This is a genomic window from Candidatus Thiodictyon syntrophicum (assembly GCF_002813775.1).
In the GTDB taxonomy this organism is placed as follows: domain Bacteria; phylum Pseudomonadota; class Gammaproteobacteria; order Chromatiales; family Chromatiaceae; genus Thiodictyon; species Thiodictyon syntrophicum.
In genome coordinates, this window is sequence record NZ_CP020370.1 from 4007284 (window position 1) to 4064954 (window position 57671).

Below are 57671 nucleotides of genomic sequence, written 5' to 3' on the forward strand. Positions count from 1 at the left end.
GCCCTGCCGGACAACCTGCTGGTCAAGACCGACCGGATGCTCATGGCCTTCGGCGTCGAGGGGCGGGTGCCCTTCCTCGACCACCGCGTCGTCGAGTTCGGCCTCTCCCTGCCGGACCAGCTTAAGGTCCGTGGCCACCGCGGCAAGTGGCTGCTGCGGCACTGGGCCGAACCGCTGCTGCCCCCCGGGCACCTGGAGCGCCCCAAGCGCGGCTTCCACGTGCCGGTGGGTGACTGGCTGACCGGCGACCTGGTGGGGCGCCTGGGCGAGCGGCTGGCCGCCAACCGAGGCATCCGCGAGTGGTTCAAACCGGCCGCGCTGCCCGCCCTGGTCGCGGCGCGCCAGGCTGGCCGCGGCGGCGAGCGGGAACTGTTCGGACTCATGCAGTTCGCCATCTGGCACCGGATCTTCATCGAAGAGCCGGGGCTGATACCGGCGCCGGATGAGGACCCGCTGGAATGGGTCTAAACCGCATCGCCTGTTTCTTCTCCACCTCCGGTCACAGTGGTGTCGACCGGGCGGCGGGACACCTGATCCCGGCCCTGGCGCGCCGGGGCTATGCGGTGGATCTCCTCAAGGTCCGTCGGCACGGACCTGACCTGCCGGAAATCCCGCCGGGGGTGCGAGTCATTGATCTCGGCTCACGCCATACCTATGCCTGTCTGCCGATGGTGGCTGCGTATCTGCGCCGCGCACGCCCGGCCGTGCTGCTCTCCGACAAGGACCGGGTCAACCGCACCGCGCTCTTCGCCCGGACCCTGGCGCGGGTCCCGACCCGCCTGGTCTTCAGTTCCGGCACGACGATCTCCATCGATCTGGCGACCCGCGGCCCCCTGGAGCGCTGGGTGCAACGCAACTCCATGGGCCGACTCTATCCCTTCGCCGATCAGGTCATCGTCACCAGCAGCGGCGTCGCCGATGACATGGCCGCCTATACGGGACTTGCCCGCGGCTTGATTCGGGTGGCGCCCTCACCGGTGATACCGGAGGCATTGTTCACGACAAAGCCGCCCCGCCCGGACCACCCCTGGCTCGGCGACCCGGCGGCACCCCTGATCCTGAGTGTCGGTGAACTCTGTCATCGCAAGGGCTTCGACACCCTGCTGCGCGCCTTCGCCCGGGTGCGTGCGCAGCGCCCCTGCCGACTCATGATCCTGGGCCGGGGCGGGGCGCGCGAGGCCCTGCTCGCCCTGGCCGCGGAACTGGGGGTGGCGGCCGATTTCGCCCTGCCGGGCTATTGCACCGAGCCCTACGCCTACATGGCCCACGCGGACCTCTTCGCCTTCACGTCCCGCTGGGAGGGGCTCGGCTTCGTGCTGATCGAGGCCCTGGCGGTCGGCACCCCGGTGGTCTCCACCGACTGCCCGAGCGGCCCCCGGGAGGTCCTGGCCGACGGGCGTTACGGCCCCCTGGTCCCGGTGGACGACGATGCCGCCCTGGCCGCGGCCCTGACCGCGACCCTGGATCACCCCCTGCCCGCCGCCCGCCTGCGCGAGGCCGCCCGCCCCTATGGGATCGAGGCCAGCACCGACGCCTACCTGAACGCGATGGGACTACCGCCATGCCCCGAGTAACCGCCATCATCCCAGCCCACAACGGCGCGGCCTTCATCGGGCACGCCATCCGCAGCGTCCTGGCCCAATCCTACCCCGACCTCGAGGTCTTGGTTGCGGACGACGGCAGCAGCGACGACACCGCCGCCATCGTCGCGGGCTTCGGCCCACCGGTGCGCCTGATCCAGGTGCGGCACGGCAACACCCAGGCGACGCGCAATGCCGCCATCGCAGCGAGCGACAGCGAATTCGTCGGCCTGCTGGACCAGGACGACGCCTGGTGGCCGGAGAAGATCGAGCGCCAACTGGCCCGGATGGACGCTGACCCGGCGCTCGGCCTGTGCTACACCGACACCCGCGGCGTGACCCCGGCCGGGCGCGAGATCCCGGAGCGACACAACCCCTTGCAGGTCCCGCTGGACCAGACCGAGGCCCTGGGGCGGCTGCTGCGGGTCAACATCATGGCCGCCTCCAGCGTGCTCCTGCGTCGCCGCGTGCTGGAGCAGGTCGGCACCTTCGACCCCGCCTATCACCTGGCCGGGGACTGGGACCTGTGGCTGCGGGTCGCCGCCGAGACCCCCATCGCCGCGGTCCCGGAGGTCCTGATCGACTATTGCTGGCACGGCGGCAACCTCTCCCACGGGCGCCTCGCCCTGCACGCCGAGGGGATCGCGGTCCAGGAGGCGGCCCTGGCGCGGATCGGCGCGCACCCGCGCTGGTCCACCGACAAGCGCCTGCGCACCTACCTGCCCGCCGCGCGCCGCAAGCTCGCCGCGCGCTGTTCCGAGCTTGGCCTGCTGTACGCCCGCGCCGGTCGCCGTGCCGAGGCCCTGGCCTGGCACGCCCGCGCGCTGCGTTTGCGCCCTTGGACCCCGCGCGCCTGGTCGCGCTGGGCCCGCGCCCTGCTGCCGACGCGGCGCCCGCGCCCGGGGACGGGAGAAGGGATTCATCCCTGAGTGAACACGAGTAAACGCGATCCTCGGGATGCCCCGCTACGCTTGTTTACCCTACGACGTTGCGTGGCCGCAAATGTGACCAAGCCCAGAGATCTCTGCCAGGTCTTGATGCTTTCTCTTTCGTCGAAAAGGTCGCTTGGAATCGTGCTGTCAAGGTAAAGCGACCTAATTCATATCGCGAAAGCTATCCAGTAGGCTGGGCCATTATTGATGGGCGCAAGGCGTTCTCTACCAAGAGCGCAGGTCAGGCCGATGCGCGAGATTGCGTAAGCCTCCGGCGTAGGGACTCCGGTTGCCCGGAGCCCGTGCCACAGACCCGGACGTGCAGCTTTCCCGCATCCGGTTCCCCGGTCTTACTCGCTCCGCGGGGCGGGCGCAACCCCCGTTTCGAGGGTTAAGATTGCGCCCTCCCCCACCGATCATCGGCACCCGCCCCCGCCGCCCATGCGTATCCCCCGCGTCTATCTCGACCACCCGCTCGACCCGCAGACCGAACTGCGCCTGCCGCAGGGGCCGGCGCGCCACCTGACGCAGGTCTTGCGGCTCGGTCCCGGGGACGGGCTGGCGTGCTTCAATGGGGACGGGCGGGACCGCGCCGCGCAGGTGGCGGCGGTCGGACGGGCGGGGGTGGTCCTTGCGATCGGTGCGGCCGGTGCCGTGGAGCCCGCGCCCGTCCTGCGGATCGTCCTGGGCCTGGGGATCTCGCGGGGGGAGCGCATGGATTACGCGATCCAGAAGGCGGTGGAATTGGGCGTGGCCGGGCTCTGGCCGCTGTTTACCGAGCGCAGTATGGTGCAGCTCCAGGGGGAGCGGCTCCAGCGGCGCCTGGAGCACTGGCGGGGCGTCTCGATCGGCGCCTGCGAGCAGTCGGGGCGCCGCCGCCTGCCGGCCCTGGCAGACGCCCTGCCCTTGGCGGAGTGGCTCGCCGCGGCGGCGCCGGGGACGCTGCTGCTGGACCCGCGGGCGCCCCAGGCGCTGGCGCAATGGGCGCCGCCGGGGCCCGAGGTGACCCTGTTGGTGGGGCCCGAGGGGGGGCTGAGCCCGCGGGAACTGGACCTGGCGCATCGCCATGGGGTGGTCGGGGTGCGGCTGGGACCCCGGATCCTGCGCGCGGAGACCGCACCGCTCGCCGCGATTGCCGTGCTTCAGGCGTTGTGGGGGGATTTGCGGGATTAGGGATGGCGGGCGGCACGGGGCAGCGGTCCGCGCAGCGGACCCTACGGCAGCGGGGCGCGCCGGGGGACTGGGCGCGCGGGGGCGGCAATCGGCCGAGGCGCCGATAGCGGGCGGGTATAATGGCGCCGGTTTCAGACCTCAGCCCCCCGCCGCCGGACCCGCGACGACCCAATAACCACGACAGGATCAGCACCGATGACGCACCGCTTTACACCGCGCAGCCGCCCCCCGTCCCGGGGCGGCCGGCTGATCACCGGGCTGACCGCCGCACTGATCCTGCTGCTGCTGGCCGCCTGTGACGACGCCACACCGCCCGCTGCGGCCCCGGCGGCGCCCGCGACGGCGCGCCCGCGCATCGCGCTCGTCATGAAGACGCTGACCAACCCCTTTTTCATCGAGATGGAGCGGGGCGCGCGCCGGGCGGAACAGGAGCTCGGGGTGGAACTGCTGGTGCGCACCGCCGCCCAGGAGACCTCCATCGAGCAGCAGATCGGCATCGTGGATCAGTTGATCCGGGACCGGGTGGCGGCCATCGTGATCGCCCCGGGGGACTCGGTCGAGTTGATCCCGGTCCTCAAGAAGGCGCAGGACGCGGGCCTGCTGGTGGTCAACATCGATAACCGCCTGAGTCCCGAATTCTCCCGCAAGATGGGCCTGCTCGGGGTGCCCTTCATCAGCGTGGACAACGAGGCGGGCGCCTACGCGGCGGTGCGCGCCGTGACCGCCGGGGTGGACCGGCCGACGCAGGCGGCGCTCATCGAGGGCATCCGCGGGGCGGCGAACGCGGATGAGCGCAAGCGCGGGGCACTGCGGGCCCTGGCGGAAAACCCGCAGATCCGGGTGGTCGCCCAGGAGTCGGCCCAGTGGAAGATCGATGAGGCGCTGACCGTCGCCCGGGGCATCTTCGAGCAGCATCCGGACGTACAGATCCTGTTTTGCGCCAATGACATGATGGCGATCGGGGCGATGAAATACCTGGCCGGCACGGGGCGCTCGCAGGTGCGCGTGATCGGCTTCGACGCCCTGGAGCAGGCGCGCGAGGCGGTCCGCGCCGGGCGGCTGGCTGCCACGGTCGACCAACAGGCGGCCGAGCAGGGCTATCTGGGGGTGGTCTACGCGATCAAGGCCCTGCGCGGGGATCAGGTGCCGCCGGAAACCATGGTGGAGACCCGTGTCATCACGACCGATACCCTGGCCGGCGCCGCGCCGCCCGGGCCGCCGGTGCCGCGGCAACCGGGGCCGGCTCAGCCGGCGCCCGCGGCGCCTTAGGGTCCCGGGAACCGCCATGGCCCTGTTGCGCGCCACCCCGCGGATCACCCGCAAGTTCATCGTCTATCTGATGATGGTGAGCGTGCTGCCGCTGCTGGCGGTGAGCTATGCCTCATATCAGAGCGCGCGCGACACGGTCATGGCCCAGGCACGGCAGACTGTCGCGGCCCTGGTGGACGGCCAGGTGCGGCTCCTGGACCGCACCCTGGACCAGGTGGAGGGCCTGATTGCCAACCTCTCCGGAATCGAGGACATCGGCCGGGGGTTCGCCCGCGATGCGCCGCAGGATGACTATGGCCGTCTCGCCACCCAGGCGCGCATCGGCTATATCCTGAACGGCTATCTGAACCTGGACGGACTGGTCTCGATCGACCTGTTCGCCGCCGACGGGCAACACTTTCACGTCGGCGACACCCTGGACGGGAGCCGGCTGGATCAGGCCGCCCGCGACCGCCTCTATGCCCAGGCCCAGGCGTCCGGACGGACCGTCCACTGGGCCGGGGTCAGCGCCAACGTCAACGAGGCCTCCCGTCACCCCCAGGTGCTGGCCGCGGCCCGGGTGCTCATGCATACGGACCGCGCCACCCTCAACACCAAACCCATCGGGCTCATCGTCGTCAATCTGGACCCCGGGTCCCTGGGGCGCCAGTTCGGCACAGCGCGGCTGCGCACCGGGGCCTTCCTGACCCTGATCGACCAGCAGGGCCGCCTGCTCTATGACCCGGACCCGCAACGGGTGGGCCAGGACGCGGACCCCGGGTTCCTCACCGCCGCGGCCCGCGCGGTGAACCGCTCCGGCGCCGTCCGGCTCCAATGGCGGGCCAGCCCCTACCTGCTGAACTGCGAGCCGGTAGCGCGCGCCGACTGGACCCTCTGCCACGCCATCCCGGAACGCACCCTGTTCGCGGAGATTCGGGTCATCCGCCAGACCGCGTTCGTGGCCCTGGTGCTGAGCTTCCTGGTGGTGGCAGGCGCCACCTGGGTCTATTCCCAGGACCTGGTGCGGCCGATCCTGGAGGTCATCACGAGCTTCAAGCGGCTCCAATCCAACAGCCTGGACCCCAGTACCCGGCTGCCGGTGCGCACCCGTGACGAGATCGGCGAACTGGTCAGTGGGTTCAACGCCTTCATGGACACCCTGTCGGCGCGCGCCGCGGCGGACCGGGCCCTGCGCGCCAGCGAGGAGCGCTACGCCCTGGCGGTCAGGGCCACCAACGATATCCTGTGGGACTGGGACCTGCAGACCCAGGCGCTGTACCTCTCGCCCCGTTTCCAGGACCTGCTGGGCCTCGGCGGCACCCGCCTGGAGCGTACCCCGGACGATTGGCTGGAGCGCATCCACCCGGACGACAACGAGGCGGTGCACCTGGAGATCGGCCGCCATCTGGACGGCACCACGGACTTCTTCTGCCACGAGTATCGGCTGCGCCACCACAACGGCGGCTATCTGTGGTTTCTGTCGCGGGGGCTGGCGGAGCGCGATGGCGACGGCCTGCCGATCCGCATGGCGGGCTCCCACACCGACATCAGCGACCGCAAACGGGCCGAGGAGCAACTGCGCCACGATGCCCTCTACGACCACCTGACCGGGCTGCACAACCGCACCTGGCTCCAGGCCCGCCTGGAGCGGCTGTTGCGGGGCGGCGGGCGCACGCAACGCCTCAGTCTGGCCGTGTTGTTCATCGACCTGGACCGCTTCAAGGCCGTCAACGACACCCTGGGACACGAGGCCGGGGACGCCCTGTTGATCGCGGTCGCCGCCCGGCTGCGCGCCGAACTGCGCGCGGAGGACGGGCTGGTGCGCCTGGGGGGCGACGAGTTCGTCGTGCTGGTCACCGAGGGGCGGCGCGCCGCGGACCTGGCCGCCCGGCTCATCAGCGCCCTGGGCCGGCCCTTCATGCTGGGGGACCAGGAGGTCCAGACCGGCGCCAGCATCGGCATCGCCCACACCGGCCCCGACTACCGCAGCGCCGACGAGGTCCTGCGCGATGCGGATATCGCCATGTACCAGGCCAAGGACCAGGGCAAGGGGCGCTTCCAGGTCTTCGACCACGGCATGCGCGAGCGCATCGTCAACCGCCTGGAGATGGAAAAGGCCCTGGGGCACGCCCTGAGCACCGATCAACTGACCCTGGTCTATCAGCCGATCGTCTCCATGGAAGGCTATCGGCTGGAGGGGTTCGAGGCCCTGGCGCGCTGGGTCCACCCCCGCTTGGGCCCGGTCCCCCCGGACCAGTTCGTCACCATGGCGGAGGAGAGCAACCTCATCATCCCCCTGGGTCGCTGGGCCTTCAGTAAGGTCTGTCGACGGCTGCGCGCCTGGCAGTCACTGATCGCGCCGGGCGCACCACTGCGCATCGCGGTGAACTTCTCGCCCCGCCAACTCTTCGACGAGGACCTGATCGACGCCATCCCGCGCATCCTGGACGATCACGGGGTGAGCGGCGAGCGCCTGGTCATCGAGGTCACCGAGACCGCCATCCTGGATGAGACCCAGGCCGCCGCCCGGGTCCTGGAGCGCCTGCGCGCACTGGGGATCCGGGTGCACCTGGACGACTTCGGCACCGGCTACTCCTCCCTGAGCCACCTGGCGGGACTGCCCATCGACGCGATCAAGATCGACCGCTCCTTCGTCAGCGAGATCGAGACCAGCGAGCGCAAGCGGGTTATGCTGCACGGGATCATCCTGCTTGCCCATCAGCTCGGCATCGCGACCATCGCCGAGGGGGTGGAGACCGCGGGCCAGGCCGGCATCCTGCTGGCCGAGGGCTGCGACTATTGCCAGGGCTACCTCGTGTCCTACCCGCTCACCGCCGCGGACGCCGCCGGGCTCTTGAGCGCCCGGGGCGAGGCGGGGGGCACCCTCACCGGGTTGGGCATGGTGCCCGCGGTCGGGGGCTGAGGAACGAACGGCAAGGTTGCGGGGTTGGCGCCGCGGCGTTACCGCGACAGTCGCGCAGCGGCGCTGTGGGAGCGACTTGCGCCGCGACGGGCCGCGCGGGGAACGCGATTTCTCTTGGTTATGTCGGCAACCGCCGTCGGCTAAAGCCTCGACCTCCGGTTGCGGACGGACCGCTACCGGCCGCAACGATGATCGAGGCCGAGCGGGACCGTCCCGGCGGCTGGTGCGCGCCGACCGGTCGCCCGACCCGCGAGGGGATTTACCGGGACGCCTTAAACCGGGAGAATCCGACCCTCAGGTTCCCGGGGCGGGGGGTGCAATGGCAGCCCCGGCCGGGTCGAGTCCGTCCCCAGCCTTCAGCCCGAGACCTCACCGTGGCCCCACTGACCGTCTTCGAGCACCCCTTGAACGAACGCGTCCGGACCTTCCTGCGTCTGGAACACCTGTTCGAGAAGGTGGACTACTTCATGCCCCAGTACGACCCCTGGGCAACCCGGGTGGCGGTGGAGGCGCTGATCGACATCACCGCCGTCACCGCGCGCTCGGATCTCAGGACCGAGATCGCCAAGGAACTGGACCGCAACCTCGCCGCCGTGGAGCGGATCGCGAGTCAGCCGGGGGTGGACCCCAACGCCCTGGAGCGGGTCTTGAAGGACCTGGAGGGGGCGCTCGCGGGCATCGTCTCGCTCACCAGCCCGATCGGCCAGACCGCACGGGAGGATGAGTTCCTCAAGGGCGTGGCCCAGCGCAGCACCATCCCCGGCGGCGCCTGCTCCTTCGACCTGCCCCAGTATCACCACTGGCTGGTCCAGTCCCCGGAGCGGCGCCAGTCGCGCCTGGACCACTGGTTGCAGGACCTGCGGCCGGCGGACGCGGCCATCCGGCTCATGCTGTCGCTCGCGCGCAGCAGCGCCACGCCGCGCCAGGTGACGGCCGTCGGGGGCTTTTTCCAAGAGGCGCTGGACCTTCAGGCGCCGGCCCAGATGGTGCGCGTGGCCCTGCCGGGGGGCAGCAGCCGCTACCCCGAGATCAGCGGGCACAAGAACCGTTTCAGCATCCGCTTCATGACCATCGAGCCGCGCCTGCGACCGACCCCGACCCCGGACGATGTCGAGTTCCGTCTCACCTGCTGCGTCTTTTGAGAGACTCTATGCCAGCCCCCACGCCCGCCCCTACGCCCACCCAGGTCCCCTGCCCCCATTGCGGACGCCCCGTCGAGTGGTCGGCCGCGTCGCCGTTTCGGCCCTTTTGCTGCAAGCGCTGCAAGCTGATCGACCTGGGCGATTGGTTGGCCGAAAACCACCGCATTCCGGACGCCGGCGAGCCCTTGGAGGAGGATCAGCCGCCCGCGGATCAGGTCTGGCCGACGCATTGAACCGCGGTCGCCGTGCGGGCGTAATCGGTCCGCATAGCGGACCCTACGGGGCGGCCCCGTAGGGTCCGCTGTGCGGACCAATGCCGTGCGGACCAGCCGGCTTTCCAGAAAACACCAACCCATCGCGCACCTTTAAGGAACTGCCCATGACCGACCTGCCCCTGCTGGTGAAGGCCTTGATCCTCGGCATCGTCGAGGGACTCACCGAGTTTCTCCCGATCTCCTCCACCGGTCACATGATCATCGTCGGCGACCTGCTCGACTACACCAATGAGCAGAGCAAGGTGTTCGAGATCGTGATCCAGTTCGCCGCCATCCTCGCGGTTTGCTGGCTCTATCGCGAACGCATCCTGCAGGTGGCCGCGGGCATGTGGCGACCGGGCCCGCAGCAGCGTTTCGCACTCAACATCCTGGTCGCCTTCATGCCGGCGGCGGTGCTCGGATTCCTGCTCCACGGGGTCATCAAGGAGTATCTCTTCAACCCGCTCAGCGTCGCCGCCGCACTGATCGTCGGCGGCCTGGTGATCCTCTGGGTGGAGCGCCGCAACCTCCCGGAAGGCTGCGCCTCAGTGGATGACATCACCTGGCAGACGGCCCTGAAGGTGGGCTTTGCACAGGCGGTGGCGATGTTCCCCGGGGTCTCGCGCGCCGGCGCCACCATCATCGGCGGGATGCTCTTCGGCCTGTCGCGCAAGACCGCGACCGAGTTGTCGTTCTTTCTCGCCATCCCCACTATGACCGCCGCCACGGTGCTCGACATCTATAAGGCGCGCGACATTCTTTCATTCGACGACGCCCCCGTCTTCGCCGTCGGCTTCGTCTCCTCATTCATCTTCGCCATGCTCGCCATCAAGGGCCTGCTGCGCTATATCTCCCACCACAACTTCAATGCCTTCGCCTGGTACCGCATCGTCTTCGGCCTGATCGTGCTCGGCACCGCCTATACCGGGCTGGTCGACTGGCACGCCTGATGCCGTGACAGGCCGGCGTCGTGCAGTGACCACGCACACGCCGCTCAACTTGTCGGCACCGCGCCCCGGGGCATACTGCCGACGATGGCGCGGCGCCTGCCCTCGCCCCATCGCCTGCCGGGTTGACGGGGGCGCCGGGGGCGGTTTCACATCGCCCATGAGCGCGGTCCCACCGGTCCGCGATAGGGTCCGCTGTGCGGACCGACGGCCTCGCAGTTATGGGTGATGACCAGCATCGACGTCCAACTGCGCAATGTCGAGCCCGAGCGCAGCGCCGCACTCACGGCCGGGGTCCGGCTCAACCTGAGTAGAATCGAGGGGGAGATCACGGCATGAACCAGCAACCGGGAACGACACCGCCCATGGAACCTATAGTCCGCGACACCCTGCGTCAACTGATCGTGCGCTACGGCCATAGCCTCTGCGACGACCCGTGCCGCTGCGAGGCGATGCTGCGCGACCTGTGCGGGCAGCACAAGCGCGAGGTCTTCATCCTCGTCAGCGCCCTGAGACAGCGAGTCGCGGCTGATCTGCTCGGCGGCAGCGGCGGGTTGCCGACGCCGCTCCTGCTCGGGCGGCTGGGCAAGCGGCTGGAGGACGAGCTGGCGTTGACCGGCGAGGCGGCGCGGTGGGCGGTGGAGACCTGGGCGCTGGCCCTCGGGGTCATCGCCGGCCCGGTGATCGTTCCCACGCCAACCCCGACGCCTGCCGCCGCACCTCAGCCCGCCAACAAGACCAAGCCGCCGCCCCCGCCACCCGCCCCCGCGACGCCCTTCCGCGACCGCCTCAAGGACGGTAGCGACGGACCCGAGATGGTCTGGCTCCCGCCCGGGCGCTTCTTCATGGGCTCCGCGGATGGCGACGCGCTGGCCTTCGTCGACGAGCAGCCCCGGCACGAGGTCCGTATCGCGCGGCCCTTCGCCATCGGCCGCTTCCCCGTCACCTTCGATGACTATGACCGATTCGTCGTCGCCACCAAGCGTCCACCGGCGGCCAAGCGCGGGGTGCTGGGGCGTCTCTTTGGCGCGGCAGAAGACAGGCAACGCGAGCTGCCGAGCGACCAGGGTTGGGGCCGCGGCCGGCGCCCGGTGATCGAGGTCTCCTGGGAGGACGCCGCGGCCTACTGCGTCTGGCTCACCGAACAGACCGGCTGGACCTATCGGCTGCCGAGCGAGGCGCAGTGGGAGTATGCCTGCCGGGCCGGGACCCAGACACGCTGGTCATTCGGCGATGACGAGCGGGCACTTGGGAACCACGCCTGGTTCAAAGACAATTCAGACGGCAAGACCCACCCGGTGGGCGAGAAGCAACCGAACCCCTGGGGGCTCCACGACCTGCACGGAAACGTCTGGGAGTGGGTCCAAGATCATTGGCACTATCATTACCAAGGTGCCCCCACGGATGGCAGCGCATGGGAAGATGCCGCGGGCGGGTCGCGCGTCCTGCGCGGCGGTGACTGGTTCGACGACGCCAGGTACTGCCGCTCCGCGCGGCGCTACCAGGTGGGGCCGGCCGGCCTCGGCGTCAGGCTGGGCTTCCGCCTGGCTCGAGGTCCCTAGCACGGTCCGGAGGAGGCAAGCGGCTAGGGAGCGGGACCGGACTGCCCGCGCAAGGAGCGAGCGTGAGCGAGCGGGAGTCGCGGGCGGTCAGGCCCCGCGGGAGCTACGCACTCACTTTTTTCTAGCTCCCACGCTCCAGCGTGGGAGCAAGTGCGGACGCTCCAGCGTCCCGTCGGCCGACGCGCCGCTGGAGCGGCGGAACGGCATTCCCACGCTGGAGCGTGGGAACGAGAAGGCGTTGGAACGAGAAGACAATAGGTTCGCTGAGCACTGCCCATGACCGAAAACCCCGCCGCCAATCCCGAGGAGCCCGGTACGCCGGACTACGATTCCCCCTGGAAAGAGGCCATCGACGCCTGGCTACCGCCGTTCATGGCGCTGTTCTTCCCGACCGTCCACGCCCTGATCGACTGGGACCGCCCCTATGAATTCCTGGATGCCGAGTTGCAGCGCATCACCGGCGATTCCACCATCGGCCGCCGGTATGCCGACCGCCTGGTCAAGGTCTACAGCCGCGAGGGCTTGGAGGTCTGGCTGCTGCTGCATATCGAGATCCAGGGTCAGGCCGAGGCCGGGTTCCCGGAACGGATGTTCCAGTATTGGTATCGCATCTACGACCGCTTCGGCGGGATCGAGACCATCAGCCTGGCGCTCCTGACCAACGACCGGGCCGACGGCGAGACCACGGAATATCGCCGCGAGCGCGACGGCTGCGGGGTCCGTTTCCGCTTTCGCGTCCACACGCTGCTGTCCTGGGATGAAGCGGACTTGGCCAAGCGCGCGGCGGACAACCCCTTCGCGGTGGTCGCCCTGGCCCAGTTGGCGGCCCACCGGCGCTCCAGCAACCCCGAGCGCAAGGCGCGCAAGGGCGAGATCATCGCGCTATTGTATCGTTATCGGTACGGCCGCGATGATGCGATCAAGTTGCTGCGCTTTATCGATTGGCTGATCCGCCTGCCGCGCGGGCTCGAACTGGCACTGCGGCAAGAACTGGCTGAACTGGAGGAGCAAACCAAGATGTCATACGTTACGAGTTGGGAGCGCTTTGCCCGCGAGGAAGGACTCGAACAGGGCCGGCGGGAGGGTTGGCAGGCGGGCCGACAGGAGGGCTGGCAGGCAGGCCAACAGGAGGGCTGGCAGGCAGGCCAACAGGAAGGCGAGGCCAAGGCCCTGCTCCGACTGCTGCAAGCCAAATTCGGCCCGCCGACGCCGGACCTTGTGGCCCGCGTGCAGGCGGGCGAACCCGATCAGATCGAGGCCTGGCTCACCCGTATCCTGACCGCAGACAGCCCGCATGAGGTTTTCGACACGCACTGAGCGGCACCCTTTAAGTGCGCTGCGTGTATAGTCCCGCTTCCAAGGCTGAAGCCTTGGACTCCAGGCGCACCAGCTGCGATGGTTTGGCCGCTCGCGGCGCTCGGGGGCGCGGGCCTTGATCATAACTCCGGGCCACGCGCCCTTGCGGTAACCCGTCGCGGCCTGGGGGCCGCTCCTACGGCGTAGGAGCGGCCCCCAGGCCGCGACGGATATCACCCTCAGAGGTTGCCGTTCCCCTCGCACCCTGCCACGATTGGACCCGCGCCCCACCGATGCGGTCGGTCTGCCGCTCAGGGCACCCGTTCGGTGGCGGGAACAAGAACCACAGAGGGTGCCCGGCAGGGCTCCCCGCACGAGGACCGATGTGTTGCGACCCGGCACCGTCATCGACACCGCCCGGCCCGCGGGCCCTGCGCCCGTGTCACCCACCAGTCCCGCGCCCGTCCCGGCGGCCGCCGCCTTGCCCGCGGCCGGTGCTGCCACTCCAAACCACTCGCCATAGAGGAGATCACGGTGCAAACCATCGAGCTGAAGGCGCCCCTGGATGGCGTCATCCTGCCACTGGAGCAGGTCCCGGACCCGGTCTTTGCCCAGAAGATGGTGGGCGACGGGGTGTCCATCGATCCGCTGTCACAGGTCCTGGTCGCGCCCTGTGCGGGGGTGGTGACCAACCTCCATCGGGCTGGCCACGCGGTGACCCTGACCACGCCCTCGGGCATTGAGTTGATGATGCACATCGGCCTGGACACGGTGAATCTGAAGGGCGAGGGGTTCACCCCCAAGGTCGTCACCGGCCAGACGGTGGCCGCGGGCGACGCCCTGATCGCCTTCGACGCGGACTTTCTGGCGACCCATGCCAAGAGCCTGCTGACCCAGATCGTGGTGACCAACGGGGAGCGGGTCGCCGCCTACCATCCGGCCAGCGGGCTGGTGCGGGCGGGCATCGACACCGTGCTGAGCCTTGACCTGGCCGAAGGGGGCGCGGCCGAGGCGCAGACCTCCGGCAAGCGGGTGATCTCCGAGGCGGTGTTGATCCCCAACCCGACCGGGCTGCACGCCCGCCCGGCGGCGGTGCTCGCCAATCTGGCCAAGCGCTTCCAGTCGCGGGTCCTGATCCAGCGCGGCGACGATCAGGCCAACGCCAAGAGCCTGGTCTCGATCATGGGCCTGGCGATCGAGCAGGGCGACAAGGTGGTGCTGATCGCCGAGGGGCCGGACGCGGAGGAGGTGATCGCCCGGCTGGTCCCGGAGTTGGCCTCCGGTCTGGGCGACGAGGGCAGCACCCCGGCCCCGGCACCGGCCACCACCGAGATCAGCGCGGATTCCGCCCCGGCCCCGCGCCCCCGCTCCGATGACCCCAACCTGCTGCTCGGCGTGGCCGCCTCACCGGGGCTCGCGGTGGGCAAGGTGTGGCGCCTGCGGCGCGAGGAGATCGCGGTCCAGGAGGTCGGCGAGGCCCCCAACCAGGAGCGCCGCCGCCTGGAGGACGCGCTGGATCTGGCCCGCAACCAGCTCGAGGCCCTGCAGGCGGAACTGCGCGGCCAGGCCGATCCGGCCAAGGCGGCGATCTTCGCCGCCCATCAGGAGTTGCTGGGCGACCCGGGCCTGCTCGACATCGCCGAGAGCGCCATCGCCAAGGGCAAGAGCGCCGCCTTCGCCTGGCGGGCCGCCTTCACCACCCATGCCGAAGGCCTGGCACGGCTGCGCAACGAGCTGCTGGCCGGGCGCGCCAATGACCTGCGCGACGTGGGCCGGCGGGTGCTCGCCATCATCACGGGGACGCCACTGGAGGAGCCCCAGGCACCGCCGGACACCATCCTGATCGCCGAGGACCTGACCCCCTCGGACACCGCCCGGCTCGACCGCGGGCGGGTGCTGGGCTTTGCGACCGTCGGCGGCGGTTCGACCTCCCACGTCGCCATCATCGCCCGCTCGCTCGATATCCCCGCGGTGGCCGGGATCGAGCCGCGCGCCATGGATCTCCCGGACGGCACGCCGGTCATCCTGGACGGCAGCAAGGGCAGCCTGCGGCTGAACCCGGACCCGCTGGAGATCGCCCGCATCAAGACCCTGAAGGAACGCCAGGCGACCCGGCGCGCCAACGACCTGGCGACCGCCCTGGACCCGGCGGTGACGAGCGACGGCCACCGGATCGAGGTGGTCGCCAACATCGGCGGCCTGGAGGACGCGGCCCGCTCCGTGACCCTGGGCGGTGAGGGCGTGGGCCTGCTGCGCTCAGAGTTCCTCTACATGGACCGCACCTCCGCCCCCACCGAGGAGGATCAGTTCGCCATCTACTCGGCCATCGCGAAGGCCCTGGACGGGCGGCCACTGATCATCCGCACGCTCGATGTGGGCGGGGACAAGCCGCTGGCCTATCTGCCGATGCCGCGCGAGGAGAACCCGATGCTCGGCATCCGCGGAGTGCGCATCGGGCTCGATCGCCCGGAGATCCTGCGCACCCAGGTGCGCGCCATCCTGCGCGCCGGCCAGGGCAACCGCCTGCGCATGATGTTCCCGATGATTGCGACGCTCGATGAGATCCGCTCGGTGAAGGGCCTGGTGGAGGAGGAGCGCGCCCGTCTGGGGGTCGCCGATGTGGTGGAGTTGGGCATCATGGTGGAGGTGCCCGCGGCGGCCGTGCTGGCCCGCCAGTTCGCCCGTGAGGTGGACTTCTTCTCCATCGGCACCAATGACCTGACCCAATACACGCTCGCCATGGACCGCGGCCATCCCAAGCTCGCCGCCAAGGCCGACGCCATGAACCCGGCGATCCTGCAACTGATCGCCCAGACGGTCGAGGGGGCCGCCGCCGAGGGCAAATGGGTGGGGGTCTGCGGCGGTCTGGCCAGCGATCCCCAGGCGGTCCCCATCCTGGTGGGCCTGGGGGTGGCGGAGCTGTCGGTCAGTGTCCCGTCCATCCCGGCGGTCAAGGCGCAGGTGCGGGCCCGCTCGCTGCCGCAATGCCAGGACCTGGCGGAGCAGGCACTCGCCCAGGACAGCGCCGCCGCGGTGCGCGCCCTGGTGCCCCTGGACTACTGAGCCGGACACGCAACTCGCAAAGGCACTAGGGTGCGGGCGGCGGGGAATTGCTCTCACAAAGACACAGAGACACAAAGAAAGATGTTCGTCAGTAACGATTCAGAAACAAGTGGCGCAGGTCCCGCGAGGCTCGGGCCAAGAACCGGCCGCCCGCCGGCCGACGATGTGCCGTTTGTTGTTCAACCGTTACCGGGTCTTTCTTCTCTGTGCCTTGGTGTCTCCGTGAGAGGATCAAGCAGCCTTCGCGCCTTTGCGGTGCCCATTTTTGGAACTTAAGTGATAGCGGAATCCTGGAGAATGACATGAGTCTTCAAACCGTTTGGGGCAGCACCTTCGGTGGTCTGCAAAAGATCGGCAAGGCCTTGATGCTGCCGGTCTCCGTCTTGCCGGTCGCCGGTATCCTGTTGGGTGTCGGCGCCTCCATCGCCCGCGAGGCGAATACTCCCTGGATCGCCGAGATCGGGCGCATCATGTCCGCCTCGGGCGATGCGATCTTCATGATCCTGCCCCTGATCTTCGCCATCGGCGTGGTGCTCGGCTTCACCAAGAACGACGGCGTGGCGGCCATGGCGGCCACCGTCGGCTATTTCGTCCTGCTGGCCGCGCTCGGGGTCATCGGACTCCTGTTCATCGGCTGGGTGGCGCCCGTGGAGCCGCTCAGGATGGTGGCCGAGGACGGCAAGGCCATCCCGGTCAACGTGGAATACGACGTGGAACGCGGGCGCTTCCTGTGTCTCGACAAGGACGGGCGAACGCTGGAGAAGCTGCGCGCCGCGGAACTCAAGGACAACAGCGTCACCTGCGACAAGGTCACGGTGCCGTTCACCATCCGGGCCGGTGAGACCGGGGGGGGTGCCATTGCACTCTACGACGCCGGCAAGGGCGAGCTGACCCCCTTCCCGGCCGCCAAGAGCCGGGCCGAGATCAAGAAGATCTTCGGCATCGAGTCCATCGACACCGGGGTCTTCGGCGGCATCCTGATCGGGCTCCTGTCCGCCTTCCTGTTCAACAAGTATTACCGCATCTCGCTGCCCTCCTATCTCGGGTTCTTTGCCGGCAAGCGCTTCGTCCCGATCGCGGTCGCCTTCGCGGCCATTGGCCTGGCCGCCATCCTCGCCGTCATCTGGCCACCCATCGGGGCCGGTATCCGCGACTTCGGCGACTGGGCGGCCTACGGCAACCCGGCGGCGGCGGTCACCATCTATGGCGTGGTGGAGCGTATGCTCCTGCCCTTCGGCCTGCACCACATCTGGAACGTGCCCTTCTTCTTCGAGGTCGGCACCTATGTGGACCCGACCACCGGCAAGACGGTGCACGGCGTCATCAGCCGCTTCTTCGCCGGTGACTATGAGGCGGCCATCCTGGGCGGCGGCTTCGTCTTCAAGATGTTCGGCCTGCCCGCGGCGGCACTCGCCATCTATCACTGCGCCAAGCCCGAGAACAAGGCGCGCATCGCCGGCATCATGGGCTCCGCGGCCCTGACCGCCTTCCTCACCGGCATCACCGAGCCGCTGGAGTTCTCCTTCCTGTTCGTCGCTCCGCTCCTCTATGCCGTGCACGCGGTACTGGTCGGTGCGGCCTATCTCAGCACCTACCTGCTCGATGCGCGCCTGGGCTACAGCTTCAGCCACGGCTTCATCGACTATGCGCTCTATTACGTCAACGACATCAAGCCCTGGATCGTCCTGGTGCTGGGACCCATCTTCGCGGTCGTCTATTACGTCGTGTTCCGCGTCCTGATCCAGTGGCTCGACCTCAAGACCCCCGGGCGCGAGACCGAAACCGTCGATGAGGTCGAGGTCAAGGCCGCGGGCGGGGACGACTTCGCCCGGCAACTGGTGCTGGCCTTCGGCGGCAAGAGCAATATCCTGGGCCTGGACGCCTGTATCACCCGCCTGCGGGTCGAGGTGGCGGACATGAGCAAGGCCAACCCGGACAAGCTCAAGGCCCTGGGCGCGGCCGGCGTGGTCACCGTCGGCAAGAACCTCCAGGCGATCTTCGGCCCCCGCTCCGATAATCTCAAGACCGACATGGAGGAATACCTGGACACCGCCGGCCCCGAGGCCGAACTGCCGAGCGGCGCCGAGGCCCCCCAGGTCCAGTACAAGGCCGATACCTTAAAGCCCCGCGCCCGCGACGCCGAGGCCCCGGCCAAGGCCCGCGCGATCCTCGCGAGCCTGGGCGGCACGGCCAACGTCCGCCAGGCCGAGGCCGCCGCCGAGACCCGACTGCGGGTGACCTTGACCGATGCTAACGGACTGGATGAAGCGGCGCTCAAAGCGGCCGGGGTGCAGGGCATCCTGCGGCTGCCCGACAATGTGCTGCATCTGTTGGTCGGGCTCAATGCCGACCAATACGCGGCGGAGATGAAGGCGGCGATGGCGGGGTGAGCAAGCGCACCGGTCGGTGACGTTGGAGCGGGACGGGGCATTCGCCCCGTCCCTAACATTTGTCTGAGCGAGTTCGTATAGCGAAACCTATTTGACAATCCGCTTAATTGTGCCTGGCCTGGTTCCGCTGACTCCCACGGTCCAACGTTGGGTAAGTCGCGACGCTCAGCGGCATGTAGGCGCTCGGACCGCTGGAGCGGCCAAGACTGCAACACGAGAAGATATAACACCATGCAAAATTCCACCAGTCTACTATTGCGTCAGGTCATTTCACTTCCGCCACAGGAGCGCGCAGCCTTGGTCGAAGGCATCATTGCCAGCCTCGATCGGCCGGACCCGTCTCTGGACGCCCTGTGGCTCAAGGAGGCGCAAGATCGTCTGGCCGCCTACGACGCCGGAGAATTGGAGGCAATTGACGCAGATGAGGTCTTTGCCGAACTGGGTGGCAGCACCAGCGAGCCCTTGCGCCGTGCTATACGGTCCGCCTAAGCCCCGAAGGGGCGCGACATACCAGCCCAGGGCAACGCCCTGGGTACGAGATATACGGGAGCCCAGCCCTGAAAGGGCGTGACATAAGTCTGCGCCGTTATGTCACGCCCTTTCAGGGCTAGGCCGATGGTACGACCCTATCCCAGGGCGTTGCCCTGGGCTGGTATGTGCGACCCCGTTGGGGTCAGTACGTAATTCCAGGCGCATCGGGTACCAAACGTCATCGCGGGAGCAAATGGCAAGGGCTTGGCGTCACGGAGGATTGCAGCCCGCTGGAGCGGCCAAGAATACACTCCCACGCGAAGAGACCGCGCAGGTGTTCAGGAGGATGGGTAGAGCGCAGCGAAACCCATCGTTGGCACGGTCCTCAAACGTTGATTGCTGGGTTTCGCTGCGCTCTACCCAGCCTACAGCCTACGGATCGGGCGTGAAGCGGGTCCCGGGTGAATACTTGCCCAGCCTCGGAGCGTGGGAACCACAGTAAACGAGAATATTCTGAGGAAAGACCTATGAGAATCCTGCACACCATGCTGCGCGTCGGTGACCTCGACCGGGCCATCGACTTCTATACCAAGGTCCTGGGGATGACGCTGCTGCGCCGCCAGGACTACCCGGAGGGCCGCTTTACGCTGGCCTTCGTGGGCTACGGCGCCGAGCCCGAACAGGCGGTCATCGAGTTGACCTATAACTGGGATACCAGCGCCTATGACCTGGGAACCGGGTATGGTCATATCGCTTTGGAGGTCGACGATGTCTACCAGGCGTGCGCCCAGATCCGGGAGCGCGGCGGGCGGGTCATGCGTGAGGCCGGACCAATGAACGCCGGCACCACCATCATTGCCTTTGTGGCGGACCCGGACGGCTACCCGATCGAGCTGATCGGGCGCAAGGCATGAGGCAATCGGCAGTGAATCCTGAATTGAACGAGGGTCCGGCGACGGACCGCTATTTGAGCTTCGTGGGCCTGGACTGCGACGCCAAGGCGCGCCAAATGGTCGACGCTCTGCGGCTGGCGATGACCGGTCACGGGCGAACGGACCCCTTCTGGGACTATTTCGAGGCCAAATTGAACGGCACCAAGGGGCCGGCCCACGATGAACTCTATCACCTGCACTGCCACCTGAACGACCTGCGCGACCTGCTGGAGCGCTGGGACGAGCCGGACCTGGCGGCGCTGCTGGAAACCCTGGAAGTCGAATGCTGTTAGGTGTCCCCCCATGCCGATAGAACCAACGATCTCCGGCGTTTCGCACCTGATCCAGGTCTCAGTCGCACCGGTCTTTCTGCTCGCCGGGATCGGGTCCGTCCTCGGGGTCATGGCCAACCGGTTGTCACGCATCGTCGACCGCGCCCGGGTGGTCGAGGGTATTCTGGCGAACGAGCCCGACAGCGCCGAGCCCATCCGCGAGGAGATGCTGACGCTGGAACGGCGCGCCCGCATCATCAGCCTCTCCATCGGGCTTTGCACCCTTACCGCGCTCCTGGTGTGCGCGGTGATCGCGGTGATGTTTCTCAGCGCCTTTTTCTCGTTCGATACCTCATTGGCGGTCGCGGCCCTGTTTATCGCGGCAATGCTGTTCTTCATCGCGGCGCTGACCATGCTTCTGCGCGAGATCCTGCTGGCCACCGCGACGCTACGCTTCGGCCCCCGCCCCCCCTGAGGCCGGGCGGCGCAGTCATCGCAGCACTGCTTGCGCGCGAATCAAGTCTTCGAGTTTATCCCCCGGCCCGCACGGGATCGCGGCGGGTAGCTGATCTCCACCCGGAGCGGCCAGTCGCAATGGGTGCGAAGCAGCGCCGTCACCTCGGCGGCATTGAGGGTCCGGCCGCACACCAGCCGCACCTCCACCCGATCGGGCGCAGACGGCGCCCGTTGCGCCTGCCGCACGCTGGGATTCAAGGCCAACTCGGCGCGCAGCGGAGCATGGGCCGCCCGCAGCCCGTGGTAACGGTGGCGATGACGAAGCGGCGGCGGGATCAGGGTGGCGAGCCGGTCGAGCAGTCCCGGCCTTTGCCGGAGAAGGCGACCAGAAAGTCCTGACGGCCCGTGATCATCGTTCCGGTCGCTCCGGGCCGGAGTCCAAGGCTTCAGCCTTGGATCTACAGGACCAAGGCTGAAGCCTTGGACTCCAGAAGGTGGCCGCTGGCCGGAACGATGATCAAGGCCGTTCGACCCGCGGGGCGGGGGCCTGTCCGGTACCGCGTCGGGCCGCGGCCGTCGCGCCGCTGACGCCCCATGGCGCGCGGGCCAGTCGAGAGCACAACCGCGCCGCGGTCCGGCCGGAAGTGGCCCGCATCACAGGCTCAGTCCGCTGCGACACGCCCCAGCAGCGGTGCGAGCATCGCCTCGTAACGGCGCCAGCGCTCCACCGAGCGGCGGTACACGGGCTCGCGCACCTGGGTCACGCTGGCCGTGCGTACCAGGCGTTCGCCTTGGTGGAACTCCAGACAGGCCGGGTCCCAGGGCAGGCCCAGGAAGTCCAGCAGACGGCGGGTCTGGCCGACCTGGTCGGCGACCGTCTCCTCGTAGTCGATCTCCAGCATGGGCACCGGCAGGACCGCCCGCCAGTGCGCCATCAGCCGCTGGTAGGCGATGATCCGCTCGGCCAGGTGCCCCAGGTCGAAGGCCCAGCGGATCTCCTTGAACTGGGTCATCCAGCAGGACAAGGCCACATCGCGCACATCGCGCCGACAGTGGATGATGCGGGCCCGCGGGAAGGCGGTGATGATCCAGCCGAGCAGGCTGTAGTTGTCCGGCATCTTATCGACGATGTGCAGGACCTCGGCGTCCGCCCGCCCGGCCTTGCGCGCGAGCCCATGCAGGGCCCCCAGATGGGCGGCGGCCAGGCGCCGCGTGACCTCCGGGGTCAGGTCCGGCAGGCAGGCGACCGGCCCGGTCGCGGCGGGCCGCCCGAGCGCCCGCGGCAGGGCGGCGAAGGCGCGGGCGGCGAAGTTGCGCTCGCCCACCCCATGGACCCGGGCATGGCTCGCCAGGATCTGCTCGGTCAGGGTGGTGCCGCTGCGCGGCATCCCGACGATGAAGACCGGCACCTCGCTTAAGTCCCCGTGGCCGCGGGTCTGGGCGAAGAACTCGGGTGTGAAGGCGGCCATCAGGGCATCGCAATGGGCGGCATACTCGACCGGGTCATAGTGCCAGCCGCGCTCCGCCTTGTAGGTCCAGTGGCGGGCGTTGGCGGCCAGGGCGTGCTCGGCCGCCCGCCCGTAGTCCTTGAGGCCATCGTAATAGTGGGCAAGCCCGAAGTGCAGGGTCGCCTGGGCCCCGTCGCGCGCCCAGCGGGCGCCGAGCAACTGCTCCATCCGCTCGGCGTCCGCGACCGGCAGTTGGCCGCGCAGGTTCTGCGCCAGGTTGGACAGGGCCGGGACACACTGCGGATTGACCTCCAGGGCCTCGCGGTTCATGGCGTTCGCGGCCGTCACGTCCCCGGCGGAGGCCAGGATGCCGGCCAGCCGCGCCCGCGCACCGGCGTCCTCGGGGCGCAGGGCCACCGCCTCCCGGCAGGCGGCGATGGCCCCCGCGGCGTCACCGTCCTCCCACAGGGCCGCGCCCAGACCCAGGTGGCCGGTCGGGTGCTCGGGGTGGTCGGCCAGCAGGGCGCGGAATTGTTCGATGGCGGTCGGCACCTCGCCCGCCTCCAGGGTCGCCTCGGCCAGGGCGCAGCGGGTCTCGATCCGCTCGGGCTCCAGGGCCAGGGCCTGCCCGTACCAGGCGAGCGCCTGCGGCAGGTCCCCCACCTCGGCCCAGACCCCGCCGATCAGGGTCTTCAACTGCGCCGAGTCCGGGTCCAGTTCATGGGCCTGCGCATAGGCCGCCATCGCCGGTTCCAGGAGCCCCTCCAGACGGCGGGCGGTGCCCAGGCTCATCCAGGCGCGCGCGGCCTGCTGGCCGACGGTCGGGGACAGGGCGCAGGCCCGCTCGCACAGCTCGAGCGCCCGCTCATGCTCGCCCAAGCCAAGCAGGGTGAGGCCCAGATTGCCCAGCGCGTGGGCCAGGTCCGGCGCCAGGGCGAGCGCCTGTTCGTAGGCGGCCACCGCGGCCCGCACCCGTCCCAACTCGCGCAGCGCATCGCCGCGATAGGCGTGCAGCAGGGCTTCGGCCGGGGGTGTCGCCAGGGCCTGGTCATAGGCGGCCAGGGCCCCGGCATAGTCCTCGGAAGCGAACAGTGCCGCGCCCAGGGTGACCAGGGCCGCCCGATAGCCGGGTTTCAGCGCCAGGGCGCGTCGGCAGGCCGCCGCAGCCTCGCCGTGGCGATGGGCGGCGCGCAGGGCGGCACCCAGGTTGGCCTGGTAGATCGGCTCGCCCGGCGCCAGGGTCGCCGCCCGCTCCAACCGCGCCACCGCCGTCGCGGTGTCGCCCTGCTGCAAGGCCGCGAGCCCGGCCAGGTTGAGCGCCCCATGGTGGTCCGGGGCCCGGGCCAGGACCCGCCCGGCCAGGTCCGCGGCGCGCGCGGCGCGACCGTCGCGCAGGGCGGCGAAGCCTGGTTCGAGCAGGGCGCGGGGGTTGGGGGCGGCGCCCCGCGGGGGGGAGCCGCGGCGGGTGGGTTTGCTCATCGTAATGCTCCGGTGCGGTGGTCGGTCGCGAAACCTCCGGCGTGGTGCGCTAGTATGTAAGGAAGTAAGGCGTCCTTTCATCCGCGGGGGTGATCTTCATGCATGCCGAAGCCGGCGACATCTTGTCCATCATCACTGGGAGGATCACCAGTAAAGGCCAGACGACCGTGCCGAAGGAGGTCCGCGACGCACTCAGCGCCGGGCCAGGCGATCTTTTGGCTTGGGAGATCGCAGGGGACGGACGGGTCCGCGTCCGGCGCGCGGCACCGCTCGACCTGGACTATCTCCAGGCGCTGGAAGCGACCCTGAGAGAGTGGTCGTCGCCCGAGGACGACGAGGCCTTCCGTGAGCTATGACACGCTGGACGTGATCCGTGTCCCGTTTCCGTTGATCCTTGGTAAGTCGGGCAGATTCTCGGCGGCTGATGCGGCGCGGCTGCGCCAACGCCTGGCCACCCTGTTCGGGTGACGCACCAACCCTAATCGTTCAGCGCCTTGTTCTCGGTGGCTCGTTGGGCTTCGTTCCTTGGCCCAACGGCCATGTTCGGCGTGCCCACCCCTGTCCATGAAAAGGGCTCGCGGCAGCCGGGACGCAGAGCGTCCTCGGATGCATTCCCACGCGGAGCGTGGGAACGAGCGGGCACGATCCGGCACCGGTCGGTGCCGGTCGCGGCGGCAGGCCGCTCCCACCCCGCTCCGGGCGGGGCTGGCGCTAGACCCGACGGCGGCGATAGACCCCCATGCCGAAGAGCCCGATGCCGAGCAGCGGCAGCACGCCCGGGACCGGAACCTCGGTCGGCGCCCAGTTGACGATGTTGGCGGTATCGATCTTGCCGCCGCCCACCGCGGCCAGAAGCCCGGCGCCGTCGAGATCCTCCAGATCGTCGAAGACCCCGGTCCCGCCCTGGGCCGTCGCCACATCCGGGCTGAACTGCACGAACCACATCAGGCTCTGGGTCTCGCCGACACCGAGGTCGAGCGACCAGACGTCGGTGAAATAGTCGACAGAGTCATTGCCGGAATCCGTCCCCGGGACCGCCAGGGTATCCGACGCCGCCTGCACCGTCCCCTCGCCATAGCGCACCAAGGTCAGCACCGGATCGGGGCCGTCGCCGCCGTCGCTGCTGATCAGCCAGCGGTCCGCCTGCTGGAAGTCGGCATCGCCACTGCTGGTGTCCTCGATTTGGGTATCGTCGTCGGAGCCCAGGGCGCCGCCGTAGAGGACCTCGACGGTCTGGTCGCTGTTGCCGGTATTGGTGAAGCTGGCCAAGACCCGCAGGGTGGGGCTGGCACCATCCATGAAGTAATCGAGCCGGGTGCCGATGTCGCCGATCGCCACCTGCGTGGTGTTGACGAAGGCCCCGGCACCGGTGGTGGTCAGGTCCACCTGGGTCCCGGGCTGCTGGAAGAAGGTGCCGTTGACGCGGATGCCGGCGAAGGAGTCGAAGGCGTCGGTCATGGTGCTGCCGGCCGTCTTCAGGGCCGCCTCGCCGATGCGAAAGGCCTCGGTACCACCCGTACCCGTGGCCCCGCCGACGGTGACGACCATGGACATGAAGGAGTTGTTGAGACCCGAGTAGTCGTTTGGGCGGGCGGCGGTGTTCACATGGCCATAGATCACCTGTCCGACGGTCAGGGTGAGTGGCAGATTGACATTGGCCGCCTGGGCGGCACCGACCGCGACGGTGGCGGCGAGGCCTGCGGCCGGAAGGGCCAGACGCAGGCGGTCGAAGGGGTTGGACTGAGTGGCGGCGGACATCGGCTGTGGTCTCCGGTTTGGTTGGCGCGGACGGGGCGGGAATGAGGTCGCGGGGGTGATCCGCAACCCGTTTTCCGGGCATTTTGAGCAATTCTCGTGCCTGCGTATTTTTTTCATATTCTTTCATAAGGTTGTAAATCGCCCCCCCCCCGGCACACACCTGACCGACGTAAGTGTAAAATTTTCTGACAGCCGGGCATCCCGGCCGCCGTCGTCCGGGGATTGCGCCGGGCGGCGCACCTTGGTGCAATGGCGTGCCGCCCGTTCCACCCGGAGAACCCCATGTCCCTGCGCCCGCTCATCTTCTACTGCCTCTGCCTGCTTGCGACGGCACCCGCCGAGACCGCCGCCGAGCACCCGTCCGACCCCCTGGCCGAGGCGCGGGCCGCCTGGGCGGCCGGCGACCCGGCGGCGGCGCGCATCCACCTGAACACCCTGCTGCAAGGCCACCCCGATGACCCCGCGGCCCGGCTGCTGCAAGCGCGCCTGGCCCTGGACCTGGCGCAGCCGGCCCTGGCGGCGGAGGCGGTGGCGCGGGCGCGGGCGGCCGGGGCGGTGCGCGCCGATTGGCTGATCCCCTGGGGCGATGCGCTGCTGCGCCAGGGACGCTTCGCCGACGTGCTGGCGGAGGTGACGGCGGAGCCCGCCGACCCGGCCCCGCTGGCGGCGCAGATCGCCCGGGTACGGGCCGAGGCACTGTACGGACTCGGCCGGGCGGACGAGGCGGCGGCGGCCATCGACGCGGCCCTGGCCCTGGACCCGGCGAGTGCCCGCCCCCTGGCGGCGCGGGCCGGCTGGGCGCTGGCGCGGGGTGATCAGGCGGCGGCGCGCGCCGACCTGGAACGTGCGACAGCGTTGGAGCCGACGGCGGGTCTGGCCTGGGAGATGCTGGGTGCGCTGGAGCACCGCAGCGGTAATCTCAAGGGCGCCGCGGCCGCCTATGACCGCGCCATCGCGTCCCAGGCGGCCCCCTGGCCGGTCTATCAGAAGCGCGCCCTGCTGCGCATCGAGACCGGGAAGCTCGCCGAGGCGGCGGCGGATGTGGAGCAGACGGCGCGCTGGCGGCCCGATGTCGCCGGTCTCGCCTATGCCCGCGGCCGGCTCGCCCTGGCCCGCGGGCAGCTCGCACCGGCCCTGGACGAGTTCGAGGGTTATCTGCGCGCCCAGCCCCAGGACCATGAGGCGGCCTATTACGCGGCCGTCGCCCTGATCGGGCTCGGCCGGTTGCCGGCGGCGGAGGAGTCGCTGGTGCGCGTGACCAAGGCCGCACCCACATTGGCACAGCCGGCCCTGCTGCTGGCGCGGCTGCGGCTGGAGCGCGGCGACCCGGCCGGCGCGGCGGCGCTGCTGCGGCCGCTGGCCGGTCCCGGCGCCCCGCCGGCCCTGCGCCGCACCCTGCTGCAAGCACTGCTGGCCCAGGGCCAGGACGCCGCGGCCGATGCCCTGCTGGCTGAACTGGCCGCCGCCGCGCCGGACGATGTCGCGCTCGGCGTCGCCCAGGCCGCGCGTCTCCTGGCGACCGGGGACACCGCCGCGGGGCTGACGGCGGCGCGTGCGGTCGTCGCCCGCCACCCGGCCGACGGGGAGGCGCGGCTGCTGCTGATCCGCGCCCTGACCGCCGCCAAGGAGCCCCAGGAGGCATTGGCAGAGGCCCAGTTCCTGGCCCAGGCGGCCCCCAAGGACGCGCGGGCGCTCAATGCCTTAGGAACCGCCCAGGCGCAGAACGGCGACCCCGCGGGGGCGCGCGCCACCCTGGAACGGGCGGCCACGGCCGGGGGGCCGGGCGCGGCGGACGCGGCCCTGAGCCTGGCGCGGCTCGAACTGGCGGGGGGCGCGACTGAGGCGGCGACCGCCGCCCTGGAAGGGGCGCTGGCGGCCGACCCCGACGATCCGCGCCTGGTGACGGCCCTGGCCGGGCTCGAGACCGCGACCACGGGCAAGGGCAGCACTGCGGCGATCACACGCCTGCGCGCGGCCCAGGCGACGCACCCGGCCGACCTGACCCTGCGGTTGCGCCTGGCCCGCACCCTGCTCCAGGCCAAACAGCCGGGCGAGGCCCTGGCCCTGCTCACCGCGGCCCCGGCCGACCAGGCCGGACGCCCGGCCGTGCTGCGGCTTAAGGGTGCGGCGGCCCTGGCCGCCGGGCAGGCGGGCGCGGCGGTGACGGCCTTCGAGCGCCTCGCCGCCCAGCGCCCCGGCGCGGCTGGCCCCCGCTGCCTGCTGGCGCGGGCCCAGACCCAGGGGGGCCAGCCCGCGGCGGCCCGGGCGACGCTGCTGGCGGCCTGGCGGCTGGCGCCGGAGGCCCCGTGCCTGCTCCCGGCCTTGAACCAGTTGGCCCGGTCGCTGCCGGACGCCGCGGCGCGGCAGGACCTGTTCGACCGTCTGGAGCGGGACACCGGCGACGACCGGCAGATACGCCTGGCGCGGCGAATCGGTACGGCCGCCGAGGGTGACCCGGACGGGGTGGCGGCGCTCCTCACGGAGGCCCTGCGGCGGTCGCCCGAGCGCCGTGGGGTGCTGTTGGCCCTGATCGCACACGAACAGGGCCGCGGCCAGGGGCCCCAGGCCAGCCGCCTGGCCGCGGACTGGCTGGCCCGCCACCCGGACGACACCGGGGTCCGCTTGCAGTTGGCGGAGGGCCTGGCCGCGCAGGGCGATGCCACGGGCGCCATTGCCGCCTACGACAGTGCCCTGGCGGCACTGCCGGAGACCGCGCCCGCCGCCGCTGGGGCGGCCGCCCGGCTGGCCCTGCTGGTGCAAACCCAAGACCCGCGGCGGGCGCTCGCGTTGGCCGAGCGCGCCCACCGGCTGGCGCCCACGGATGGCGACGTCGCGGACACTTTGGGACGGCTGCTGCTCGACGGCGGGGAGCCGGCGCGGGCGCTGGCCCCGCTCGCCGCGGCGCGGCGCCAGCGCCCGGACGACCCCGGGATCAGCTACCGCTATGCCCGCGCCCTGGCCGCGACCGGCGACCCGGGGCAGGCCCGGCGTCTGTTGCTCGGGATCCTGGACCGGCAGTTCGCCGAGCACGCGCAAGCCATCGCCTTGCTGGGGCAATTGGGGGACTGATGCGCCCGAGCCGTCCGGCGCGGGCGGGTCATGCCGGTCTCAGGTGGAGAAGAGCAGCCGGAAGCAACTGCCCGCGCCGACCGGTCCCACTGCAGGCCGACCGCCGCGTCGGCGCGGCGACCAGCCGCGCGGGCCGCCCGCTCAGTCCACGCGGACGAGCGCACGAAAGGTGCCCCGCTTGCGCCCTGAAATGGCACCATAGGAGAGCCCCGAACGCCCGCGAGCCCCGTCCCCATGCCGAGTGACCCGAACCAACCGCATCCCCATGAGCGCATCCGCCTGCGCGGGGTGCGCCAGAACAATCTCAAGAACCTGGATCTGGACCTGCCGCTCGGTCAGTTGATCGTGGTCACCGGGGTCTCGGGCTCCGGCAAGTCGTCGCTCGCCTTCGATACGGTCTACGCCGAGGGCCAGCGGCGCTATGTGGAGACCTTCTCACCCTATGCCCGGCAGTTCCTGGACCGCATGGACAGGCCCGCGGCGGACCGGATCGAGGGCATCCCGCCGGCCATTGCCATCGACCAGACCAATACGGTGCGCAACTCCCGCTCGACCGTCGGGACCATGACTGAACTGGCGGATTACCTGAAGCTGCTGTTCGCCCGCGCGGCGCGGCTCTTCTGCCGAGGCTGTGGGCGGGAGGTCCGGCGTGACACACCGGAGTCCGTCTGGGAACAACTGACGCGCGACGCGGAGCGCCCGCGGGTACAGGTCTGCTTCCCAGTGGCCGTGCCGGAGTCGCTGGGTGCCGAGGAGGTCCGGCAGATGCTCGCCCAACAGGGCTATGTGCGGCTCTTGGACGGGGACGGTCCGGCGCTGACCGTGGTCCAGGACCGGCTGCGGCTCACCGACGAGCACCGGGGCCGCGCCCTGGAGGCGATCGAGACCGCGCTGGAGCGCGGCCATGGGCGGCTGCTGGTCTATCCGGTCGGACCGGGGCAGGAAACCGGTGCGCCCTGGCGCTTCTCCGCCGACCTGCACTGCCCGGACTGTGACCTGACCTATCGGGAACCCCTGCCCAATCTCTTCTCCTTCAACTCGCCCATCGGTGCCTGCGAGACCTGTCGGGGCTTCGGCCGGACCATCGGGATCGACTGGGGGCTGGTGGTCCCGGACCCGGGCAAATCGCTGATCGAAGGGGCCATCAAGCCTATCCAGTCGGACAGCTATGCGGAAGTCCAAGAGGAGCTGATGGGCTTTGCCCACCGCCGCGGCCTCCCGACCGACGTGCCCTGGCGCGACCTACCCCAGGCGGACCGAGACTGGGTGATCGAGGGCGAGGGCGAGTGGGACGCCGGGGTCTGGTTCGGCATCCGCCGCTTTTTCGCCTGGCTGGAGGCGCGCGCGTACAAGATGCATGTGCGGGTGCTGCTGTCGCGCTACCGGTCCTATGAGACCTGTCACAGTTGCAATGGGGCCAGGCTGAAGGACGAGGCCCTGGGGTGGCGCCTGGGAGCGCGGGCGTCCCGCCCGCCCGCGGGCGGGACGCCCGCGCTCCTCAACCTGCCCGAGCTGATGGCCCTGCCCGCGGAGCGCTGCCGGGACTTCTTCGCCGCGCTGGTGCTCCCGCCGGCCCTGGACCAAGCGATGGACTTGGTGCTGACCGAGATCCGCTCGCGCCTCACCTATCTGTGCGCCGTGGGCCTGCCCTACCTGACGCTCGACCGTCAGTCGCGCACCCTCTCGGGCGGGGAGGTGCAGCGGATCAATCTGACCACCGCTCTCGGCACCTCGCTCGTCAACACGCTGTTCGTGCTCGACGAGCCGAGCATCGGCCTGCACCCCCGCGACCTGGATCGGGTGCTGGGCGTCCTGCGCCGCCTGCGCGACCAGGGCAATTCGCTCCTGGTGGTGGAGCACGACCCGCAGTTGATGCGGGCGGCGGATCGCATCATCGACATCGGTCCCGGCCCCGGGGAGCACGGCGGCCAGGTCTGCTTCCAGGGGACGCCCACAGAGCTATTGGCGGCGGACGGCTCGCTGACCGGGGACTATCTGGCCGGCCGCCGCCGGGTGGCCGCGCCCCGCGCCCCCAACCCGCCCGCGCCGGACGGACCCTGCATCCGCATCCGCGGGGCGCGCGCCCACAACCTCAAGGGCCTTGATGTTGCGATCCCGCTGCACCGGCTGGTGGTAGTAACCGGGGTCTCGGGCTCCGGCAAGTCCACCCTGATCGGGGATGTACTCTACCGGGCGCTGTGCCAGCGCAAGGGTCACCCGGAGGAGGCCCCGGGGGAGTTCGACGGCATCGACGGGGACGAACTGATCGCGGACGTGACCCTGCTGGACCAGTCCCCGATCGGCCGGACCTCGCGCTCCAACCCGGCAAGCTTCGTCGGCGCCCTGGACGTGCTGCGCAAGCGCTTCGCCGCGCTGCCGCTGGCCAAGGAGCGCGGCTACACGGCCGGCACCTTCAGCTTCAACGCCGGCACCGGGCGCTGCCCCACCTGCGGGGGCAACGGCTTCGAGCACCTGGAGATGCAGTTCCTCTCCGACGTCTATCTGCGCTGCCCGGACTGCGACGGGCGCCGCTACCGGGCGGAGGTCCTGGAGCTCCGGCTCCCGGACCCGGCGGACGGGGGCGCCGAGTTGTCCATCGCCGACGTGCTCGACCTCACGGCGACTGAGGCCCTGGTCCGGTTCGCCGACGACCGGGAACTGGCGCGGGCACTGGAGCCGCTGACCGCCGTGGGGCTCGGTTACCTGCGCCTGGGCCAGCCGGTCCCGACCCTGTCCGGCGGCGAGGCGCAACGCTTGAAGCTGGCCGGACACCTGTGCAAGACGGGACGGAGCAAGGGCCGCGGCGGTCTCGGGTCCACGACCCAGGGGCTCTTGTTCCTGATGGACGAGCCGACCACCGGGCTGCACCCGGCGGACGTCGCCGTGCTGCTGGCGGCGCTGCGGCGGCTGCTCGACCAGGGTCACTCGCTGGTGGTGATCGAGCACAACCTGGACCTGATCGCGGCGGCCGACTGGCTGATCGACCTGGGCCCCGAGGGCGGCGACGGCGGCGGCGAGCTGGTCGCCGTCGGCACTCCGGCGGACCTGGCAAGGGAGCCCGGGCGTCCCGCCCGGGCTTTGCTGAGCCATACGGCACTGGCCCTGCGCGACTATCTGGAGCAAGCAGCCGCCGGCCCGATGACGCCAAGCTTAGGCGACGCACTAGCCGATGGGTCCGATCGCGGCGAAGACGCCGCTCCCACAAGGATCGGCGCCATCGCCGAGGCCCCGCCGCCCGCCTATTTGCAGGTCCTCCCAACCGCCCCCCCTATCCCCTATCCCCTAACCCCTAACCCCTCTCCCCTATCCCCTAACCCCTCAATCGACATCCTCCACGCCCGCGAGCACAACCTCAAAGACCTGAGCGTCGCCATCCCCCGCGGCCGCTTCACCGTCATCACCGGCGTCTCCGGCAGCGGCAAGAGCACGCTCGCCTTCGACATCCTCTTCAACGAGGGCCAGCGGCGCTATCTGGAGTCGCTCAATGCCTATGCCCGCCAGTTCGTCCAGCCCGCCGCCCGCGCCGACGTGGAGGCGGTCCGCGGCATCCCGCCCACCGTCGCCATCGAACAGCGGGTAAGCCGCGGCGGGGCCAAGAGCACGCTCGGCACCCAGACCGAAATCCATCACTTCCTGCGCCTGCTCTATGTGAAGCTCGGCACCCAGCACTGCCCGGGGTGCGACCTGCCGATCGAGCCGCTGGGCCTCGAGGCGATCCTCGCGCGCATCCTGCGCGACCAGGGGGGCCGCCAGGTCGCCGTGATGGCCCCGCTGGTCGTCGCCCGCAAGGGCCTCTACAACGAACTGGCCGCCTGGGCCGCGCGCAAGGGGTGGTTCGTCCTGCGGGTGGACGGCGAGCCCATTGAGACCCGGACCTGGCCCCGCCTGGACCGCTTCCGCGAGCACTCCATCGACCTGCCGGTGGGTGAGGTCAGGGTCGGCCCCAAGACCGAGGGCGAGTTGCGCGCCCTGCTCGATGTGGCCCTGGACTTAGGAAAAGGCCTGGTGCGGGTGGTGCAGGTCACCCGCGGGACCTGGGGTCCGGAGACCCCCTACTCCACGGCCCGCTCCTGCCCCGGCTGCGGGCGCGCCTTCCCGGAGCCGGACCCGCGGCTCTTCAGCTACAACTCCAAGCACGGCTGGTGCCCGGCCTGCTTCGGCTCCGGGCTTGCGATGGCCGGGTTCGATGGGGAGCAGACCGGGGAGGAGGACCAGTGGCTGGACTCAGGGACCGAACACCAAGGCTGCACCAGTTGCCGGGGCGCCCGCCTGAACCCAGAGGCCCTGTCGGTGCGTTTTCGCGGGCGCTCCATCGCCGAACTCTCTGCCCTCACCGTCACCGCGACCACCGTGGCCCTGGCCGGCTGGGAGCTGACCGAACGGGAGTCCGCCATTGCGCGGGACCTGCTCGCGGAGGTCCGGGAACGGCTCGCCTTCCTCGCCCAGGTGGGCCTGGGTTATCTGACCCTGGACCGCGGCGCCCCCACCCTCTCCGGCGGCGAGGCCCAGCGCATCCGGCTCGCCGCCCAGCTCGGCTCCAACCTGCAAGGCGTCTGCTATGTGCTGGACGAGCCCAGCATCGGGCTGCACCCCCGGGACAACCGGCTGCTGCTCAATACACTCACGAGGCTGCGCGACCGGGGCAACACCGTGGTGGTGGTGGAGCACGACGAGGAGACCATCCGCCGCGCCGAGCACGTCATCGACCTGGGGCCGGGGGCCGGGGTCCAGGGCGGCCGGGTGGTCGCCCAGGGGACGGCCGCGGACCTGATCGCTGCCCCCGATTCGGTTACCGGCCGCTATCTGGCGCGCCGACGCGGTCACGGACTGGGCGAGCCGCGGGCGCGGCGCCCGCTGCCCGGCAAGGGCGAGTGGCTTGCCATTCGCGGGGCCAGGCTGCACAACCTCAAGGGGATGGACGTGCGGGTGCCGTTGCGGCGGCTGACCTGCGTCACGGGGGTTTCGGGGTCGGGGAAGTCCTCGCTGGTGCGCGATGTGCTGGTGCGCAGCCTTCAGGGGTTGTTGGGGGCGGCGGATGAGGCAGTGCGCGTCGGGCGGCGCGGTATCAGCCCTCAAGGGACGGGGTCGGCCGCGGACTCGTCGCGGCGGGACGCCGCTCCCACCGGGATGGTGCATGGGTGCGACGGTCTCTCGGGCTGGCACGCGCTGAGCCGGGTGCTGGAAGTGGACCAGACCCCCATCGGCAAGACGCCCCGCTCCTGCCCCGCCACCTATGTCGGCTTCTGGGACCGCATCCGCAAGCTCTTCGCCGCGAGCCCGGAGGCGCGCATCCAGGGCTGGGGGGCCGCGCGCTTCTCCTTCAACACCGCGGGCGGGCGCTGCCCCGCCTGCGAGGGCCAGGGCGTGCAGCGTATCGAGATGAGCTTCCTGCCGGACGTGCGCGTCCCCTGCGAGGTCTGCGGCGGCAGCCGTTTCGACCGCGAGACCCGCGAGGTCCGCTATCTGGGGCTCGACATCGGCCAGATCCTGGCGCTCGACGTGGACCGCGCGGTCGAGGTCTTCGCCGCCCACCCCGCCATCCGCCACCCGCTGACCCTGCTGCAGGAGGTCGGACTCGGCTATCTGAGCCTGGGCCAGCCGAGCCCGACCTTGAGCGGCGGCGAGGCCCAGCGCCTCAAGCTGGTCACCGAACTCACCAAGGCCCGCCCCAGCGCCGACGGTACCCATCCGCGGCCGACCCTCTATGTCCTGGATGAACCCACGGTCGGCCTGCACATGGCCGATGTCGAGCGCCTGATCGCCGTCCTGCACCGGCTGGTCGATGCCGGCCATACGGTGATTGCCATCGAGCATGATCTCGACCTCATTGCCGCGGCCGATTGGGTCATCGACCTGGGGCCTGAGGGTGGTGAGGCGGGCGGGCAGGTAGTGGCGGAGGGGACGCCGGAGCAGATCGCGGCGGGCGGGGACCTGCCGACGGCGGCGGCTTTGCGGGAGTGGTTGGGCGGCACCTGAAGGCCGACCCCTGGCGGCTTAGGACCATGGGATGGTCGAGACGCCAGAGTGACAGAACCGATGGACGGGTTGATCAACATGGGCTAATCTCCGCGGAAACTGTCAAACTCGTCGCACCCCCAAGAAAGCCGATGGCTTTTCCATTTTGGCTAACGAGTTGGAACAATGAATGTTAATGAATCCAAAAGTCTGCTGCACTGGAACTACTTTCTGGCACTCGAATCAGACGTGGAACGTCTAGCGAGGTTTGTAGAATTCGCTGGCAACAATTTTGACACCTACTCGATTGAAATAGCACACCTCTTTTTGGCCGCAGCATCGGAGGTGGATGTAGTCACCAAACAGCTCTGCTTGTTGGTGGACACAGCCGCCAATCCGAAGAATATAGAACAGTATCGTGCAGTGCTTCGGCGCTGCCTGCCAGAAATAGAGAACTCGCTTATCACCATCCCACGCTATGGCTTGGACTTCCGACCCTGGGGTAGTTGGGAGAACGGAGAGACACCCGATTGGTGGTCGGCCCATAACAAAGTGAAACACCAACGAGGTGAGCACTTCGCTCTAGCCAATCTGAAGAATGTGCTCAATGCGATGGCTGGTCTGTTCGTTGTTGTTCTGTACTACTATCGACACGTCATAGATGATCGAAGGATCGAGCCACCCCCAAACTTGTTCACTCCGCCGGCTGACTTGGCTATGGTCTGCCCGACCTTAGGGGGGCCCATGGCCCTGTATTTCACGGAAGACGAACGCTGAAGAGGGAAAAGGGGTCGGAGAGGAAGGTGGGGAAGGAGGCAAGGGTTCAGAACTCTTTATCTCGATGGCAGCGGCGAATCAGCAGAGACTCACCATGACAACACTCAAGTATCGATATTGGCAGGATGAGGACATGTGGCTTGGGTACCTCGAAGACTACCCTGATTACATGACGCAGGGAGAAACCCTGGAAGAACTCCAGGACAATCTGCGCGATATCTATCATGAATTGACCAGCGGTGCCATTCCGGCGGTACGACATGTCGGCGAACTGCTGGTCGCATGAAGAGACGTGAGCTTATCGCCAGGCTGCAACAACTGGGCTGCGTCTTGATCCGGCACGGTGGGAGACACGACTGGTATCAGAATCCACGAACCAGAGAATCGCAACCCGTACCGAGGCATGTCGAGATCAAGGACCATCTGGCGGATCACATTCTCAAGAAATTGAGCTAGCGCGTGACCTAGGCTTCCCTCACTTACAATCGCCATGAGGTAACAGACGCATGTCCACCGTCCTCAATAAAGCGGACGCCCATCGGCTCATCGACCAACTGCCGACGGACGCGACTTGGAACGACTTGATGCAAGAGATCTTTGTGCGCGAGGCCATCGAGCGAGGCCTGGATGACAGCAGAGCAGGCAGAACCATGGACGTAGCTGACGTCAGAAGAAAATACGGCCTTCCGGAATGAGGGTTCACTGGACGAAAGCAGCGGTTGAGCAGCTCGATGCGATCTCCGCTTACCTCTCATCGGCCTCGCCGAGCTTCTCAGGAAATTGAGCTGACCCGTGACGTGGGCTGCCTGGCCTCGTTCATCATCGCGGCCACCGCGCCAACTGCGAGGCCGGTGGTCCGCGCAGCGGACCCTACGGCGCCACGCCGGTAGGGTCCGCTGTGCGGACCGGCGACCTCCCGCCCGGCGGGGTGGCTGGGGTTATGATCAAGGCCGGCTTCCTTCACCGCGCTGGAAGGCGGCCGTGGTTGCTAGCACTACGAAGACTTCTTCGTGACCTGGACCTCCAGGCGCGCCGGGATCAGCCCGCGGCGACCAGGTCCGCCTGGTAGCCGGCATCCACCACGGCGTGGATCAGGTCCGCCGCCGCGGCCTCGCCCTCGACCCGCGCCGTGCCGCCGTCGAGATCCACCAGGGCCGCGGTAACGCCGGGGACGGCCGCCAGGGCCTCCCGGACGGCACGCACGCAGTGCTGGCAGGTCATGCCGGTAACCTTGATTGTGGTGGTCATCTCGTCTCCGGTTTCAGGTGGGCGGCGCCGGTGCTCAACGCAGGCCCATGTAGCGGGCCGCCCCGAGGAGCGGCGTTTCTGCGCGCAGGATGACGCGCACCGGCATCCGCCGCATGTGCGGCTCCATCCGGCCCTTGGCGAAGAAGCCGTCCAGGAAGCGGCTGGCGCGCAGGGCCTCCAGGTTCTTCGGGGCGATGCCGCCGCCCAGATAGACGCCGCCCAGGGCCAGGTGCTTCAAGGCCAGGTTCCCGGACTCGCGCCCGAAGAGGCTGAAGAACAGATCCATGGTCTCACGACAGATCGGGCAGCGGCCCGCGGCGGCGGCGACGGCGGCGGCGGTGTCACCGGCGGCGATCTCCGCGGCCAGCCAGTCCGGCGTCGCCGCCTGGTGCCAGGTCAGCAGAAAGTCATAGAGGTTGCCGATTCCCATCCCGGAGGCGACCCGCTCCCAACTCACCCGGCCGAAGCGTTTCTGCAGAAATCCGAGCAGCGCGAACTCACGTTCGTCCAGGGGCGCGAAGTCGGTGTGACCGCCCTCGGTCGCAAAGGGGTGGTGGCGGGTGCCGTCCCAGTAGAGACCGGCCTCACCCAGACCGGTGCCGGCAGCCACCACGCAGGCATTGCCGACCGCCGGCTGCTGGGGCGCCCCGCCGGGGTGGATCTCCGCCACGTCGTCGGGACCCAGGGCGGCCACCCCCCAGGCGACGGCCTCAAGGTCGTTGAGCAGTCCGACGGCACGGAACTCCAGGATGTGCTCGATCAGGTCCGCGTCGATCTCCCAGGGCAGGTTGGTGGTCCGGCAGTGCCGGCCCTCCACCGGACCGGCGACGGCGAAAGCACCCAGATGACAATCGCGCGCCGGGACCTGCCCGGTCTCCTGCAGATACTGGATGATGAGCGACTCCAGCGAGTCGAAGGCGGCGCTCGGATAGCGCCGCACCTCCCGCAGGGTCACCGCCAAACCATCGGTCTCGGCGACGCCGATTCCGGTCTTGGTGCCGCCGATATCGCCGACCAATACGCGCATAGCTTAGGGCCTCCGGTTCTAAATTGGGGGAGCGGTCTGGTGACAGCCCAGAAAGAATATTAGCCGCAAATGAACGCAAATAGACGCAAATGAAGAAAACTATTCATCTGCTTGGCAATTACGATTCCGAAGGTGAACGCCGCCGCCCGCTCCGGTCCAATTTGAATTTATTCGCGTTCATTTGCGTTCATTTGCGGCTGAATCTTCTTCAGGATCACCGCCAGGTCGTAAAGCGGAACGGCGCGGCCAGGAGCCCGGCGGGCGTGGTCAACAGCACCCGCGCCTCCCAGGTCATGCGCGTTCGCACACAGACCGGCAGCATCCCCTCACCCCGGAAGCGCCCCGGGCCGTCCGCCTCCAGAATGCGGCGATTGTAGCCCATGTCCATGTCGGTGCCGGTCAGGTCGAGCGCGACCGCACTGACCACCAGATCGCGGATCAGGACGCGCAGGACCAGCGGCCGGGCGGGCGGAATACCGCGCGGTTCAAGGTCCAGCGTGACCTCTCCTCCCCCCGCGAAACGTCCGGTGCAGGGGCCGGCGCGCAGGTCGCAATCCGGATCTGGGACCGCCAGCAGAACCGGCTCCGGGGTCAGCAGCGGCCTGAGCTTGACCGCGACGACCACCAGTACGGCAACGGCCAGCGCAATGAGCAGCGCCCACAGTAGACGATTAACCATCAGTCTTACCGAAGCGCGTGCTTTAAGAAACGGTTTACCGAAAAGTTAAACAAGTTCATTGGGGAATGCCAGTCGCGTCCTTGTCCTTGTCCTTGTCGTTGTCGTTGTCGTTGTCGTTGTCGTTGTCGTTGTCGTTGTCGTTGTCGAGGTTATCGTAGCGTCCCGGATTCGCTCGCACGCCAAAGTGCGTCGCTTCCCGATTACGACAACGATTACGACAACGACAACGATCGTGGTTACTAAGCCCCCTCCGTCTGCCACGCCTGGCGCTTGCGGTAGATGGTGGAGGGGCTGACCTCCAGTAGCGCGGCGGCGCGCGGGATATTGCCCTCACAGAATTCGATGGCGCGCTCGATCGCCTCCTTCTCGACCACATGCAGGGGCCTGATCCCCTGGGGGCCGAGCTCGGCCGGACGGGGCAGCTTGGGTGTGGCGAGCGGTGCAGCCCCGCGCTTGGCGATCCCGTTGAGCGGCGGCGGCAGCATGTCGACCGTGACCTGCTCGGCGTCGTACAGGACCACGACGTTGCGCAACACGTTCTGCAACTGACGGATGTTGCCCGGCCACTCGTAGTCCATGAAGACGGCCTCCACCTCGGGGGCGAACTCGCGGAAGGCCTTGTGCTCCTCGGCCGCGAACTTGCGTAGGAAGTGATTGGCCAACATCAGGATGTCGTCGACCCGCTCACGCAGCGACGGGATGTGGATCGGGATGACGTGCAGACGATAGAAGAGGTCCTCGCGGAAGCGCCCCTCGGCCACCTCCAGTTCGGGGTCGCGATTGGTGGCGCAGATGAAGCGCACGTCGACCTTGATCAGTTGGGTCGAGCCGACCCGCTGAAAGGTCCCGGTCTGGACGAAGCGCAGGAGCTTGGTCTGGAGGTCCAGGTCCATCTCGCCGATCTCGTCCAGGAACAGGGTCCCGCCGTCCGCCATCTCGGCCGCCCCCTCCCGGTCCCGGCTGGCGCCGGTGAAGGCCCCGCGGACATGGCCGAAGATCTCGCTCTCCATGAGGTCCCGGGGGATGGCGCCGCAGTTCAACGGGATGAAGGGTTTGTCGCGGCGCGTGCTCTGCCGGTGGATGGCCTCGGCGCACACCTCCTTGCCGCTGCCGCTCTCCCCGGTGATGAAGACCGTCGCCTTGCTGGGGGCGGCGCTGTCGATGATGCGGTAGACCGCCTGCAGGGCGAGCGAGGAGCCGATGAAGCCGTGATAGTGGTCGCGCTGGAAGTCGTCGCGGATGCGCTCGACCAGGGTATTCAAGTTCTGGCGGTCCACCGCGTTGCGTAGCGTGACCTTGACCCGCTTGGCGCTGAAGGGCTTCTCGATGAAGTCGAAGGCACCATAGCGCATGGCGTCGATCGCCACGTCCACCGAGGCATGGCCGGTGATGATGACCACCGAGGTGGGGATCTGGCGGTCATGGATATGCTTTAGGATCTCCATGCCGTCCATGTCCGGGAGCTTGAGATCCAGGAGCAGGGCCTCGGGCGGGTCCTTCTCCAACTCGGCCATGCCGCTACGTCCGTCGCCGACGTGCTTGACCTGATAGGGTTCGCCACGCAGGTAACTGCGATAGACCTCGGCCAGGGCCGGACTGTCCTCGATAATCAACACTCTGGGCTTGTTGCTGGACATGGATATCGCTTGCTTCGACGGGTCTTGCGGGCCGAATCGGAAAGTGGGCCCCGACGGGTCACGGGGAACTGGGTTCGAGGATGATCAGGGTCGCGTCGTCCCTGGGGGTGTCCCCGGCCGCCGCGTAGAAGGTCGCCATCAAGGCGTCGGCCAGGTCCGCAAGCGGCGCAGCGAGCCCCTGTTTGGCCGTTGCCAACAGGTCCAGTTCCAGGGCGTTGCGGCCCGGGGCCGTGAAGGCCCCCTCGAACAACCCATCGGTGAACAGCAAGAGCCGTTCCCCTGGCTTCAACGTGAGCGAGAGAGTGTCGTAAACCGGCTCTGACTGCAACCCCGGCAGGGCCCCGCCGATATCGAGTTGGTGGGCACCCAGCGCATCGAGGAGCAGCGGCGCCGGATGACCGGCGCACGCGATCTCCACCCCGCCGCCGTGCGTAAGGCGAACTGCCACACAGGTCAGCAGGCTGTATTGGTTGAGTTTGTCGTCGAAGACACGCTGCGAAATGGCGCGGCACAGGCTCGCCGGCTCCCACGCATCCGGGCGCGAGTGCAGCAGGCCGCCGATATAGCCGGCATGGGCATGGGCAAAAAACTTGGCCGCCACCCCGTGGCCCATCACGTCCACCAGAACCAGGGCGGCACAGTCGGGGCCCTGGGTGAAGGAGACGAAGTCCCCGCCCCCGGCCTCCGCCGCGACCGAGCGCACCACCGCCCGCCAAGACCCCAGCTCAGCGGGGAGTTTGGGCTTGAGCGCCTCGGTGATGGCCGCGTCGATACGATGCCCGAGCCGGGCGCGCAGGCTGCGGCTGCGAAACAGGGTGCGCTGGACGGCGGCGATCAACTGCCGCTTGCGCACCGGTTTCAGCAGGAAGTCGTCGATCCCCAGCAGATCGGCCTGTTCGCGCACCACCTCGTCCCGACTCTCGGTCATGAAGATGAAGGGCACCAATTCGGTGGCCGGGTCCTCGGCCAGGCGGCGGCGCAGTTCCAAGCCGTCGAGTTCCGGCATCCGGATGTCCGCCAGCACCAGGTCCGGCGGCGCGCGGCGCAGGCGCTCCACCGCCACCAGGGGTGCCGAGAAGGAGATGACCTGATAGGAGTCCGCGAGGTAGGCAGCGATCACCCGCAACTGCAACGGATCATCGTCGATCACCGCGACCACCACGCTGCTCTCCCCAAGCCCCAGACGCCACCGATTGAACTCCCGGGCGGACTCACCCGGTTCGTAGCGCGCGTCGGGGAACATGGCGGCGACCAGGGCCAGACCGCGACCGTGGTCCTCGGCCAGGCAGTCCGCCCCGTCGATGGCCCCGGTCGTGAGGCGCGCGCGCCAGTCCAGCAGGGGAGCGCCGTTGTCGGCCAGTTCCAGACGCCAATCCCCGCGCTCGCGCGAGAGCAGCACGCGGATCCAGCGCGGCGGCGGCGCACTATGCTGGACCAGGTTGGTGGCCAGCTCCGAGACGGCCACCAGGGTCTCGTTCTGGCGCGCCTCCGGCAGCCCGGTGCAACCCAACCCCAGGGCGACCTTGCGCCGCAGTTCACGCACGCCCTCCAGATTTGCGCGGACTTCAAAGGTTTGCAGGTTGGTACGGATCATGGGCGCGGCGTATCGGCGACCACCGACGAATACTCCGCGGCCAAGAGGGCGCAGGTCGCCGTCACCAGGCGCCTGACCTCCGGCAACAGGGCCGCAAGGCGTGCCGCGTCCCCGCCGCGGCCGCTGCGCTCCATCTCGTCGACCGCCTGGCGCAGGGCCATGGCGCCGAAGGTGCCGGCGCTGCCCTTGAGTGCATGCGCCTCGTCGGCGGCGCCGGCCGCATCGCCGGCGCCGACCCGCGCCTCCAGGAGGCCCAGTCGACGGGCGGTCTCCGTGAGAAAGGTGGAGAGGACCTCCGGCAAGAGTTCAGCCCCCAGGTCTTCCTCCAGTTGGGCCAGGGTGCGTCGGTTCAGCAGCGGCGCCGTCACCCCGGGGCGCGCATCCAGGCCCCAAGTGGGGTCGTCGGCCGCCTCGACCCAATGGGCCACGGCCTCCAACAGCGTCTCCTGCTCACCCGACCTGGTCAGAAAACCGTCCATGCCGACGGCGCGGCAGCGCTCCCGGTCAGTCTCGCCCAGGGCCCCGGTCAGCACCAGGATCGGCACGTCGCCCCGCGGGTAGGGCAGTCGGCGGATGCACCGGGCGGCCTCGATCACCCCATCGAGGTCCGCCGCCTCCAGGGCCATCAGGATCAGTGCATAGGGGTGCTGCGCCGCGGCCGCGCACGCCTCCAGGCCGTCCAGCGCATCCACGACGTATCCCGCCTGGGCGAGAATCGCGGCGTCCGGCAGCCCGCCGGTGCGGCGGTCCTCGATCAGCAGGATGCGCCGGCGCGCGTCCGAAGGGTTCATTCGTCAGGCCCTGTAGTCAGGCCCCGGATGCGGCCCGGAGTGCCGATGGCACCTCAGGTCTCCAGGTTCAGGAGTTGGGAGTCGCGGATACGGCGACGCAATTTTTCGGTGCGACCGGGGAAGTACCGATCGAAGCGCTGGGTCTCGCGCCGCAGTTCCTCCGCCAGTGACGGATTGTGAAAATCATTGAGCACGGTTCCCACCAGGGTGACCTCCGCGGACTTGAGCCGGTCGAGCGCGGCCCGCACGGCCGAGGCGGGCGTGACGCCGGCCAGTACCACCAGGATGGTCCCCTCGCAACCGTGTGCGATCCGCTCCGCCGGAATATTCCCCATGTTACCGCCATTGAGCGGTGTCGTATCGAAAATGACAACCTCGTATCGCTCGAGCCAGGCGTCGAGATAGTCTTTGAAGTGGTCCGCGTTGCGCAGCAGGATCGGCAGCGCACGGTTGGTGGGCACCGGCATGACGGTGAGTCCGTCGGCCAGTTCCACCCGCGGCAGGTCCCCCGGCCCGTGGGGGCCCTCCGGCGCCGCCGGGGTGAAGCTCAGGCCGAAGCGCCGATGCAGCGCGGGCCGATGCAGATTCAGATCCACCACCAGGGTGGAGCGCCGGGAGTGGCGGTTGCGCTTGGCCAGGGCGACGACCAGCGTGGTGACGCCCTCCTCTTGATCCGCCGACGTCACGACCAGCGACCGCAACCCGGCACCGATGGTGCGGGAGTAGATGCGATCGAGTTCGACGTAGTCTTCTGGAAATTCGACAAATTCGGCAGTCATGACGGTTCCCGGTACGGGCGGCCGGTGCGCGTGGTACGATGGTCATTCGCCCTGCCCTAAGGCATCGAGCAGGCTGTAGAGTGAGATTACGCGAATCACGTCGGTAATTCCTTGACGCACTTCCGCCAATGTACTCTGGGTCTTGTCGGGAACATACACGGTATCGCCGGCACGCACCACCGGCAGCAGGGAGAAATCCGGCTTGCGCACAAATTTTTCCAGGTTGAAGACCCGCGCCTGGTCTTTGCAACAGGATAGATTCACCACCGTGACCCGCTCGGTCCAGGCGTTGGTGGTGGGGCCGCCGGCCTGGGCCAGCAGGTCCAGGAGGGTCAGGGAATCGTCAAAGCGGTAGCGCCCGGGCTTGCCCACGGCCCCCAGGACCCGCACCGTCGCCTCCTTGGTTTCCTGCCGCCAGTCCGGGGTGCGGTCGGGAAAAAAGATGGTATCCCCGGCCCTGATCTTCGGCAGCAGGGAGTCGTCACCCGTCTCGAAATAGCGCGCCAGGTTAAGGGTTGTGACCTGCACCCGCTTACCGTTGCGGTGATTGACCCGGATGTTGTAGAGGTCGGCACTCGCACTCGGGCCATTGGCCGCGCCCAGCAGGTCCAGGAACCCCATGCTGTCGTTGAAGGCATAACGCCCCGGGGCATTGACCTGTCCCATGATGTAGATGCTGTCCTTGGCGGGCTGAAGCAGCCACTGCGCCTTGTTGTCGCGCGGATCATCGGGCAGCGCGGGCACCACGATGGTGCTCCCGGCGACGATCTTGGGCAAATCCTTGGTGTCTCCGCCCTTCAACAGGAAGCCCTCCAGGTCGAAGGTCAGGACCCGGCTGCGGCCGGCGGCATCGGTGCTCACCACCCGCAGATGGGCGGTATCCCCCTTCATCGTCGGGCCGCCCACATGGGAGAGGAGGTCAAGCAGGTTCATCTCGTCCGACCACTCGTAGCGGCCGGGCCGCACCACCTCGCCGATGATGCGCACGGCGCGGCTGGGCGTGATCTTGAGCCAGGACTTCTCGTTCTGGTCCGTCTTCTCCGGGACGAAGATGGCGTCACCCGAATTCATCTTGGGCGGCCGCGTCTTGCTCAACCCCTCGGTGAAGGCGTGCAGATCGAAGCGTTCCACGCTCCCGTCGGCACGCAGGATGGTGATATTTTTCGTCTCCGCATACCGGGTGGGACCGCCGGCGTTGGCCAGGATGTCCATGAAGGTCGCCTTGTCGCTGTTCTCGAAGGCGCCATTGCGACTGACCTCGCCCATGACATAGACGGTGTTGCGTCCGACCTTGATCTCCTCCTGCTGGCGCGGCACAAAGACGGTCGCTCCGGGCTGGAGTGCCAGCAGAAGTGACTTGTCGCCGCGGTCGAGGTATTCGGAGAGATTGAACTTCTGGGGTGCTCCGTCGGAAATCAGCCGGATCTGATCCACGGCAGCAAACTGGGTGACGCCCTGGGCGCGCATCAGGGCGTCCACGATGGTCATCGCGGGCTTGAATGAAAACATACCCGGTGAGCGGACCTCCCCGAACACCTTGACGCCGGCCGTCTCGTCCGCCGCATCGCCGGTCTTCTCCAGCTTGGTGTCGCTGAACGAGCCCTGGACATTGCCCACGAAGGGCGAGGCCGGCACAAAGAGCTCGTCCAGGGACTTGAGCCTGGGCATCAGCGCCGGGTCGCCGGTATCGAGATAGCGCTTGTAGTCGAAGGTAATGACCTCGCCCTGGCGGCGCACCTGCATCCGGTCGAGTTGGGCGCCGGCGCGCAGGCCCCCGGCCGCCTCCAGGGCGGCCTGCACCCCGGCATCCGCCGGCAGGGTGACCTGCCCCGGTTTGGTAACGAAACCCAGGACCTTGACCAGGACCGTCGGCTCCTCGCGCGTGACGGAGAGCCGCGAGAGGTCGCGCAGGACCTGGGCCAGGGCGAGCCGAATGCGCTGCTGCGCCTCCTCCAGGCGATAGCCCTCGACCTTGAGATAACCGACCTCCGGCAGGCGGATGCGGCCCTGACGATCCACCGGAAATTCCGCATTGAGGGTGTCCTCGCCGGGCAGATCGATGCGCAGGACGTCCCCGACGGTCAACACCTCATCCGCGTCGTCGGCCGCGTCGCCCGGGGCCTCGGTCCCGTCGCCCGGGGCCTGCGCCGCGTCGCCCGGGGCGGCGGCCGTCGCCGCGGCGCTGACCGCAACCGGCGGTGCCGGGTCGGCGGCGCCCACCACGGCGGCGACGGCCAGCCACCAGAGCGCCAGGAACAGCCGAACGCACAAGGCAGGCCAGGTCCGGATCATGATCGCGAATGGATGACCGTGACCGTGCCCCGCTAGGAGCCGGTCGGACTTTCGGTGCGACACCCTTGAATTGGTCGCAAAGTAATCGATTTCTGTGATCCTGCGCAACATTTCGGGCACCTATGCAGAGCGAACTGCTGAGAAACAGATCGTGGTCTACTCCCTATCTTAGAGTAGTCATGGAGTTACGTCGTGCGTCTTGTCTGGCCAAAGGTACAGAGGCAAGAAGCAAGACCTGACTCCTACCATTCGGATTCCGCTCCAGCGATTATGTTCTCTATTGCCGCCTGGTTTCCCGGCGGTGCCACGCTATCTCTGCCATACGACTATTCGTTCCCGGCTCCTCGCAGAACCGGACTTGAGCCGATCCCGCTGCTATCAGGCTGGCGTTGGCATGTCCAATAATTGTAACGTCCACAATAGCGCGATAACTCGTCAGCGCGCTATTCATCTCAGCTACACTTGTTTCACCCACTCTAGCAATACCAAGCCTCTCGTATTTGCCGCCGAAATTGGATTGCGCTTGCTCCATCGCATAGTGAGCCGCGTTCTCCCAACAATTGGGAGCTTCCCTTGCCGAATAGAAGATGTGCCTTTCACGATTCTGTTCTTGCGTTTTGCCTAGCCAACGGAACAGAGGCGAAGCGCAAGAATTGTTCCCGCCCCTGCTCTCAGACCAAAAGCTGCCGAAGTCGAGCACTATGGCATCGTATAAGAATCAAGCACTTCGATCTTGACGAGCCTTCGTGCCTCATCCAGGAAAATATAGACGGAAATAGCTTGATACGCGCCACAATGCGCTTCATCACGTATGGTGGTGTTGTAGCGCTTCAGGAAATCAGTGTATCTCCAACCGAAGCCAATATTGCCCAGCACTGTTTCGATTTCTCGCTGAGTATCCCCGACCTTGAGACTGCTATTGAGCATCGTTCTCAAGTCATTTGTCTTCAGGCAGCCGCCGCCGCAACCCTGAAGCAGATGCAGAGATTAGACTGCTGCGACTATCGCCTTGGCGGAGATCATCACCAAGTCTGACATCCGTTTCCCGCCGAAGTGGATACTCGATTCGATCATAATTTCAACGATGGCGATGGTATTATACGACAACTGACAAGAAGGCAGCCGATAATCTCCGCCAGGTGCCGTAACTATCGGCTCCGGACGACGACCGGTCAAGATTTCCACGAAGGTAGTTGCGCAATTCTTGCCGGTCGGGTTACGCTTCCCTAACCTGAACACGCTGCCCCCTGCCGCCTCAGGAGAATGAACCGTGGTCGGGGAGTAAGCCGGGTCCTTGCCGACGTTTAGGCAGACGATACTGGGCTCGCGGCTCACGATTATCCAGGCGGGGCTTCCACCCGCTAGAACCCGCGGCCTTGCCAGGCCGCACTGTCCCCGATTTCCTGTGTCCCCGAATTTCCTGCCGATTTCCTGCCCGATTTCCTGCAGCTGAGGGAAAAACACTGCATCCACAATGGCTGTGCCGTGGTATATTTATTCTATGGGGTTCGTAGACGTCTACATATCGGCATGCCAGCTATTAGACCAAAGGTTATAGCAACAGAAACGCTTGCAAATGCAACTGCGAGGCCGTTTGCGACAACGACACCTAGCGGCTCGTGCTGATCGCGCACCGGATGAGAAATGACGAATATTACTCCACCCAATAGTCCCGCTATGGCCGAAAAGAACGCCCCGTAACGAATAAGCGTTTATCCGTCGTGCGCGCCCAACTGACCCCGAGTCGGAGCGCGACGCCGCGCGCGCACGACGGATAAACGTTTGTTGGACTAATCCGCTCCTGGCACGACGCCTGCTGCGGCCGCGGTCCTCTTTAAGAGAGGGAATTGTATCCCTGAGGCCGGGGCGCCGGTCGGTCCCGGACCACGTTGCAGCACCCGGATGCCGCTCGGTGCGGCACCAAGCGGGCCTCCGCAGGGCTCCGCGGGGCTGGACAACGGGCTATTGAGGACGAAGTGTAGCCCATTTCCCGGATGTTGGGCGAGCGCGAACGCAGGCCGCGGGCGGCCTGTCCCGGACGGCCGGCGGGCGCTGAGGCTTAGCAGGTGGCGGGCATCAGCGAAACCCCCTGACCACGCCGTAGCGGGGCCAGGTGCGCGGTGACGTGCAAGCGCCCAGTGCGGCACTTGGGACAGGGATAGCCGTCAAAGGGCGCCGTCGCCGCCGGTGCCGTGGCGGGTTCCGGCGTCGGCGGCGGGGCCGCCAGCGCCGCACGGATCAGCGCCAGACAGCGCGCCCGGCAGCGGTTGGCCAGGAAACCGAAATGACGAACGCGCATGAACCCTTTGGGTAAGACGTGCAGCAGGAAGCGCCGGATCAGTTCCTCGCCGGTCAGGGTCATGACCTTGTTGCGACTGCCGTCGCGGTAGTCCTTGTAGCGGACGTCCACCGTGTCGTCCTCTTCATCGAAGGCCAGCAGCCGCCGGTCCGACAGGGCGATGCGATGGCTGTAGCGGCCCAAGTACTCGATCACGGTGTCGGTGCGCGCCAGACAAGGCTTGGAATAGACCACCCACTCGGGCTGCATCAGGGCGTTGAGGACGCGGTCAACCTCCGCGGCCGTGAGGCGCGACAGTCGCCCGTCTTTGAAGGCCCGGCGCAACCGGCTGACCAAACCGCCGCGGAAGTGCCGCGACAGCGCCCGCACCGGGAACAGATAGGTACTCTTGGCCGGATGCCAGGTCCCGTCGGCGCCAAAGGCCCCGCCCGGCACCAGACAGTGCAGGTGGACATGGCGTACCAGCGTCTGCCCCCAGGTGTGCAGCATCGCCGTCATCCCCAACTGCCCGTCCAGGCGCTTGGGGTCCTCAGCGAAGGCGGACAGGGTCGCCCACACCGTCTCGAACAGCAAGGCGTAGATCACCTCGGGGTGGACCTCGACCCAGCCGTTGAGGGTGTCGGGTAGCGTGAAGACCAGATGGTGATAGGTCACCGGCAGCACCGCCGCACGCTGGCGTTCGACCCATTCCTCGGAGGCCCGGCGTTGGCAGCGCGGGCAATGGCGATCACGGCAGGCGTGATAGAGGAAGGGGCAATCCCCACACTGGTCGCATTCCAGGGCGAAGCCGCCCAGCGCGGCGGTACGACAGTCCAGGATGTGATGACAGACCTGCCATTGGTGCGGGCTCAACGGGTGATGTTCGGCATAACCGGACAGGCACGCCGCCATGACCGCTTGCAGGGAGGTATTAGCCATGGCCGGCCTCCAATTGGGCAAGCAGGTCCAGGGTCCCTTCGCCCTCGCTGGCACTGGGCAGCCAATGCACATAGCGCAGGGTGGTCTGGATGCTGCGGTGGCCCATCAACCGTTGCAGGCGCTCCACCGACAACCCGCCCGCCAATTGATGGGTGGCGTAGGCGTGGCGCAGCCCATGGATCCCGCCGACCGTGGTTACGCCGGCCTGGCGCTTGGCGTCGGTGAAGGCCTTCTGCAAGCCGGTCGGCGACAGCGGCGTCCCGGCGCGCCCGGCGAACAGCCAATCCGCTGGCCGATAGAGGCGCCAATAGTCCCGCAACGCCTCCAGCAGGGTCGGTGAGAGTGGGACCAGGCGGTCCTTCGCCCCCTTGCCCTGGGTGATCCGCAGCAGTCGGCGCTCGCCGTCGATGTCCTGCACCCGCAGGGCCAGGACTTCGCTCAGGCGCAGTCCGCAGCCATAGCAGACCGTCAACATCATGCGGTAACGCGGATTGTCGCAGGCGGCCAGGATGGCGGCGACCGCGCCGCGGGTGAGCAGCTCCGGGATGCGCTGCGGGCGCTTGGGTAAGGTGACCTCCAGGTCGACCGTCGGCCAGCCGAGCACCCGCAGATAGAAGAAGCGGATGCCGTTGTACATCAGCCGCACGCTGGCCGGGGCCAAACTGCGCTGCACCACCAGATGCTCGAAGTAGCGCGTGAGATCGGCGTGCTCCAGGGTGTCCGGGGAGCGCCGGGTGAATTTGGCGAGGTCACGCACCGCGTCGAGATAGCTTTCGTGGGTGCGCGGCGAGAAGCCATGCATCTGCATGGCCGTGATCATCTGCTGACGCAGGGGTGTCATCGTCTGGTTCTCGGTCAACGACCCGGAGTGGGCCGTTACGAGTGTGGACGATGGGGGACGGGGCGGGGCCGCGGGTAACCGTGGGACGGCTGGGCTTATCCGCGCTTCATTCGCTATTCAATGGCGCTGCGGGATGGCCGCGGAAGGCCCCGCGGAGCGGATTAGTTCAACAAATAGTTAGTCTGCGCGATCTATTTAGAATTAGGATGATTGGAACACCACCCAAAAAACTGAAAACGTAGCTAACGATCCCAATGCTCAACGTGACGGGTATTAGTTTCGCCGCGTATCCGGGACCCTGGTCTGTATACCCAGACACGAGAAGCATCGCAGAAAGAAAAAGCACAGGGACGATTAATGGCGCAAGGATCGCCGCGAAGATCGTTCTGCGTCGATGCGAAACGCTGGACATATGCATAGGAGGTTGACAATTATCTATTTTGAAGGTCTGCCGATATTATTAGTTGCGGCTGTTTGCTGAGGCATATCTCCCTGAAAGCGGCGCACAGTCGACGCTTGGCCTTGCCTAAAGCCCCAATCGATATTCAGGGGCATCGGGGTCACGTCTTGCGTTTTTCCTAGCCGAAGGCACCGAGGCAAAAAGATCACGGTAGGACGGCCAGTTACCCGGCCGCCCCCGTACAGATCCCGGCGTGCGGAACTACCGCACCGGGCTCTTCGAAGTTACTCGCTTCGCACATGGCGACATAGGCTGATACTCAGAAGCTGTGGCAGATGCGTGGACGTTGGAGCTTGAAGACCGTGATCAGCTTGGCGAAGCCCTCCCAATTGTAGCTCCGGCGCTGACTGCGGCTGTTCAACAGGCGGTAGAACATCCGTGTGACCTGATAGAAGAAGTCAGCGATGCTGTCGAAGTTACCCCGGATACCGTAGTAGTTGTAGTACCCACGCAGCTTCGCATTGAGCGCCGCGAAGAACTTGTCCTTGCGCATCCGGCAGTGTTCACGACACCATGCCTGGAAGTTCGCCAGGGCGGCCCGGTATTTCGTCCGTGCCGTGCGGAGCTTGAGCGCGGGTTTCCCCCAGCGACCACGCCCCCAACGGAACTCGAATCCCAGGAATTCAAAGCTGCCGCTCTTCTGCCAGTCCTGACGAGAGAACCTGATCAGGTGCGTCTTCTCCTCCGCGACCTCTAAGCCGAACGACTTCATCCTTTCGCCAAGCGCTCGATAAAAGCGCTCGGCATCGGACTCGCACTCAAAAGCACACACGAAGTCATCCGCGTACCGACACAGGTATGCCTTTCCTTTACAACACACCTTGACGGTTTCCTCAAACCACACATCCAATGCATAGTGAAGATAGATGTTCGCCAACATCGGTGAAACGATTCCGCCTTGCGGCGATCCCGTCTGCGGGTGTATTACGCGTCCATCCGTCTCCAATATGCCTGCCTTCAGCCACTTGCGGATGAGGCGCAGAAAGGGCTCGTCGTCTATCCGCTTCTTCAACAGATCAATCAATTTGTCGTGATCGATCCGGTCGAAAAAGCTGCGAATATCCGCCTCAACCAGGAAGTGATAACGCCCGCTTCTCAGCTCGGCGCTCAGGTCCCGGACCGCATCCAGAGCACCGACGTTGGGCCGGTAACCATAGCTGCAAGCCAGGAAATCCTCCTCATAGATCTCTTCCAGAATCTTGGTCACTCCCATCTGCAACACTTTGTCCGCGATGGCCGGTATCCCCAAGGGCCGCAACTTCCCATTGAGCTTGGGGATGTATCTCCTGAGCACCAGCTTGGCCCGATACCAACCCCCTCTGACTGCTTCCACGAGCGCTCCTACATGCTCCTCCAAGTGCTGCTCATACGTCCGCGCGTCTTGACGGTCGACACCGCAGGCCGCACGTTTGTTGATCAGCCTCCAGCAGGCCAGTAGGTACCCTACGCTCAGCAGACCAATCAGATTCTGGAAGCGATGGGCCTTGTCCGATGCCGCCTTCTTCGCTAGTCCCAACAGGGAGGTTTGCTTCATGGATCGGCTCGACTTGTCCGGGTGAAGTTTCCTTTGTTGGCTGCGTAACTTCGCCGACCCCTTCCCCTGGTACGTGGCTTTCCCACGCGCGGAGTACTATGAGTCGGTCTGACTCCCCACCAACTTCCGGCTGCCCTCCCTTCGCGGTCGGTACAGCTTCCCCGACAGGCCGGCTCCAGGCTTCGGTCTAACTCTGTATCAGGGTTTCCCCTTGCGTGTCTCACGAACCGCATGCCCTACCTTTGCCTCCGGGAGCCGATGGGGCCTCCCAAGTTCTCAACGTTTCTCTTCTTGCATGCCAGGCATTCACAACCCCGACAGGCCCTCCGAATCTCACCATGACGTGACCTTAGGAGCAATGTTTGTTTTCTCTGTTGTCTGCCTGGTTTCCCGGCAGTGCCACACGATCATGCCCATCGTCCGCCTAACGATTCTTCTGTGTTGGCTTCCAGTGTCTTGACGCTGTCGCCGCCTGCTTTGTCGTCATTAACGAGGCTAAAATTGCTTCAGGGTGGCGCGGACACCCCTCTGGCCTACAAGATTCGCTGTGTACGCTTCACCTCAGTCTTGCCACAGATTCCTTCCCATAACAGCGCTATCCGCCCTGGGCGCAACACTCGCTACGGGTGGGTGGTTAGCCCTTACGAGGAATCACTTCCGATCCCTCTCCCGACCGGGACTTGCACCCGGCAAGAAACGCCAAGCTTCGCTTGGCGCACCAAGACCTGACCCCACTCCCCGTGACCCCACTCCCCCGCGTGAATGAACGCGGCGACGGACGCGAGGTCTTCCGCCTTGCTCAGCAAGAGATGCTGCGAGAATATACAATGCCTGACCCCGCTCTCTACTTCGGGACATCGCCTCCGTCTCTCTTTGCCCTGCGCTTCTCGTCAATATGCCATGAGCCCATAAGAATCACATGATCGCTCACATACCACGCCTGGTCTTGTATTAGCCAGGTATCCGGTATGCCCGCATCGAATAACCTGAATAGGGAAGGCAAGAGAGAAATAACTGCATCGATCTCGAAATCAATTCTTCGTCTTGGCGCCCATGATAACCACGTATAGCCAAAGGTCCCGTTAGCACCCGCACGCTCACCCTTGGATAACCTGAAATAGGCTGGCGCATAGGCCACAATCGCCTGCTCGCGCGGTATTTCTTCGGTACCAAATTGCCGACGGCAAATAATCGGCAGTGCAGCGAAATCAATCATGAAGAATGGACGGCCCCTCTTGTCGAAACGTATCTGTACGGTTGCCCATTGCGGGCCGCGGCGCCGCTGGAGTGGGATTTCGTTATGGGAAACCTCTTTCGGGTCCCCCGCGGCAAAATCGTCAAACCACTCAAAGCCATTCATCTCGAATTGCGGTACAATACGATTGATCACCTGTTCAGCGAGGTAGCGAGTGTGTTCCGCTTGTTTCGCGCGCCAACGGTCGAATCGTCCACGTTGTCCACTCATAACAGTTGCCAATACTATTTTAGCGCGGCAGCCGGCCCTGCCGCGGCAATTCCGGAGACCGTAGGATAGTTCCAGTAATGAACGTTCAGATCATCGCCCAAGTTCCCGGCCGCTGTCCGCTGCGGACTGGACAAGTTAGAAGTGCCGAACTTGGACTCAACGAACGTGCCGTTGGAAAGCCTGAAATCAAAGGTTGACTTCCCGACGCCGTTCTCGGCGTGACGGACATACGATTGCCCAGTCGCTCTTAGACCGAGCGCACTCAACCCTTCCCCAATAGCACCTTTCGTCTGATTCGAGAGATAGCTCTTGGCAGCAGTCGGAAGAACTGCGCCGACAACCTTGCCACCAACAGCACCGATAGCTGAGTCGATAGCTAAACCAGCAGGGTGAAAGCCATCGCCGTTGATCGCATGGGCCGTTAAATTGCTTGCTGCACTTGCGACAGCACCCGCACATGCGGGACCGCAAGTCGTCGCGGCAACGCCTCCCGCTGCACCACCGACGACTGAACCGGCATAGTCCGAAAAGGAGCTAACTTGTCCATGAATCAAATCTGACCCAGCCTGGAACACCAGACCGCCGACTCCGCCAACAATTGCTGCAGCGGCCTGCATTGCAAACTCACCTGACGGATCGGTGGAGTTGACCGGATCATTCCCGACATAGGCATACAGATTGAGATCATCCGCATACCCGATCGGGTCGGTCTGCAGGAACCGCCCCAGCGTCGGCGAGTAGAATCTGGCCTTGTAGTGATAAAGCCCAAGCTGAGCGATGAGCTGCTGGCCGGTGTAGCGGAAGCGGACCCCGGACGACGCGTTGGGCTCGCCGAACGGTCCGTAGCTGTAGGCGGCGGTAGATGTCCCGGCGCCGTTGGCGGTGGCGACGACACTGCCCAAGTGGTCGGCATAGAGCCAGGACTTGTTGGCGGTGGTCACACCCTCATAGGCGACCACGGGTTCATCGAGACCGGGACCATGGACGTAGCGGCGCAGCAGGTTACCGGCGCTGTCGTACTCGGCGACCAGGTCGGTACCGTCGTAGAGCAGGTTGGTGACGGCGCTGCCGATGGCGCTCTGACGTAACCGTCCCAGGGCGTCGTAGCTAAGGGTAGCAGCCAGACCCGTCTTGGTGGCGGTCTTGAGCCGATTGTCGAGGTCGTAACCGTAGCTCCAGGTGCCGTCGCTGGTCAGGTTGGCATTGGCGTCGTAGCCTGGGGTCGCGGCCCCGGCCTTGGTGTACTGGTTGAGGCCATTGGCGATGTAGGCAGCCGTGCCGTTGACCGCGCCGCCCCACTGGTAGGCGTCGTTGTTCCAACTGTGGCCCGTCAACTCGCCAGCCTGATTGCGGGTGTAGGTATAGGTCAGGTCCTGGGCCGTGCCGGTCAGGTTGTGGGCGATGGTGGCCAGGGCCGACTGGGGGTTGTAGCTGTAGCTGGTGGCCGTGCCATTGCCCAAGGTCGCCGTGGTGCGCCGTGAGAGGTCGTCGTAGGCGTAGGTCACCAGGGCGAGGCTGCCCGACTCCTTGATGACGGTCGGACGGTTGAGGGCATCGTAGGCGGTGGTCACATAGAAGGCGGTGGCCTCCGGCCAGGTGGTGCGGGTGCGGTTGCCGGCCGCATCGTATTGGAAGCCGAGCGTCTTGCCCCCGGCGGTGGTACTGGTGAGACGCCCGGCGTTGTCAAAAGCGTCAGTGATGCTGTAGCTGCCGTTGGCGAAGCTGGCGGCGGTCCGCCGGCCAAGCAGGTCATAGGCGAAGCCGACGTTGTCCGCAATTGCGGGGTAGGTGCGGCTCACCAGCCGATCGAGGTTGTCGTAGGCCAGGGTAACGGTCTGGCCGCTGCGTTTGCGCAGGCTCGTGACATTGCCCGCGGCGTCATAGCCGTATTGCTCGAAGTCGGTCGCCGCGGAGGTCCCGCCGCCCGCCGGGTTGGGGAACAGGGTCTTGACCTTGCGGTCGTGTCCGTCGTATTCGTCGGTAGTCAGGTTACCCTTGGCATCCTGCACCGTGGCCTGCCGGCCGTTTGCCGTATAGGTATAGGTGGCATAGGTCTGGGCGAGTGCGGTGCCCACCGCTCGCCTGATCGCCTGCACGCTCCCGTCGAGGTTGTAGAGGGTCTCGGTGACCCGTGGGCCGCCCTGCGCGGGCGTCAGGCTCAGGGTCACGCGGACCTGGCGGTCGAGCGCATCGTACCCATAGGTCGCTACTGCCACCGGGGCAGCGGCGGTGGGACAGGTGGTAGCGCCCGCGGTTTGACCCGGCCCCCACACCTGGGTGAGCTTGCCGCTGGGGCTGTAGGTGCGGCAGGAGACCGCCCATTGGGTGCCGATTTGCGCCGCGGCGCGTACCAGGCGACCGTCCGCGTCATGGGCGTGGCGGGTCTGCTTGCGCAGTGCGTCAGTAGTTTGGACGAGTCGGCGCTCGGCGTCGTAGGCCATGGCGGCGGTGTCAGGGACATCGGTCCGCGGCCCGTTGACCCCGGTGAGGTTGCCACTGGCGTCGTATGTAAAGGCGGTGACCAGATTGAGCTTGCCGGTGCCGGCATCGACCGTAACCGTCTTGGGGACGAACCGGTTGGCGGCGTCATAGGCGGTGGCTGTGACCACCGAGTTGGCCGCGCTGGTCTTCTGCGTCACCGTGGTCGGCAGGTAGAAGGTCGGGTACCCGGCAGCGGAGAAGCTGCTGTAGGCGTAGGTCGTCGCTGGGGCCACGCCCGCGGCGTCGGTTGGTTGAGTCACGCTGAGCGGTAGACCCTGGGGCGTATAGGTATAAGTGGTCCGCTGACCACGGGGATCGGTCAGGCTCGCCGGCTGGTTGAAACTGGCCTCGTAGGTCGTGCTGGTGGTGAGTGCGGCCAGGCCGGAACCAGGTTTGGCGATCTGAGTCAGGGTCTTGCGGTTGTGGGTGCAGCGCTTCTGACTGGCGCAGGGGGCGTCGTCATAGGTGTATTCGAGGCTGTTGCCCTCGGGCAGGACCGTCTTGATCACACGTCCCTGGCCGTCATAGCGGTTGGTGGTGACGCGCCCCAGGGGATCGATGGCCCTCAGCACCTTGCCAAAGCCGTCGGGGTAACTGACGAGGCTGCGCCCCAGCGGCCCCAACTCCTCGGACCGGGAGCCGGCGAAGTAATAGGTATAGGCCTGGCCGTTGGCGTCGCTCTGGGTCTGCACCCGGCCCAGGCTATCATAGACGTTGGTCACGAAGGCGACCGTCGGGTTGCTGGGATAGTACAGCTTGGTCAGGCGCCCGGGCAGGTCGTACTGGAAGCTGGTGGTCTTGGCCGCGGCATCGGTGTAGGTGACCAGATTGCCGCTGGTGTCGTAGGCGTACTTGACGGTGCGGGTGCCGTCAGAGACCTGCGTCACGCGGCCCGCTGCATTCGTCAGGGTGAGGGTCCGTCCCAGGCTGTTCTGCACCCTGGTCAGGTCGTTACCGGTGTAAGTGAATTTGACCTGGAGGCCGCTCGGATCAACGAAGCTCGCGAGACGGCCGGCGGTATTGAAATTGAGGTTCGCCTTATGGCGCGTCTCATAGCTGTAAGTGCCGTCGGGATTCTTGATCAGGCGCGCCGGATTGCCGGGCGGCGCATTGTAGGTGCCGTCGGGGAGTCGGACGAAGACCTCACCGTTCAAACCCTGGCGCACGGTGACCGTGTTGTCGAGTAACTGGTCGCCAAACCAGCGCTGGCCGAGGGTTGCAATGACCAGCTTGTCCAGCGGCTTGGCGGGGTCGGCGAGCAGATCGAGCGCGACCCGCTGCTCGACGATGCTGGTGACCGCATCCAGGGCCGAGTCCTCACCCAGGCCCTGGAAACCGTCCGAGCCCAGGCCTGCATCCAGCGCGAAATTGTGGGTCCAACCCCGACCCAGTGGCCCCGGCTGAGTCCGCAGGCCGGAGCTGTAGAGGCGCTCGAAGCCGAGCGATCGCGGAAACTCCCCCAGGCCAAGGGTGATGTCTTGGTGGGTATAGAGGTAGTGACCCTTGGTCATGTCGATGGGCTCGCCGAAGGCGTGGCCCGTCGACTGCAGGTAGTTGCCGAGCGGGCTGCTGGTGTTGTCGAGCACATTGGGGGCGAACACGACTGGCAGTTGCGGCAGCGTCGAGAACCCCCCGGCGAGGCCGCCGCCGATGATCGCGCCGATGCTGGAGCCGCCGGCACCGATCAGGAGGTCGAAATAGCCGGCCCCGGACCAGGTGCCCTCCGTGAGGTCGCAACGTTTCGGCAAGATCAGCCGGTGACCCGCATTCACCGCGGCCTGGAAGGCCCCGAGCCGGGACGTGCAGGCGACCAGATTGGGTTTGACGGCAGTGGCGTAGTTGCTCGCGGTCGCGTCGTAGATCGGCTGGTTGCCGGCGGCGGCGAGGTCGATCAGCTTGACGGTGGAGACCGCGCTCACCCCGGCGGTCTGCTGCACCGTGGTCGACTCGAAGATGCTCAGGTGCATCGCCATGCTGAAAAAGGCCGTCGTTTCCTTGGCGGGGTCGGCACTCTGACTGACGACGCTGACCATGTTCCCGGGCAGGTCGACATACGAGGCAGTGTTGAACCCGGCGATGCCGACCTGGTGGTGGAGCAGGGTGGTAGTCCTGGCCAACTGGTCGCCGATGGCGTCCGAACGATTGACCTGGGCGATCCAGGTCGCGGAGAGCGCCGCGAGGCTTGAGCCCAGGACCGCCTCCGAGCTATCCGTATTGCCTGCGGCCCTGGCCTCATCGAGTTGGTTTCGATACCGCTCGACCAAGCCGCGCCCGGCCGGTCCCCAGCCATTGCCGATCAGGAAGGTCCCGCCGGCCTGGATCTGCTGACTGAAAGTCTGGTTCGTACCGGTAGAGGCATAGGCACCGTGGGCGATGGTAAAGGTGACGCTACCGACGGTGCCGCGTGTCACCGCCGTGCCGGTCCCCTGCACCACGCCGTCGAGTTTCAGCACCGGCCGATTGGCGCTGTCATAGCTGATGGTCAGACGCTTGCCGTAG

The 57671-nt window shown here is 67.4% G+C and carries 43 protein-coding genes (2 of these 43 only partly in view); 25 read left to right on the forward strand and 18 right to left on the reverse strand.

All coding sequences use genetic code 11. From position 1 onward, the window contains the following. The 17 genes from asnB to THSYN_RS16910 form a co-directional block, all read left to right on the forward strand. Window positions 1-468 carry the end of an asparagine synthase (glutamine-hydrolyzing) gene (asnB, locus tag THSYN_RS16830; protein ID WP_100920152.1) on the forward strand. Its footprint begins 1350 nt before the window's first position, so the window shows 468 of its 1818 coding nt (coding positions 1351-1818); its start codon lies off the left edge, out of view; the stop codon is at window positions 466-468. Then, window positions 459-1574: a glycosyltransferase gene (locus tag THSYN_RS16835; protein WP_100920153.1), complete on the forward strand. Its 1116-nt coding sequence runs from the start codon at window positions 459-461 to the stop codon at window positions 1572-1574. The genes asnB and THSYN_RS16835 overlap by 10 nt, the downstream gene beginning before the upstream one ends. Then, window positions 1562-2509: a glycosyltransferase gene (locus THSYN_RS16840; protein ID WP_100920154.1), complete on the forward strand. Its 948-nt coding sequence runs from the start codon at window positions 1562-1564 to the stop codon at window positions 2507-2509. The genes THSYN_RS16835 and THSYN_RS16840 overlap by 13 nt, the downstream gene beginning before the upstream one ends. Window positions 2510-2953: 444 nt before the next feature. After that, on the forward strand, window positions 2954-3685 hold the full coding sequence (locus tag THSYN_RS16845) for a 16S rRNA (uracil(1498)-N(3))-methyltransferase (RefSeq protein ID WP_100920155.1): 732 nt from the start codon (window positions 2954-2956) through the stop codon (window positions 3683-3685). 195 nt (window positions 3686-3880) lie between these two features. Next, window positions 3881-4954 carry a substrate-binding domain-containing protein gene (locus THSYN_RS16850; protein WP_100920156.1) on the forward strand — a complete coding sequence of 358 codons (1074 nt, stop codon included), beginning with the start codon at window positions 3881-3883 and terminating at the stop codon, window positions 4952-4954. 16 nt (window positions 4955-4970) lie between these two features. Continuing rightward, complete coding sequence (locus tag THSYN_RS16855) at window positions 4971-7856, forward strand: bifunctional diguanylate cyclase/phosphodiesterase (RefSeq protein ID WP_100920157.1); 2886 nt, start codon at window positions 4971-4973, stop codon at window positions 7854-7856. Between the two features lie 374 nt (window positions 7857-8230). Beyond that, window positions 8231-8998 (forward strand): cell division protein ZapD, encoded by a 768-nt coding sequence (zapD, locus tag THSYN_RS16860; RefSeq protein WP_172965300.1) that lies wholly within the window; start codon window positions 8231-8233, stop codon window positions 8996-8998. A gap of 8 nt (window positions 8999-9006) precedes the next feature. Continuing rightward, the gene (yacG, locus tag THSYN_RS16865) at window positions 9007-9231 is read left to right on the forward strand and encodes a DNA gyrase inhibitor YacG (RefSeq protein WP_100920158.1); all 225 of its coding nucleotides are present in this window, start codon (window positions 9007-9009) and stop codon (window positions 9229-9231) included. A gap of 146 nt (window positions 9232-9377) precedes the next feature. Further along, window positions 9378-10202 (forward strand): undecaprenyl-diphosphate phosphatase, encoded by an 825-nt coding sequence (locus THSYN_RS16870; RefSeq protein ID WP_100920159.1) that lies wholly within the window; start codon window positions 9378-9380, stop codon window positions 10200-10202. A gap of 332 nt (window positions 10203-10534) precedes the next feature. Further along, window positions 10535-11761, forward strand: coding sequence for a formylglycine-generating enzyme family protein (locus tag THSYN_RS16875; protein ID WP_100920160.1), 1227 nt, complete (start codon window positions 10535-10537; stop codon window positions 11759-11761). Window positions 11762-12037: 276 nt separating this feature from the next. Further along, window positions 12038-13078 (forward strand): RpnC/YadD family protein, encoded by a 1041-nt coding sequence (locus THSYN_RS16880; protein WP_100920161.1) that lies wholly within the window; start codon window positions 12038-12040, stop codon window positions 13076-13078. 513 nt (window positions 13079-13591) lie between these two features. Further along, on the forward strand, window positions 13592-16120 hold the full coding sequence (gene ptsP / locus THSYN_RS16885; protein ID WP_100920162.1) for a phosphoenolpyruvate--protein phosphotransferase: 2529 nt from the start codon (window positions 13592-13594) through the stop codon (window positions 16118-16120). Window positions 16121-16422: 302 nt separating this feature from the next. After that, on the forward strand, window positions 16423-18510 hold the full coding sequence (locus THSYN_RS16890) for a PTS sugar transporter subunit IIBC (protein ID WP_100920163.1): 2088 nt from the start codon (window positions 16423-16425) through the stop codon (window positions 18508-18510). A 231-nt stretch (window positions 18511-18741) separates the two neighbouring features. Then, window positions 18742-18999 (forward strand): addiction module protein, encoded by a 258-nt coding sequence (locus tag THSYN_RS16895; RefSeq protein WP_100920164.1) that lies wholly within the window; start codon window positions 18742-18744, stop codon window positions 18997-18999. Between the two features lie 509 nt (window positions 19000-19508). Continuing rightward, window positions 19509-19895: a lactoylglutathione lyase gene (gene gloA / locus THSYN_RS16900; protein ID WP_100920165.1), complete on the forward strand. Its 387-nt coding sequence runs from the start codon at window positions 19509-19511 to the stop codon at window positions 19893-19895. Window positions 19896-19906: 11 nt separating this feature from the next. Then, entirely contained in the window at window positions 19907-20206 is a 300-nt protein-coding gene (gene cowN, locus THSYN_RS16905; RefSeq protein WP_236848589.1) for a N(2)-fixation sustaining protein CowN, read from the forward strand. Between the two features lie 10 nt (window positions 20207-20216). After that, complete coding sequence (locus tag THSYN_RS16910; protein ID WP_100920167.1) at window positions 20217-20660, forward strand: DUF2721 domain-containing protein; 444 nt, start codon at window positions 20217-20219, stop codon at window positions 20658-20660. 643 nt (window positions 20661-21303) lie between these two features. On the opposite strand, the gene THSYN_RS16920 is transcribed toward THSYN_RS16910, so the two are convergent. Then, on the reverse strand, window positions 21304-23568 hold the full coding sequence (locus tag THSYN_RS16920; RefSeq protein ID WP_100920169.1) for a tetratricopeptide repeat-containing sulfotransferase family protein: 2265 nt from the start codon (window positions 23566-23568) through the stop codon (window positions 21304-21306). Between the two features lie 98 nt (window positions 23569-23666). On the opposite strand from THSYN_RS16920, the gene THSYN_RS16925 reads away from it, so the two are divergent. Together THSYN_RS16925 and THSYN_RS36700 are read left to right on the forward strand one after the other, a co-directional pair. Further along, a complete protein-coding gene (locus tag THSYN_RS16925; protein ID WP_100922470.1) occupies window positions 23667-23924 on the forward strand; it encodes an AbrB/MazE/SpoVT family DNA-binding domain-containing protein in 258 nt (85 codons plus the stop codon). Then, window positions 23914-24036 (forward strand): hypothetical protein, encoded by a 123-nt coding sequence (locus THSYN_RS36700; protein ID WP_257791185.1) that lies wholly within the window; start codon window positions 23914-23916, stop codon window positions 24034-24036. Before THSYN_RS16925 ends, THSYN_RS36700 begins: the two co-directional genes overlap by 11 nt. A gap of 243 nt (window positions 24037-24279) precedes the next feature. On the opposite strand, the gene THSYN_RS16930 is transcribed toward THSYN_RS36700, so the two are convergent. Further along, on the reverse strand, window positions 24280-25326 hold the full coding sequence (locus THSYN_RS16930) for a PEP-CTERM sorting domain-containing protein (RefSeq protein WP_100920170.1): 1047 nt from the start codon (window positions 25324-25326) through the stop codon (window positions 24280-24282). A 282-nt stretch (window positions 25327-25608) separates the two neighbouring features. Here THSYN_RS16930 and prsT point away from each other — a divergent pair, with 282 nt between their 5' ends. From prsT to THSYN_RS16960, 6 genes are all read left to right on the forward strand, one after another. Further along, entirely contained in the window at window positions 25609-28395 is a 2787-nt protein-coding gene (gene prsT / locus THSYN_RS16935; RefSeq protein ID WP_157817745.1) for an XrtA/PEP-CTERM system TPR-repeat protein PrsT, read from the forward strand. Window positions 28396-28629: 234 nt separating this feature from the next. Further along, entirely contained in the window at window positions 28630-34371 is a 5742-nt protein-coding gene (gene uvrA, locus THSYN_RS16940; protein ID WP_100920172.1) for an excinuclease ABC subunit UvrA, read from the forward strand. Between the two features lie 165 nt (window positions 34372-34536). After that, complete coding sequence (locus THSYN_RS16945; RefSeq protein WP_100920173.1) at window positions 34537-35127, forward strand: hypothetical protein; 591 nt, start codon at window positions 34537-34539, stop codon at window positions 35125-35127. A 94-nt stretch (window positions 35128-35221) separates the two neighbouring features. Further along, window positions 35222-35413, forward strand: a complete 192-nt coding sequence (locus tag THSYN_RS16950; RefSeq protein ID WP_100922471.1) for a type II toxin-antitoxin system HicB family antitoxin — start codon at window positions 35222-35224, stop codon at window positions 35411-35413. Further along, a complete protein-coding gene (locus THSYN_RS16955; RefSeq protein ID WP_100920174.1) occupies window positions 35410-35583 on the forward strand; it encodes a type II toxin-antitoxin system HicA family toxin in 174 nt (57 codons plus the stop codon). The genes THSYN_RS16950 and THSYN_RS16955 overlap by 4 nt, the downstream gene beginning before the upstream one ends. Window positions 35584-35633: 50 nt before the next feature. Then, the gene (locus THSYN_RS16960) at window positions 35634-35822 is read left to right on the forward strand and encodes a hypothetical protein (protein ID WP_100920175.1); all 189 of its coding nucleotides are present in this window, start codon (window positions 35634-35636) and stop codon (window positions 35820-35822) included. A gap of 343 nt (window positions 35823-36165) precedes the next feature. On the opposite strand, the gene THSYN_RS16965 is transcribed toward THSYN_RS16960, so the two are convergent. The 16 genes from THSYN_RS16965 to THSYN_RS17030 all read right to left on the reverse strand — a co-directional run. Then, the gene (locus THSYN_RS16965) at window positions 36166-36375 is read right to left on the reverse strand and encodes a CopZ family metallochaperone (protein ID WP_100920176.1); all 210 of its coding nucleotides are present in this window, start codon (window positions 36373-36375) and stop codon (window positions 36166-36168) included. Window positions 36376-36409: 34 nt separating this feature from the next. After that, the gene (gene glk, locus THSYN_RS16970; protein ID WP_100920177.1) at window positions 36410-37402 is read right to left on the reverse strand and encodes a glucokinase; all 993 of its coding nucleotides are present in this window, start codon (window positions 37400-37402) and stop codon (window positions 36410-36412) included. Between the two features lie 214 nt (window positions 37403-37616). Next, window positions 37617-38081, reverse strand: a complete 465-nt coding sequence (locus tag THSYN_RS16975) for a hypothetical protein (RefSeq protein ID WP_100920178.1) — start codon at window positions 38079-38081, stop codon at window positions 37617-37619. Window positions 38082-38136: 55 nt separating this feature from the next. Next, window positions 38137-38259, reverse strand: a complete 123-nt coding sequence (locus tag THSYN_RS36705; protein WP_257791186.1) for a hypothetical protein — start codon at window positions 38257-38259, stop codon at window positions 38137-38139. Window positions 38260-38320: 61 nt separating this feature from the next. Next, the gene (locus THSYN_RS16985) at window positions 38321-39718 is read right to left on the reverse strand and encodes a sigma-54-dependent transcriptional regulator (protein ID WP_100920179.1); all 1398 of its coding nucleotides are present in this window, start codon (window positions 39716-39718) and stop codon (window positions 38321-38323) included. A gap of 58 nt (window positions 39719-39776) precedes the next feature. Then, complete coding sequence (locus tag THSYN_RS16990) at window positions 39777-41312, reverse strand: SpoIIE family protein phosphatase (protein ID WP_100920180.1); 1536 nt, start codon at window positions 41310-41312, stop codon at window positions 39777-39779. Next, window positions 41309-42103: an Hpt domain-containing response regulator gene (locus THSYN_RS16995; RefSeq protein ID WP_100920181.1), complete on the reverse strand. Its 795-nt coding sequence runs from the start codon at window positions 42101-42103 to the stop codon at window positions 41309-41311. The genes THSYN_RS16990 and THSYN_RS16995 overlap by 4 nt, the downstream gene beginning before the upstream one ends. A gap of 53 nt (window positions 42104-42156) precedes the next feature. Then, on the reverse strand, window positions 42157-42882 hold the full coding sequence (locus THSYN_RS17000; RefSeq protein ID WP_100920182.1) for a CpsD/CapB family tyrosine-protein kinase: 726 nt from the start codon (window positions 42880-42882) through the stop codon (window positions 42157-42159). 42 nt (window positions 42883-42924) lie between these two features. Beyond that, window positions 42925-45174: an SLBB domain-containing protein gene (locus THSYN_RS17005; protein ID WP_236848590.1), complete on the reverse strand. Its 2250-nt coding sequence runs from the start codon at window positions 45172-45174 to the stop codon at window positions 42925-42927. A 699-nt stretch (window positions 45175-45873) separates the two neighbouring features. Further along, window positions 45874-46101: a hypothetical protein gene (locus tag THSYN_RS17010; protein WP_100920183.1), complete on the reverse strand. Its 228-nt coding sequence runs from the start codon at window positions 46099-46101 to the stop codon at window positions 45874-45876. Between the two features lie 60 nt (window positions 46102-46161). After that, a complete protein-coding gene (locus THSYN_RS34015) occupies window positions 46162-46509 on the reverse strand; it encodes a hypothetical protein (RefSeq protein WP_157817746.1) in 348 nt (115 codons plus the stop codon). Between the two features lie 724 nt (window positions 46510-47233). Then, on the reverse strand, window positions 47234-48391 hold the full coding sequence (locus THSYN_RS17015; RefSeq protein ID WP_100917452.1) for an IS91 family transposase: 1158 nt from the start codon (window positions 48389-48391) through the stop codon (window positions 47234-47236). Beyond that, the gene (locus tag THSYN_RS17020) at window positions 48384-49232 is read right to left on the reverse strand and encodes a tyrosine-type recombinase/integrase (RefSeq protein WP_100917453.1); all 849 of its coding nucleotides are present in this window, start codon (window positions 49230-49232) and stop codon (window positions 48384-48386) included. The genes THSYN_RS17015 and THSYN_RS17020 overlap by 8 nt, the downstream gene beginning before the upstream one ends. A gap of 719 nt (window positions 49233-49951) precedes the next feature. After that, complete coding sequence (gene ltrA, locus THSYN_RS17025; RefSeq protein ID WP_100920184.1) at window positions 49952-51226, reverse strand: group II intron reverse transcriptase/maturase; 1275 nt, start codon at window positions 51224-51226, stop codon at window positions 49952-49954. Between the two features lie 844 nt (window positions 51227-52070). After that, window positions 52071-52691 carry a hypothetical protein gene (locus THSYN_RS34020; protein WP_157817747.1) on the reverse strand — a complete coding sequence of 207 codons (621 nt, stop codon included), beginning with the start codon at window positions 52689-52691 and terminating at the stop codon, window positions 52071-52073. Between the two features lie 14 nt (window positions 52692-52705). Continuing rightward, window positions 52706-57671: the 3' portion of an RHS repeat-associated core domain-containing protein gene (locus tag THSYN_RS17030; protein ID WP_100920185.1), read on the reverse strand. 1211 nt of this gene lie beyond the right edge of the window; 4966 of the gene's 6177 nt are visible here — the last part of the coding sequence; its start codon lies beyond the right edge, outside the window — the gene reads right to left on this strand; it ends in the stop codon at window positions 52706-52708.

Coding starts and splice junctions, on each gene's coding strand:
- THSYN_RS16835 (WP_100920153.1), top strand. CDS start 459: ATGGGTCTAAACCGCATCGCCTGTTTCTTCTCCACCTCCGGTCACAGT.
- THSYN_RS16840 (WP_100920154.1), top strand. CDS start 1,562: ATGCCCCGAGTAACCGCCATCATCCCAGCCCACAACGGCGCGGCCTTC.
- THSYN_RS16845 (WP_100920155.1), top strand. CDS start 2,954: ATGCGTATCCCCCGCGTCTATCTCGACCACCCGCTCGACCCGCAGACC.
- THSYN_RS16850 (WP_100920156.1), top strand. CDS start 3,881: ATGACGCACCGCTTTACACCGCGCAGCCGCCCCCCGTCCCGGGGCGGC.
- THSYN_RS16855 (WP_100920157.1), top strand. CDS start 4,971: ATGGCCCTGTTGCGCGCCACCCCGCGGATCACCCGCAAGTTCATCGTC.
- yacG (WP_100920158.1), top strand. CDS start 9,007: ATGCCAGCCCCCACGCCCGCCCCTACGCCCACCCAGGTCCCCTGCCCC.
- THSYN_RS16870 (WP_100920159.1), top strand. CDS start 9,378: ATGACCGACCTGCCCCTGCTGGTGAAGGCCTTGATCCTCGGCATCGTC.
- THSYN_RS16875 (WP_100920160.1), top strand. CDS start 10,535: ATGAACCAGCAACCGGGAACGACACCGCCCATGGAACCTATAGTCCGC.
- THSYN_RS16880 (WP_100920161.1), top strand. CDS start 12,038: ATGACCGAAAACCCCGCCGCCAATCCCGAGGAGCCCGGTACGCCGGAC.
- THSYN_RS16890 (WP_100920163.1), top strand. CDS start 16,423: ATGAGTCTTCAAACCGTTTGGGGCAGCACCTTCGGTGGTCTGCAAAAG.
- THSYN_RS16895 (WP_100920164.1), top strand. CDS start 18,742: ATGCAAAATTCCACCAGTCTACTATTGCGTCAGGTCATTTCACTTCCG.
- gloA (WP_100920165.1), top strand. CDS start 19,509: ATGAGAATCCTGCACACCATGCTGCGCGTCGGTGACCTCGACCGGGCC.
- THSYN_RS16910 (WP_100920167.1), top strand. CDS start 20,217: ATGCCGATAGAACCAACGATCTCCGGCGTTTCGCACCTGATCCAGGTC.
- THSYN_RS16920 (WP_100920169.1), bottom strand. CDS start 23,568: ATGAGCAAACCCACCCGCCGCGGCTCCCCCCCGCGGGGCGCCGCCCCC.
- THSYN_RS16925 (WP_100922470.1), top strand. CDS start 23,667: ATGCATGCCGAAGCCGGCGACATCTTGTCCATCATCACTGGGAGGATC.
- THSYN_RS16930 (WP_100920170.1), bottom strand. CDS start 25,326: ATGTCCGCCGCCACTCAGTCCAACCCCTTCGACCGCCTGCGTCTGGCC.
- prsT (WP_157817745.1), top strand. CDS start 25,609: ATGTCCCTGCGCCCGCTCATCTTCTACTGCCTCTGCCTGCTTGCGACG.
- uvrA (WP_100920172.1), top strand. CDS start 28,630: ATGCCGAGTGACCCGAACCAACCGCATCCCCATGAGCGCATCCGCCTG.
- THSYN_RS16945 (WP_100920173.1), top strand. CDS start 34,537: ATGAATGTTAATGAATCCAAAAGTCTGCTGCACTGGAACTACTTTCTG.
- THSYN_RS16950 (WP_100922471.1), top strand. CDS start 35,222: ATGACAACACTCAAGTATCGATATTGGCAGGATGAGGACATGTGGCTT.
- THSYN_RS16955 (WP_100920174.1), top strand. CDS start 35,410: ATGAAGAGACGTGAGCTTATCGCCAGGCTGCAACAACTGGGCTGCGTC.
- THSYN_RS16960 (WP_100920175.1), top strand. CDS start 35,634: ATGTCCACCGTCCTCAATAAAGCGGACGCCCATCGGCTCATCGACCAA.
- THSYN_RS16965 (WP_100920176.1), bottom strand. CDS start 36,375: ATGACCACCACAATCAAGGTTACCGGCATGACCTGCCAGCACTGCGTG.
- glk (WP_100920177.1), bottom strand. CDS start 37,402: ATGCGCGTATTGGTCGGCGATATCGGCGGCACCAAGACCGGAATCGGC.
- THSYN_RS16975 (WP_100920178.1), bottom strand. CDS start 38,081: ATGGTTAATCGTCTACTGTGGGCGCTGCTCATTGCGCTGGCCGTTGCC.
- THSYN_RS16985 (WP_100920179.1), bottom strand. CDS start 39,718: ATGTCCAGCAACAAGCCCAGAGTGTTGATTATCGAGGACAGTCCGGCC.
- THSYN_RS16990 (WP_100920180.1), bottom strand. CDS start 41,312: ATGATCCGTACCAACCTGCAAACCTTTGAAGTCCGCGCAAATCTGGAG.
- THSYN_RS16995 (WP_100920181.1), bottom strand. CDS start 42,103: ATGAACCCTTCGGACGCGCGCCGGCGCATCCTGCTGATCGAGGACCGC.
- THSYN_RS17000 (WP_100920182.1), bottom strand. CDS start 42,882: ATGACTGCCGAATTTGTCGAATTTCCAGAAGACTACGTCGAACTCGAT.
- THSYN_RS17005 (WP_236848590.1), bottom strand. CDS start 45,174: ATGATCCGGACCTGGCCTGCCTTGTGCGTTCGGCTGTTCCTGGCGCTC.
- THSYN_RS17010 (WP_100920183.1), bottom strand. CDS start 46,101: ATGCTCAATAGCAGTCTCAAGGTCGGGGATACTCAGCGAGAAATCGAA.
- THSYN_RS17015 (WP_100917452.1), bottom strand. CDS start 48,391: ATGGCTAATACCTCCCTGCAAGCGGTCATGGCGGCGTGCCTGTCCGGT.
- THSYN_RS17020 (WP_100917453.1), bottom strand. CDS start 49,232: ATGACACCCCTGCGTCAGCAGATGATCACGGCCATGCAGATGCATGGC.
- ltrA (WP_100920184.1), bottom strand. CDS start 51,226: ATGAAGCAAACCTCCCTGTTGGGACTAGCGAAGAAGGCGGCATCGGAC.
- THSYN_RS34020 (WP_157817747.1), bottom strand. CDS start 52,691: ATGAGTGGACAACGTGGACGATTCGACCGTTGGCGCGCGAAACAAGCG.